This is a genomic window from Massilia pinisoli (assembly GCF_024753285.1).
GTDB classification, from domain to species: Bacteria; Pseudomonadota; Gammaproteobacteria; order Burkholderiales; family Burkholderiaceae_D; genus Telluria; species Telluria pinisoli.
This window is the reverse complement of sequence record NZ_JANUGW010000009.1, coordinates 56,632-114,302: the sequence shown is the minus strand read 5'-3', so window position 1 is coordinate 114,302 and position 57,671 is coordinate 56,632. Positions and strand designations below refer to the sequence as shown.

The following is a 57,671-nucleotide window of genomic DNA, read 5'->3' as shown; positions in this document are numbered from 1 at the left end:
GACGTTGGTCTCCGCCGGATACCACCACAGGTGCGAGCCAGGGACGAGTTTCGCCCTGCTGCCCAGGTCGCCGTCCGTCATGTCGGGCCAGCGGAAGTCGGCGGGCGCGTTCGGCAGCGGCACGACGCTCCATTCCGTCGGGCGGCCGTAGCCGCTCTCGCTGCCGACCCAGCGCACGTCCGGGCCCTTGCCCATGATGACGGCGCCCGGCTGCAGCTTGCGAATCAGGTCGTACCAGGCCGTGTAATCGTACGTCTCGGCCACGCTGGGGTCGGGATTGGCGCCGTCGAACCACACCTCATCGACGGGCCCGTACTGCGTCAGCAGCTCGTACAGCTGGTTCAGGAAGTAGCGGTTGTAGTCGTCGACCTCGTACGTGAACGTGCCGAAGCCGGGCGTCGGCGCGCGGCCCTGCGCGGGGTCGCTCTGGAAGCGGGCCGGATCCGTCGGGATGACGGACGTGCGTTTCGGGCTGCCGTTGCCGTAGTAGCCGGCGGGATTGGCCGGGTTCGTCTTCAGCTGGTACAGGTCGGCGGGGGACAGGTAGATGCCCAGCTTGACGCCGGCGGCGCGGGCAGCGTCGGCGACCTCGCGCACGAGGTCGCCCTTGCCGCCGCGCCAGGGACTCGCGGCCGACGAATGCGCCGTATAGCGCGAGGGCCACATGGCGAAGCCGTCGTGGTGCTTGGCCACCAGCACGAGCATCTTGCCGTCCAGCTGCTTGACGGCGCGGAGCCACTGGCTGGCGTCCAGTTGCGTGGGGTTGAAGATGGCGGGGTCTTCCTTGCCGCTGCCCCATTCCACGCCGTTGAAGGTATTGACGCCGAAGTGCAGGAAAAACGTGCGCTCCAGCCGCATCCATGCGGACTGGTTCGGCCTGGGCAGGACCTTGGCCGCTTTTTCGGCCACGATGGCCGGGGTGTCGCCGGCGGCAATCACCTGTTCCGTCGCATAAGGCACGGGCGCGGCCATGCCGGAAGAACAGGTGCCTGCGAGCGCCAGGCCGAGGGCCGCGCGGGCCCATGTCGTCGTGTTGGAGAGTAGGGTAATCATGATGTCGGGGTAAAAAGTCGCGTGCCGATTCTGTGATCACGGACACGGCCGCGCAAGTGCGAAATTCATCAATGGGGACACGAAATTCCGGACGGTAGCGCAATGCCAACGTGGCGGTCTGGTAACGGTTATCGCTACCAAACCTAGCACAATCGAAAAACTTGTGACGTACGGCAATTGTTGCGTGCATAATCCGAACATAACTCTAACTACTTGATTTGCCACATTAGTTGTCGTGCCGGCCACAAGCGGGTCGGCACCGCATCCCACGCCATGGCCTTCCTATCCAGAGTTGCCTTGTCCGCACTGCCGGCGCGCCTCGCCCGGCTGTATGGCCGTTCGTTGTACACCGCACTGCTCGTGCTGGTGTCCGGCGGCCTGGGCGTGCCTGCCGTCGTGGGCGGCTACCTCTTGATCGGCGTGCAGGAGCAGCAGGCGGCGCGCCGCGAACTGGACGACACCTTGCAGCGCAACGCCGACATCCTCGCGCTCGGCATGCAGGAATCGCTGTGGAACATGAACGTGGACGCCGCGCGCTCGCTCGTCGATTCGCTGATGCGCGACCCGGCCGTCGTGCACGTGCACGTGGGCGCGCAGGTCGAGGGCGATTTCATCGACCGCCGCGCCGTCGCCGCGCCAAGCGGGCACGTGCTGCGGGCGGAGCGCGACGTCGTCGTGCACGGGCAGCCGATCGGCCACGTGGCCGTCGAGATGGACGACAGCCGGAGCCAGCAGTCGCTGCGCGCGAAGCAGGCGCGGTACGCGCTCGTGCTGGCCGTCCAGCTGGGCGTGTCGCTGCTGCTGATCCTGATCCTGCTGCGGCGCCGCCTGCTTGCGCCGCTGGGCACGTTGATGAGCTTTTCCGACCGCCTGTCGCGCGGCAAGTTCGACGCACCGCTCGCGCTGTCGACGAATGACGAGCTGGGCCGCCTCGGCGGGCAGCTCGAGCGCATGCGGATCGCGATCGGCGACCTGTTCCAGGACATCGGCCGGCGCGAGGAACGCTTCCGCACGATCGTCACGCAGGTGCCGGGCGCCGTGTTCCGGGCCCGCCCGGGCGGCCTGATCGACTTCGTCAGCGATGCCATCGAAGAGATTTCCGGCTACCCGGCGAGCCGCTTCATCGGTGCGCACACGGACACGTGGGCCGACGTGATCTGCGCGGAAGACCGCAAGCTGCAGCGGCACTTCATCAAGGACGCCGTGCTGGCCGCGCGTCCGTACGAGATCGAGTACCGCATCCGCGACGCCGCCGGCATCGAGCGCTGGGTGCTGGAGAGCGGCCAGCCGGTCGGGTTCGAAGGCAATGCCGTGTTCTGGATCGACGGGATCATCTCCGACATCAGCGAGCGCAAATACAACGAGATGCGCATCGAGGCACTGCTGGCCGAGCAGGGCGCCGTGCTGGACAACGTCATGTTCGGCATCCTGTACGTGCGCGAGCGCCGCGTCGTGTCGACCAACCGCCGCTTCGACGAATTGTTCGGCTACGCGGAGGGCGAGCTGGTGGGCGACCCGATCGGCGTGCTGTTCCCCACCGTCGACGACTACGCGCAAGGCCTGGACGCCGCGACGCCCGTGCTGGCGGGCGGCGGCGATTTCAGCGACGACCGCGCATTCCGGCGCCGCGACGGCAGTCTGTTCTGGTGCGCCGTCAGCGGCCGCGCGCTGGACCCGGAACGCCACGACGACGGCAGCATCTGGGTGTTCGCCGACATCACGGAGCGGCGCCAGGCCGAGGAAAAGCTGCGCCTGTCGGCCACCGTGCTGGAACATATCGCGGACGGCGTGATGGTGATCGACGTGCATGGCCGGATCGTCGCGACGAATCCCGCGTTCACGCAGATTACCGGGTACACGGAGAGCGAGGCGGTCGGCACGCATTCGAACCTGACGCGCATGATGGGCGACGACGCGGGCCTGCACGAGGCGCTGTGGGCCGGCCTCGCGGAGGCGGGCTTCTGGCGCGGCGAGATCCACAACCGCCGCAAGAACGGCGAAGCCTACCTCGAGTGGCTGACCGTGTCGGCCGTGCGCGACGACCACGACGCCGTCACGCACTATGTCTGCGTGTTCTCCGACATCACGAAGGTCAAGGAATCGCAGGACAAGCTCGATCACCTGGCGCACCACGACCCGCTCACGGGGCTGCCGAACCGGCTGCTGTTCCACGATCGCCTGCAGCACGCGATGGTACGCGCGGCGCGCGACGGCCGCCAGCTCGCGGTGATGTTCATCGACCTGGACCGCTTCAAGACCGTCAACGACACCTTGGGCCACCACATCGGCGACGAGCTGCTGAAACAGGTCGCGGGCGAGCTGGCCCAGTGCCTGCGTGCGGGGGACACGCTGGCGCGCCTGGGCGGCGACGAATTCATCGTGCTGCTGGAAGACGTCGACGGCGCGAGCGGCGCGCGCCACGTCGCGGAGAAGCTGATGCGGCTGTTCGAGCGGCCCGTCGTCGTCTCCGACTACGAGCTGTTCGTCACCGGCAGCGTGGGCATCAGCCTGTTCCCGCACGACGCCGTCGACATGAACGTCCTGATTCGCAATGCCGACGTGGCGATGTACCAGGCCAAGGCGCGCGGCCGCAACGGCTACCAGCTGTACGTGCCGTCGATGGACGGCGACGGCGCCGAGCGCCTGCGCATGGAAGGCCTGCTGCGGCGCGCGATCGAACGGGGCGAGATCCACCTGCACTACCAGCCGCAGGTCGACATCGACACGGGCCGGCTGACCGGCGCCGAGGCCCTCGTGCGCTGGCACAGCCCGGAACTGGGCCACGTGCCGCCCGTGCGCTTCATCCCGCTCGCGGAGGACATCGGCTTCATCGGCCAACTGGGCGCCTGGGTGCTGGAACAGGCGTGCCGCCAGGTGGTATGCTGGGAGTCTGCTGGACTGCACGTGCCGAAGATCGCGGTGAACCTGTCCGGGCGCCAGTTCGACCGCGGCAGCCTGGCGCCGCTCGTCGCGCGCGTGCTGGCCGACACGGGCCTCGCGCCGCAGCGCCTGCAGCTGGAGGTGACGGAATCCGTCATCATGAATACGTCCGATGCGCTCCAGTACATCAACGACCTGCATGCGCTGGGCGTGGAACTGGCGATCGACGACTTCGGTACCGGGTATTCGTCGCTCGCCTATTTGAAGCAGCTGCCGGTGCAGACGTTGAAGATCGACCGCAGCTTCATCAAGGACATCCCGGCGGACAAGGACGACGAGGCGATCGCCGTCGCCATCGTCCAGCTGGGCAAGAGCCTGGACCTCGCGGTGATCGGTGAAGGCGTGGAGACGGCCGAACAGGCCGCATTCCTGCTGCGTCACGGTTGCCGGCGCGCGCAGGGGTATCTGTATGGCCGGCCGATGGCGCCGGGCGAATTGCTGGACACATGGAGGGAGGACGATGCGGGACACGAGCGGACCAGGTTCGGATAAGGACGGGCGCGAACCGGTACCCGGCGTGCGCGGCGCGCGCAAGGGCCGGCGCCGGTTCCTGCTCGGCGGCCTGGCTGCGGGTGCCACGCTCGTCGTGGGTTGGGGTGTCGCGCCGCCGCGCCAGCGCCTGCGCGCGACGGCGGGCAGTGCCGTGCATGACGCGGGCACCGTCGCGTTGAACGGCTGGGTCGCCATCGCGTCCGACGGCACCGTCGACGTCGTCGTTCCGCGCAGCGAGATGGGGCAGGGCGTGCACACGGCGCTGCCGATGCTGCTGGCCGAGGAACTGGACGCGCCTTTGGCCTCCGTGCGCGTCGTGCAAGCCCCCATCGACAAGATCTTCGCGAACCTCACCGTGCTGCGCGACACGCTGCCGTTCCATCCGGACGACCTGGGCAACGTGCCGCAGGGCGCGCGCTGGATCGCCGGCAAGGTGGCGCGCGAGCTGGGCATCATGTTCACCGGCGGTTCATCGAGCGTGAAGGATGCGTGGCCGACGATGCGCGCGGCGGGTGCCGTCGCCCGCGCGATGCTGCTGCGCGCCGCCGCGGAACAGTGGAAGACGAACGTCGATACCCTGACCACACGCGACGGCATGGTCGTGCATCCGGATGGACGGCGCGCACCGTACGGTCTGCTGGCCGCGCGTGCGGCAGCGCTGGGCGGCAGCATAGCTGCGTCCGACGTGCCCCTGAAGACGCCCGCGCAATTCACCCTGATCGGCAAGCCGCTGCCGCGGCGCGATGCGGCGTCCAAGGTCAACGGGCAGGCTCGCTTCGGCGTCGACGTGCGGCCCGAAGGCCTGCTGTACGCGGCGCTGCGGATGGCGCCCGTGCTGGGGGGCGGCGTCGGCGGGTTCGAAGCGGATGCGATCGCCGCAATGCCCGGCGTCGTGAAAGTGGTCGACGTGTCGGCCGCACTCGCGCCGTTGTCCGGCGCGGGGGCCGGCGTCGCCGTCGTGGCCGAGGGGTGGTGGCAGGCGAAGCAGGCCGCTCTCGCGCTGCCCGTGCGCTGGACCGTCAGTCCGCACGCGGCGCTGTCGAGCGAGTCCGTGTTCGCGGGCTTCGCGCAAGCGCTCGACCGCGAGTCGGGCTACACGTATTTCGAGTCCGGCAGCCCGGATGCGCCGGCACCGGCGGGCGCGCGCACCGTGCAGGCCGAGTACCGCGCGCCGTTCCTCGCTCACGCGACGATGGAACCACAGAACTGCACGGCGCAAGTCCTGAACGGCAAGGTCAAGCTGTGGGCGCCCACGCAGGTGGCCAGCATCGCCGTGGACGTGGCGGCGAAGGTTGCCGGCGTGTCGCGCGACGACGTGAGCATCGAGGTGACGATGCTGGGCGGCGGCTTCGGCCGGCGCCTCGAGACGGACATGGTGGCGCAGGCGGTCGCCGTCGCGATGCAGACGCGCGGCCGGCCCGTCCAGCTGATCTGGACGCGCGAGGACGACACGGGCCACGACGTCTACCGCCCGGCCGCGCTCGCGCGCTACACGGCGTGTGTGGGTGCGGACGGGCGCGTGCTCGCGTGGGACAGCAAGCTGGCCAGCGGCGCCATCGGCCACCAGTACTTTCCGCGCAACCTCGGACTGCCCGGCGTCGGTCCGGACAAGACGACGGCCGAAGGCGAATACGACATGCAGTACGCGATCGCGAACCGGCGCAGCCGCCACGTGGCCGTGGAAAGCATTGTCCCCATCGGCTACTGGCGCTCGGTGGGCCACTCGCACAACGCGTTCTTCAAGGAGAGCTTCGCCGACGAACTCGCGCACGCGGCCGGCCAGGACCCGGCAGCATGGCGGCGCGCGCTGCTGAAGGACCATCCGCGCCACCTCGCGGTGCTGGACGCCGCCCTCGCGCGCGCAGGCACGCCGGCGGCAGGGCGCGCGCACGGCCTCGCCGTGCACCAGTCGTTCGGCACGGTCGTTGCGATGGTGGCGGAGGTGTCGGTGGCGGAGGTGCCGCTGGCGGAGGTGCCGCTGGCGGACAAGGACATCCGCGTGCACCGGGTCGTGTGCGCCGTCGACTGCGGCATCGCCGTGAATCCGAACATCGTCGCGCAGCAGGTGGAGTCGAGCGTCGTGTTCGGCCTGTCGGCCGCGCTGGCGGGCGAGATCACGTTCGCGAACGGCCAGCCGCAGCAGACGAATTTCGGTGACTATCCGGTGCTGAGGATGGCGCAGGTGCCGGACGTCGAGACGATCGTCATGCCCAGCGCGGCGCCGCCGGAAGGGATGGGCGAACCCGCGGTGCCGCCCGTCGCGCCGGCCGTGGCGAATGCCGTGTTCAAGTTGACGGGGCAGAGGTTGCGTAGCTTGCCGCTGCGGCTCGCGTGACGTTTCCGTAGGGTGGACGGGAGACCCGTCCACCCTACATCACCGCAATGCCGCGCATTTATTCGTCGGCGTTCGCCATCAACGTGCGCAAATTGCACTCGCGCTGCCACGCCTGCCGCTCCGGTGTCGATGCGGCCTGGCGCGACAATTCATCGGCGCTGAGCCCCGCCTGCGCCTGGATCAGCCGGTCGGCCACGCCCGCATCGGGCAGCATCGTGCCGAAGAAGGCGACGGTGTCGTCGCGCTGCAGCAGCAGGGTGGGAAAGTTGTCGACGTCGAGGTCGCCGACGACGTCCGCCTGGTCTTCCACGTCGATCCACACGAAGGTTTTATCGGGATGGCGGGCGGCGAGGCCGTCGAACGCGGCGCGGTACGACGAGCAGGTGCCGCACCAGGCGGCGCACAGGCAGGCGACGATCCAGCCGTCGCCGCTGACGGCGGCGGCGACCTGGTCGCGGGTATCGGGCTCGAGGGTCAGACTGGACATGGGCGGGATTTTACAACGGTTCCGCGCTTTTGGCCGGCCGCGCCGGCGGGTTACAATACGCCATGCCTATCATCCTCGCAATCGAAACCTCGTCCGAACTGGCGTCCTGCGCTTTATTGAACGGCACGGATGCCGCCGTCCTGACCCGCGAATCGGCCGGCGTGCGCACGCACTCGCAGTCCGTGCTGCCGATGGTGCAGGAGCTGCTGCGCGACGCCGGCATCGCCCTGGCCGACTGCGACGCCATCGCGTTCGGCGCCGGTCCCGGGTCGTTCACGGGCGTGCGCACGGCGTGCGGCGTGGCGCAGGGCCTCGCGTTCGGTGCCCGCAAGCCCGTGCTGCCGCTCGTCACGCTGGAAGCGATGGCCGAGGCATGCCGCGCACGCAAGGGCGCGACGGACGTCGTCGCCGTGCTCGATGCGCGCATGGGCGAAGTGTATTGGGCGCAGTACCGCTGGATGGACGGCTGGCAGGTCGTGCGCGAGCCCGCGCTGTGCGCGCCGGCCGACGTCGCGCCGGAACCCGTGACAGGCCTCGCCGCCTGCGGCAACGGCTTCGCCGCGTATCCGGAAGCGTTCGCGTCCAGAGCGTTCGCCGCGGATGCACTTCCCGACATCCTGCCGCATGCGCGCGAACTGGCCGTGCTGGGCGCGGCCGCGCTGGCATCCGGCCGCGCCGTGCCGGCCGACGACGCGCAGCCGATCTACCTGCGCAACAAGGTCGCGTACACGAGTGCGGAACGCCAGGCCATCAACGCGGCCAAGGCCGGCGCGGAGCAGGGCAAGCCATGAGCGGGGAGGCGCAGCCGGCATTGCGGCCGATGGTCGTGGCCGACGTCGACGACGTGCATGCGCTCGAATGCAGCGTGTTCCCGCATCCGTGGAGCCGCGCGAATTTCATGGATTCGCTGGCGAGCGGCTACGATGCGTGGGTGCTGCGCGAGCCGGAAGGCGCGCTGGCCGGCTACTTCCTGCTGATGTACGCGCTGGACGAAGCCCACCTGCTCGACGTGGCCGTCGCCGCGCGGCGCCAGGGCCATGGCCTCGGGCGTTATCTGCTGGACCGCATTGCGGCCCGCGCGCGCGCGGAGCGCATGGCATCGATCCTGCTCGAGGTGCGCCCGTCGAACATGCGCGCGCTCGACGTGTACCGGCGCTACGGCTACGCGGAGATCGGCCGGCGCAAAGGTTATTATCCGGCGCACGAAGGCCGGCGCGAGGATGCGATCGTGATGAGGTATATGTTATGAACGGTGTCAGCGAACGCGATGCCATCTTCCTGAACGAGATGGGCTTGACCCCGCTGTGGCAGTTGCGCGCGGTGCCGGCGCGCGAAGCCGCGGCGGAACCTGCAGCCGCGCCCGGACCGTCGCCGCTGCAGCCCGTGGCGCAGTCGGCGTCCGCGCTGGCGCCCGTGGCCGAAGCGCCGGTCGCCGAGGCACCGGCGGCACCGCCCGCGCGGCGGCCCGTGCCGCCGGCCGGGCCGCGCGCGCCGGGTCCATCGCCCCTGCAGCCGGTGGCGCAGTCGGTGTCCGCGCTGGCGCCCGTCGACACGGATTCCGCCTGGGACGACGCCGCGCTGCCGAGCGACGCGACGCCGGAAGAAATCGCGATGATGGATTGGGACCAGCTGGCCATCGCCATCGCCGCGTGCCGCCGCTGCAGCGCCTGCCGCGAAGGCCGCGCGCCGGTGCCGGGCACGGGTGCGAAACAGGCGCGCTGGCTCGTCGCGGCCGGTGCCACGACGGCCGCCGACGAAAAGGCACGCGTGCCGCTCGCGGGCGAACCGGGCAAGCTGCTCGACAACATGCTGGCCGCCGTCGACCTGGCGCGCGAGCGTGACGTGTACGTGACGAACCTGATCAAGTGCCGCCCGACGACGCCGAATGGCGGCGAGCGCGCACCCACGCCGGACGAGGCCGCGGCGTGCCGCCCGTACCTCGAACGCGAAGTGGCGCTGACGGGCGCCGACACGGTGCTCACGCTGGGCCAGATCGCCGCCAACAGCTTGCTGGGCCGGCCGCTGCCGGAGCCGCTGGCCGGCGCGCGCGGTGACGTGCACGCGCTCGACGCGGGCGGACGCGCCGTGACCCTCGTGGCCACGCTGCATCCTGGCGAACTGCTGCGACGCGGCGCCGACAAGGCGCTTGCGTGGGCCGACCTGTGCAGGGCAAGGAACGCCCGTGCACGATCCGACTGACACCTACCAGGACTATTTCGAACGCCGCTGGGGCCATCTGCGGCGCGCACGCGTGCGCGCGCTGGCCTGGCTGCTGGATGCCCCGGACCTGCTCGACGTCCACGACCCGCACTGGGACGGCCGCATCGCCACCCTGGGCCCGGTGACGCCGGAGACGGAATGCTGGCTGGCCGACCTCGATGCCGACCCGTCCGCCCTCGACGCCGCGCTGGGCGACAAGATGATGACGCGCCTGGGCTTGTACGCGGAAAAGCTGATGGCCTTTTATTTCGCACAGCAGGGGCGCCTCGTCGCGCACGGCCTGCAGGTGCGCGCGAACCGCAACGACACGGTCGGCGAATTCGACTTCCTGCTGGATGCGGGAGCGGGTGTCGAACACATCGAGTTCGCCACCAAGTTCTACCTGCTGCAAGGCGATTCCACGGCGGGCTTCGACACGTTCGTCGGCCCGAACCTGGCCGACAGCCTGGGACGCAAGATGCGCAAGGTGTTCGACCGCCAGCTGGAACTCGGCAGCCATCCGGCCGCGCAAGAGCTGCTGCCGCGGCCCGTCGTCGCGGCACGCGCGCTCGTGAAGGGCTGGCTGTTCTATCCGAGAGGGACGTACCGGGCGATGCGCGGCATCACGGCCGGCCACTGCCGAGGCTTCTGGTGCGCATTGGAAGAACTGGAGGCGTTGCCAGGCGACCGCTTCCTCGTGCTGCCCCGGCTGCAGTGGTTGCCGCCATTTCGCGCGCAATCGGCCACGTGGATGCTCGACAAGGCCCAACTCGCGGCGGAACTGGACGACCATTTCACCGTGTCCGATGCGCCGGTGCTCGTGTCGCTCGTGCGCGAAGAACCGGGCTGCATCGTCGAATTCGAGCGGGGCTTCATCGTCCCCGACGACTGGCGCGAACGGGCCGCGGCCCGCCTGCATCCCTGATCAGTGCTTGTGCTCGCCGATCAGCGCGAGCGAGTCGTGTTCGCGCTGGTTCGTCGCGTGGCGGCGGCCTATCAGCCACATGATGCCTGCCAGCGACAGGCCGAACAGGACGATGATGACGTTCAGGTCCAGGTTCAGCGTGATCATGATGGCGTACACGGCCAGCATGGTGAGGATCGAGAGGTTCTCGTTGAAGTTCTGCACGGCGATCGAGTGACCGGCGCTCATCAGGACGTGGCCGCGGTGCTGCAGCAGTGCGTTCATCGGCACGACGAAGAACCCGGACAGCAGGCCGATGAGCAAGAGCATGGGCACGGCGATCGTCAGCGAGTGCACGAGCGTCATGGCCGTCACGACGAGGCCCATCACGATGCCGAGCGGGATCACGGTCAGCGACTTCTTCAGCGGGATCATCTTCGCGGCCAGCGCGGCCCCGACCGCGACGCCGATGGCGACGACGCCGATCAGGCTCGTCGCCTTGTCGAGCGGCATGTGCAGCGAGCGCTCGGCCCACTTCAGCACGATGAATTGCAACGTGGCCCCGGCGCCCCAGAACAGTGTGGTCACGGCCAGCGAGATCTGCCCGAGTTTATCTTTCCACAACGTGGCGGAGCAGTCGGCGAAGTCGGCGATCAGCTTGGCCGGGTTGCGTTCCTGGTGCTCGTAGCGGGCGTCCGTGTCCGGGATGCGCAGGTTGAAACCGGCGGCCAGCGCGTACACGCCGATCAGCACCGCGAGCTGGCCCTTCGTCGGGGTGTTGATGCCGGTGTCGATATAGGGCACGTCGAGAGTCATCAACCAGGCGCTGCCGTGCTGGCTGACGAGGGCGCCGCCCATGACGGTGCCGAGGATGATGGACATGACGGTCAAGCCCTCGATCCAGCCGTTCGCGGCCACGAGTTTTTCCGGCGGCAGCAGTTCGGTCAGGATGCCGTACTTGGCGGGCGAGTAGACGGCGGCGCCGAAGCCGACGACGGCGCACGCGATGAGAGGATGCACGCCGAAAAAGATCAGGCAGCACCCGAAGACTTTGATTAAATTGGCGATGAACATCACCCGTCCCTTGGGCATCGAATCGGCGAACGCACCGACGAAAGCGGCCAGCAGGACGTAGAACAGGACGAACGACAGCTTCAGCAGCGGAGTCAGGGAAGCCGGGGCTTTCATCGCCGTTAGCAGACCGATCGCGACAAATATCAGCGCGTTGTCTGCCAGCGACGAGAAGAACTGCGCCGCCATGATGGTATAAAAACCACGATTCATTCGAGAGGTTCAAAAAACTGGATGGGTTGCTTTATACCATGAAAGACGGGTTCGCCCAAGGAATCGACAATACGGCATTTCACTGCCGCAGGTAAAATAAACCTTTCGTTCCCGGTCGACCGCCCCCATCTGCAAGCCATGCCACGTCCCCTGCACGCCACCATCCATCTCGACTCCATGCAGCACAATCTGGCCCGTGCGCGCGCATGCGCGCCGCAGGCGCGCGTCTGGGCCGTGGTCAAGGCGAATGCGTATGGTCACGGGCTGGAGCGGGGCGTCCGTGGCTTCGCCCAAGCGGACGGCCTTGCGCTGATCGAGACGGACAACGCGCTGCGCCTGCGCGCGCTGGGCTGGACGAAGCCGATCCTGTTATTAGAAGGAATCTTCGACACGTCCGACATCCCGCTGCTGGCCGAGCACGGCATCGACAGCACCGTGCACTGCATCGAGCAGGTCAAGATGCTCGAGTACACGCAGCTGTACCGCCCCATCGACGTGCACCTCAAGATGAATACGGGGATGAACCGCCTGGGCTTCCGTCCGGAAGATTTCGCCGCGGCGTACGGCCGCCTCCGCGCCATCCCCGGCATCCGCAACATCACGTTGATGACGCATTTCGCGAACGCGGACGAGCTGGAACATCCGCGCCTGTCGATCGGCGAGCAGGTGCGGCGCTTCCGCCTCGGTGCCGATGGCTTGCCGGGCGAGCGCAGCCTGTCGAATTCCGGCGGGGTGCTGCACACCGCCGAGCTCGTCCAGGAATTGCAAAACGACTGGGTCCGGCCCGGCATCATGCTGTACGGCGGCACGCCAGGCGGGCGGTCGGCCAAGGATTACGGCCTGTTGCCGACGATGACCCTGAAATCGGAAATCATCGGCATCCAGCGCCTTGAACCCGGCGACAGCGTGGGCTACGGCAGCCGCTTTCAGGCGGACCGCCCCATGACGATCGGCGTCGTCGCCTGCGGCTATGCGGACGGCTACCCGCGCCACGCGGAACACGGCACACCCGTCCTCGTGGACGGCGTGCGCACGACGCTCGTCGGCCGCGTGTCGATGGACATGATGGCCGTCGACCTGTCCCCGATCGCGAATGCGCATGTCGGCAGCAAGGTCACACTGTGGGGCGACGGCCTCCCGATCGACGAGGTGGCGCAGGCCGCCGGCACGATCGGCTATGAATTGATGTGCGCCGTGGCGCCGCGCGTGCGCGTGGCCGAGGCGCCGCTCGGGTGCGATCCCATTTTATAAGTAAGGAACCATGGCTAAACCCCGTACCAGTTTCGTCTGCAGCGATTGCGGCAGCGTCTCCAGCCGCTGGACCGGCCAGTGCACCGACTGCAAGGCCTGGAACACGATGACCGAGCAGGTCGAGACGCAGGGCCTGAACCGCATGTCGCAGGCGGCGCATATGCACAAGAGCCTCGCGCAGACGGCGCCCGTGCTGTCGCTGAAGGACATCGAGGCGATCGACGTGCCGCGTTTCGGCACCGGCATCGACGAATTCGACCGCGTGCTGGGCGGTGGCCTCGTCGCGGGCGGCGTCGTGCTGATCGGCGGCGATCCCGGCATCGGCAAGTCCACGTTGCTGCTGCAGGCGCTCGCGAACCTCGCGACGGCGCGCAGCACCTTGTACGTCTCGGGCGAGGAATCCGGCGCCCAGATCGCCCTGCGTGCGCGCCGCTTGCAGGTCGAGGCAAAGGATTTGAAATTGCAGGCCGAGATCCAGCTGGAGAAAATCCTCGGCACGATCGCCGACCTGAAGCCCGACGTCGCGGTCATCGACTCGATCCAGACCTTGTACTCCGACGCGCTGACGTCGGCGCCCGGGTCCGTGTCGCAGGTGCGCGAATGCGCAGCGCAGCTCACGCGCGTCGCCAAGCAGACCGGCGTGACCATCATCCTCGTCGGCCACGTGACGAAGGAGGGCGCACTGGCGGGCCCGCGCGTGCTGGAGCACATCGTCGACACGGTGCTGTATTTCGAGGGCGATACGCAGTCGAGCTTCCGCCTCGTGCGCGCCATCAAGAACCGTTTCGGCGCCGTCAACGAGCTGGGCGTGTTCGCGATGACGGAAAAAGGTCTCAAAGGGGTGTCGAACCCGTCTGCGTTATTTCTTTCGCAACACGACAGCCAGGTGCCCGGTTCCTGCGTGATGGTGACGCAGGAGGGGACGCGGCCGCTGCTCGTCGAGGTGCAGGCGCTCGTCGACGCGAGTCATCTGCCGAACGCGCGCCGACTGTCCGTCGGCCTGGAGCAGAATCGTCTCGCGATGCTGCTCGCCGTGCTGCACCGCCACGCGGGCATTGCCGCGTTCGACCAGGACGTTTTCATCAACGCCGTCGGCGGCGTCAAGATCACGGAGCCGGCGGCGGACCTCGCTGTGCTGCTTGCCATTAATTCATCGATGCGCAACAAGGCGCTGCCGCGCGGTCTCGTCGTGTTCGGCGAAGTGGGCCTCGCGGGCGAGATCCGCCCCGCGCCGCGCGGCCAGGAACGCCTGCGCGAGGCGGCGAAGCTCGGCTTCTCCGTCGCCGTGATCCCGAAGGCAAATGTGCCGAAGCAAAAGATTGAAGGAATGAACATCGTGGCCGTCGAGCGCATCGACGAGGCGTTCAGCAAGCTGCGCGAACTCGATTGACGTGGTTGGGATTGGCGCACGGCAATACACGGAACGCCGTTTGCCCCTATAATGCCACCTCGTTTCCAAACGCATCACAGGCTATCGTGGCAGATCAAAGGACTTCCGCACGCAAGATCTTGAAAGTAAGGGCAATGTTGGCGATGGAAGGGCAGGCGCCCGTCCAGGGCCGCACGTCCGACATCGGCGCCAACGGCGTCAGCGTCACGGTGCCCAATCCGCTGCAGACGGGGCAGACGGGCCACGTTGCCTTCGACCTGCTCGTCGACGGCGAGCCGTTCCCCCTGCAGGCGCGTGCCAAGGTCATGTATTGCATTTTCAGCAGCGGCGAATTCAAGGCCGGCTTCCAGTTCATGAACCTGGACCTGGCGGCGATGGGCAAGCTGTCGCGCTTCCTGCGCTGACCTCGCTCGTAGTGGCGACAAGAAAAGCGGCGAGCGCCTCGGGCCCCGCCGCTTTTTCTTTGATGAGGCCTCATCGGTCTCCAATGCTATTCGTGATAGCGGTCGTGCAATTTTTGCGAACTGCCGATACCTTCCGAGATCACCTCGTACAACACGAGGACGACGATACCGGTCAGCATTCCAGAAATAAATAACATAACCATCGAACGCCGTTGGGCGCTCCCTCCGATCCTGCCTGACTTGTCGATTGTTCAGTTTGTAGGACAAATCCTCCATGCTTTTCGATATCTTCAACATAGCAAATGCCGAGGCATTTACAAGGCGCTTTTGCACGACCGGACGCACAGCAATATGACGGCCGCCGGCAAGCGTGTGACACGATTTTTTGACATGTCACATTATGCAGGCCGGATGTCATATGGCCGAATCGACCATGTCATAAAGCCGTCATATTTGCTCTCTACACTGCGCAGCATCAACCGTGTCACTACCTCAACAAAGGACTTGATATGCGCATGAAGCAACTGCTGGCAACCATCATCATCGGCACCACCGCTGCGTTCGCGAGCACCGCGACGCTGGCCGCCGACATCACCGGTGCTGGTTCGACCTTCGCCTACCCGATCTATTCGAAGTGGGCGGAGATGTACAAGAAGACCAGCGGCAACGGCCTGAACTACCAATCGATCGGTTCGGGCGCCGGCATCAAGCAGATCAAGGCCAAGACCGTCGACTTCGGCGCGTCGGACATGCCGCTGCCGGTCGAAGAGTTGAATGAGGCGGGCCTGATGCAGTTCCCGACGATCATGGGCGGCGTCGTCGCCATCGTCAACCTGGAAGGTGTTGCTCCCGGCCAGCTGAAGCTGACGGGCCCCGTGCTGGCCGACATCTACCTCGGCAAGGTCACCAAGTGGAACGACAAGGAAATCGTCGCCCTGAACCCGGGTGTCAAGCTGCCGGCCGAAGACATCACGGTCGTGCACCGCGCCGACGGTTCGGGCACGTCGTTCCTGTTCACGAACTACCTGTCGCAGACCAACGCCGACTTCAAGGCGAAGATCGGTGCCGGTACCGCCGTGAAATGGGTCGTCGGCGTGGGCGGCAAGGGCAATGACGGCGTCGCCGCCAACGTCCAGCGCATCAAGGGCTCGATCGGTTATGTCGAGTGGGCCTACTCGAAGAAGAACAAGCTGGCGCACACCCAGCTGAAGAACCACGACGGCAACTTCCTGCAGCCGGACGACGACGCGTTCAAGGCCGCCGCCGCCAACGCCGACTGGGTCAAGGCACCGGGCTTCGGCGTCGTGCTGACCGATCAGCCGGGCAAGGCCGCGTGGCCGATCACCGGTGTGACGTACGCCATCGTGCACAAGCAGCAGGCCGACGCTGCCAAAGGCAAGGACGTGCTGAAGTTCTTCGACTACGCGTTCAAGAACGGCGCCGCCGCCGCGACGGAACTGGATTACGTGCCGATGCCGGATGCCGTCACCAAGCTCGTGGAAACGGCCTGGAAGAACAATCTGAAAGACGCGTCGGGCAAGGCGATCTGGTAATTGAGCAAATCCCGCATCGTGGGTAGCGTCGCTCCCACCGTCCCGGCGAGCGGTCGGGAGGGTGGGAGCGACGCGTTTTGCTGCAGGTAATAAATTGGACAAACACATGAATGGACAAACCGCGCTTGCCGCCGACGCTGGCGGCCAGGCCGCGTTGCAGGACGAGGCCCGCAACGCCGCGCTGCGCAACACGATGCGCGTGCAGCGCATCCAGGACTTCGTCTTCCACAAGGTGACCCTGCTGTTCGCGGCGAGCGTCCTCGTCGTCCTCGTCGGCATCATCATCTCGCTCGCGATCGGCGCGGCGCCCGCGTTCCGCGAGTTCGGCGCAGCCTTCCTCGTCACGAACGAATGGGACCCCGTCAACGACAAGTTCGGCGCGCTGATCGCCATCACGGGGACGCTGGTGACGTCCATCATCGCGCTGCTGGTCGCGTTCCCGATCAGTTTCGGCATCGCCCTGTTCCTCACGGAGATCTGCCCCGTCTGGCTGCGGCGCCCGATGGGCATGGCCGTCGAACTGCTGGCGGGCGTGCCGTCGATCATCTACGGCATGTGGGGCCTGTTCGTGTTCGCACCGCTGTTCGGCGATTACGTCCAGCCGCTGCTGAAAAAGACGCTCGGCGTGCTGCCGTTCATCGGCCCGTTTTTCCAGGGCCCCACGATGGGCCTGGGCCTGCTGACGGCGGGCCTGATCCTCGCCGTCATGATCATCCCGTTCATCGCCTCCGTCATGCGCGACGTGTTCGAGATCGTCCCGGCCGTGCTGAAGGAGTCCGCGTACGGCCTCGGCTGCACCAAATGGGAAGTCGTGCGCAAGATCGTGCTGCCGTACACCCGCGCGGGTGTCGTGGGCGGCGTGATGCTGGGCCTGGGCCGTGCGCTGGGCGAGACGATGGCCGTCACGTTCGTCATCGGTAACGCGAACGACATCGCACTGTCGCTGTTCGCGCCCGGTAATTCGATTTCCTCCACGCTCGCCAACGAATTCGCCGAAGCCAGCTCGCCGCTGCACGTGTCGTCGCTGTTCGCGCTGGGCCTGATCCTGTTCGCCATCACGTTCATCGTGCTGTCGGCCGCCAAATTGATGCTCGTCGGGATGTCCCGCAAGGAAGGGGTGAAGTAATGGATGCCGCCGTCAACTCCGTCTACCGCCGCCGGCTGCTCGGGCACCGCATCGGCATCGCGCTGTCCGTGCTCGCGATGGCGATCGGCCTCGGCTTCCTGCTGTGGATCCTCGCGACGTTGCTGATCAATGGCTTCGGCGCGCTGTCGCACACGCTGTTCACGATGGACACGCCTGCGCCGGGCAGCCCGGGCGGCGTGCGCAACGCCATCGTCGGCAGCCTGATGATGGTGGGCCTGTCCACCGCGATCTCGACGCCAGTCGGCATCCTCGCCGGCATCTACTTGGCCGAGTACGGCCAGAACAACAAGTTCGCCGCCGTCACGCGCTTCGTCACCGACATCATGCTGTCGGCGCCATCGATCGTGATCGGCCTGTTCGTGTACGCGCTGTGCGTCGCGCGCTTCCAGCATTTCTCCGGTTATGCGGGCACGGTGGCGCTGTCGCTGATCTCGATTCCCGTCATCGTGCGCACGACGGACAATATGCTGCACCTCGTGCCGAACAGCCTGCTGGAAGCGGCGTTCGCGCTGGGCGCGCCGCGCTGGAAGGTGTCGATGACGGTGCGCCTGCGCGCCGTGAAGGCCGGCGTCGTGACGGGCGTGCTGCTCGCCGTCGCCCGCATCGCCGGCGAGACGGCACCCCTGCTGTTCACCGCGCTGAACAACCAGTTCTTCAGCCTCGACATGAAGCAGCCGATGGCCAACCTGCCGGTGGCGATCTATCTGTTCGCGATGAGCTCGTACGAAGACTGGCGCAGCCTCGCGTGGGGCGCCGCACTGCTCGTCACGTTCAGCGTTCTCATGCTGAATATCCTGTCGCGGACGCTGTTCCGCCAAAAGAACCCGCAATAAGATGACCTTAGCGACCATGATGACCCAGACCCTGTCCACCCCGGCCCAGACGACCACATCGAAGGCCAAGACCAAGACCATCGAGATCGCCGGTCTGGACTTTTACTACGGTAAGACGAAGAGCCTGAAGAACGTCAGCCTGGACGTCCACGACAAGCAGGTCACCGCGTTCATCGGCCCGTCCGGCTGCGGCAAGTCGACGTTGCTGCGCACGCTGAACCGCATGTACGACTTGTACCCGGGCCAGCGCGCCGAGGGCGCTATCCTGTACCGCGGCCGCAACATCCTGGAGCCGGGTGTCGACGTGAACATGCTGCGCGCGAAGATCGGCATGGTGTTCCAGAAGCCGACGCCGTTCCCGATGTCCATCTACGACAACATCGCGTTCGGCGTGCGCCTGTACGAGAACCTGTCCCGCGGCGAGATGGATGAGCGCGTGGAATGGGCGTTGAAGAAGGCCGCGCTGTGGACCGAAGTGAAAGACAAGTTGAACAAGAGCGGCCTGTCGCTGTCGGGCGGCCAGCAGCAGCGCCTGTGCATCGCGCGCGGCGTCGCGGTGAAGCCCGACGTGCTGCTGCTGGACGAGCCGACGTCCGCACTGGACCCGATCTCGACCGCGAAGATCGAGGAACTGATCAGCGAACTGAAAGGCGACTACACGATCGCCATCGTCACGCACAATATGCAGCAGGCGGCGCGCTGCTCCGACTACACGGCCTATATGTACCTGGGCGAACTGGTGGAATTCGGCGAGACCGACCAGCTGTTCCTGAACCCGGTCCGTAAAGAGACCCAGGACTACATCACCGGTCGCTTCGGCTGATACGGTAAGATTACATTATTGAACAGGATGGACACATGGTAGGCGAGCACTCTTCCAAGCAGTACGACCAGGAGTTGGAGGCGATTCGTTCCAAGGTGCTGCTGATGGGCGGCATGGTGGAGACGCAGTTCGACGAGGCGCTGAACTGTTTCCGTGTCGGCAATACCGAACAGGCCGACAAGGTCATCGCGGACGACCATTCCGTCAACCAGCTCGAAGTGCAGCTGGACGACGCCTGCAGCCACCTGATCGTGCGCCGCCAGCCCGCCGCGAACGACCTGCGTACGATCATGGCGACGATCAAGGTGATCACGGACCTCGAGCGCATCGGCGACGAGTCGTCCAAGATCGCGCGTACGGCGAAGAGCCTGCACGAACGCGGCATGGTCAGCTTCAACCACTACGAGACGGTGCGTACGATCTCGCGCGCCACCGCCGACATGCTGCACGACGCGCTCGACGCGTTCGCGCGCCTGGACGGCAAGGCCGCCGTGCAGATCATCGCCCAGGACGACGTGATCGACCACGAGTTCCGCACCATCCTGCGCAGTACCATCACGTTCATGATGGAAGACCCGCGCACGATCTCGTCCGCGCTGGACGTGCTGTGGGTCGCGAAGGCCATCGAGCGCATCGGCGACCATGCCAAGAACATCGCGGAATACGTGATCTATGTCGTCGAAGGACGCGATATCCGCCATAGCAAACCGGCCGCCCTGGCGGCCAATGGCGAAGGGTGATCGATGGCGGCCAACACGAGCGTGCTGATCGTCGAGGATGAGCCGGCGATCGTCGAACTGGTGAGCTACTCCCTGCGCGAGACGGGCTGGGAGATCCGCACGGCCGCCAACGTGGCGTCGGCCTGGGATTCGATCGTGCACGGCAGGCCCGACCTGCTGCTGCTGGACTGGATGCTGCCGGACCAGAGTGGCCTGCGGCTGCTGTCCCGGTTGCGCGGCGACCGCGATTTCCAGGACATCCCCGTCATCATGCTGACGGCGAAGAGCATGGAAGAGGACAAGATCGCGGGCCTGAACACGGGCGCCGACGATTACGTGACGAAGCCGTTCTCGCCGCGCGAACTGGTGGCCCGCTCGAAGGCGCTGTTGCGGCGCAAGAGTCCGCACCTGGCGGAGGCGCCGCTGTCGGCCGGCCCCGTGACGCTCGATCCGGCCAGCTGCACCGTCACCCTGGACGGCCGCCAGCTCGATATGGGCAACGCCGAATACCGCCTGCTGAAATTCCTGATGGCGCACCGCGAGCGCGTGTTCTCGCGCAGCCAGCTGCTCGACAAGGTGTGGGGCGACGCCGCCGCGGTCGAGGAGCGCACGGTCGACGTCCACGTCCTCCGCCTGCGCAAGGCGCTGAAGGAAGCGGAAAAGCTCATCAAGACCGTGCGCAGCGTCGGCTACATGCTGACCGAGAAAGAAAAATAAGGAAAGGTCGTTCGCTTGAATCCACGTGTCGTGTTCTGGGTGCCGGCGCTGCTGCGCCTCGGCCTGACGCTTGCCGTTGCCGGCATCGCGTGGTGGCTGCTGGGTGCCGTGTCCGGCCTCGCGCTCGCGCTGCTCATCACCCTCGGTCTCCTGATCGTCCAGCTGAATTACCTGCACAAGCTGGGGGAGTGGCTGAACGACCCGCAAAGCACGAAGCTGCCGGACGGGTGGGGCGCGTGGACCGACGTCTTCGCCCGCTTGTACCGCCTGCGCCGCGACGACGAGCGGAATCGCGACGAGCTGACGGAATGGCTCGCCCGCTTCCGCCAGGCGATGCACCTGCTGCCGGAAGGCGTCGCCATCATGGACGACGTGCTGTTCCTCGAATGGTGCAACCCGGCCGCCGAGCGCCACCTGGGCCTCACCCTGGACCGCGACAAGGGCCGCCGGGTGACGAATCTGATCCGCCATCCGGAGTTCATCGACTACCTGATCCTCGGGCGCTACGAACAGCCGCTCACCTTGTCGATCCGCGGCCGCAAGCTGATCGTGCAGATCATCCCGTTCGAGAACCGCCGCCAGATCCTCGTCACGCACGATGCGACGGACACGGACCGCATCGAGGCGATGCGCCGCGACTTCATCGCCAATGCGTCGCACGAACTGCGTACGCCGCTGACCGTGATCGTCGGCTTCCTCGAGATCGCGATGGCCGATCCGGGCCTGGACGAAAAGACGCGCACGGCGCACCTGATGCTGATGACGGAGCAGGCGGGGCGCATGCAGCGCCTCATCGAGGACATGCTGACGTTGTCGCGGCTCGAATCGGACGAGTATCCGCTGAAGCGCGAGCGCGTGGACGTGAAGGCGCTGGTCGAACAGGTGGCCGTCGACGCGCGCGCGTTGTCGAACGGCCGCCACGAGATCGACTTCACCGTCGACGGTCCGGACGTCATGGGCAGCACGGAAGAATTGCGCAGCGCGTTCGGCAACTTGGCCAGCAATGCCGTGCGCTACACGCCGGAGGGGGGCAAGATCGAGCTGCACTGGCTGCGCGGGCCGAACGACTTGCGCTTCGAAGTCGTCGACAACGGCATCGGCATCGACGAGCAGCACATCGCCCGGCTCACCGAGCGCTTCTACCGCGTCGACAAGAGCCGCTCGCGCGAGACGCAGGGCACGGGCCTCGGTCTCGCCATCGTCAAGCACGTGCTGCTGCGCCACGGCGGCAAGCTGGCGATCCGCTCCGTGCCGGGCAAGGGCAGCGTATTTACCGCCACGTTGCCGAATACGTCGCTGCCGGGCTGACGCTTACAGGCGGCTTAAGCGGGGGCGGCAAACGGGCGGGATCGGGTTACAATCCCGTCTTTGCCTCGTTTCCTGTCTTCGGATGACATTCTCCCGACGTTCCCTTCTCGCCACGCTCGGCGCCGCGGCCCTGCTGGCCGGCTGCGGGTCCACGCCCACGCGACCGCCCGCACCGGTCGCTGCCGCGCCCGCACCCATGCCGCTGCCGCCGCGCCACGTGAAGATCGCGCTCGCCCTGGGCGGCGGCGCCGCCCGCGGCTTCGCCCACATTGGCGTGATCAAGGCGTTGGAAGCACAGGGGATCGTGCCCGACATCGTCGTCGGCACGAGTGCCGGTTCCGTCGTCGGCGCGCTGTACGCGTCGGGGTACAACGGCTTCCAGTTGCAGAAGATCGCCCTCGACATGGACGAGACGACGATCTCCGACTGGGCCATCCCGTTCTTCAGCAAGTCGTCCGGCGTGCTGAAAGGGGAGGCGCTGCAGGCCTACGTCAACAAGGCCGTGCACAACCAGCCGATCGAAAAGCTCAAGATTCCGTTCGGCGCCGTCGCCACGGACCTGAAAACGGGGCAGCCGATCCTGTTCCGGCGCGGGAACACGGGCATGGCCGTGCGTGCGTCGTCGTCCGTGCCGGGCGTGTTCCAGCCCGTCGTGATCGGCGGCCGGACCTATGTCGACGGCGGCCTCGTCGCGCCCGTTCCGGTGCGCTTCGCGAAGGAGATGGGCGCGGAATTCATCATCGCCGTCAACATCTCGAGCGCGACGGAGGCGCAGGCGACGGCCAGTTCGATGGACGTGCTGATGCAGACGTTCACGATCATGGGCCAGCGCCTGAACCAGCACGAGCTGAAGGATGCCGACGTCGTCATCACGCCCGCGTTGGGCGCGATGGGCAGTGCCGACTTCAATGGCCGCAACCTGGCCGTGCTGGCCGGCGAGCAGGCCGCGGCCGGCGTCATGGGGGAACTCAAGGCCAGGCTGAAGGCCAAACAAAGCATGCCCGCCCCGCTGGCGGCGGCGCGCTGACTCGCAATCACTTTGTAACGCTTCACGAAAGAAAGACTCAAATGCAGACCAAGCCCGTCCTTACCCTCGAAGACATCAAGAAAATCGCCGCCGGCGCGGAAAGCCACGCCATCGCGAACGGCTGGAACGTCGTCATCGCCATCTGCGACGACGGCGGCCACCCGCTGTGGCTGCAGCGCCTGGACGGCGCCGCGCCCGTGTCCGCACACATCGCCCCCGCGAAGGCCAAGACGGCCGCGCTGGGCCGCCGTGAATCGAAGATTTACGAAGACATGATCAACAACGGCCGCGTGTCGTTCGCCCGCGCGCCGGAACTGGACGGCATGCTGGAAGGCGGCGTGCCCATCATCGTGGACGGCCACGTCGTCGGCGCCGTGGGCGTGTCGGGCGTGAAGTCGGCGGAAGACGTGCAGATCGCCAAGGCCGGTATCGCGGCGCTGGGCCTCTAATTTACGTATCCGTCAAGTCGGCGGGCGTGGTGCGACGGATCGTCGCGCCCGCCCGCCGATTTTTTTATGCGGGGCCTTTTCCCGAGAGCATTTAGACGAAAAGTGAAGGCAAGGCGATTGCCGACCGATATAAATCGCGCTATAATTCAGAGGTTTAGCCATCACTTATCTGCCGTAGCGACTACCCACCCATACCTCTATCTAGCGACCTGTAACACTGGGCGAAATGCATGCCCACACCTTGTGCAGGCCGGTCTGACGTGGCGCAGCCTACGGCGACTTTATCGGGAGTTGCCCTTGCCGCCATTTTTTTCTGGCCCAGCCGTTCCAGCCATCCTCGCCTTGGCAGACGGAACCATTTTCAAAGGATATTCGATCGGCGCCGCCGGTCACACGACGGGTGAGGTGGTGTTCAATACCGCCATCACCGGTTACCAGGAAATCCTGACCGACCCCAGCTACTCGCGCCAGATCGTGACGCTGACCTATCCGCACATCGGCAACTACGGCATCAATCCGGAAGACGTCGAGGCGGCCAAGGTGCACGCCGCCGGCCTGATCATCCGCGATCTGCCGCTGCTGGCCTCGAACTTCCGCTCCACCCAGTCGCTGGCCGACTACCTGAAGCAGGAAAATGTCGTGGCCATCGCCGGCATCGACACCCGCAAGCTGACCCGCATCCTGCGCGAAAAAGGCGCCCAGAACGGCGCGATCCTCACCGGCACGCAAGGCAACGAACCTTCGGAAGCGCAGGCGCTCGAACTGGCACGCTCGTTCCCGGGTCTGAACGGCATGGACCTGGCGAAGGTCGTCTCCGTCAAGGAGCCGTACACGTTCGACCAGACCGAATGGAAGCTGGGCGAGGGCTACGGCAAGCAGGAGAACCCGCAATTCCACGTCGTCGCGTTCGACTACGGCGTCAAGCGCAACATCCTGCGCATGCTGGCGGAGCGCGGCTGCAAGATCACCGTGCTGCCGGCGCAAGCCACGGCGGAAGAAGCCCTCGCGCTGAACCCGGACGGCATCTTCCTCGCCAACGGCCCGGGCGACCCGGCCGCCTGCGACTACGCGATCGCCGCGACGAAGAAAGTGATCGATTCGGGCATCCCGACGTTCGGCATCTGCCTCGGCCACCAGATCATGGCGCTGGCCTCCGGCGCGAAGACGGTCAAGATGAAGTTCGGCCACCACGGCGCCAACCACCCGGTCCAGGACCTGGATTCGAAGCAGGTGATGATCACGTCGCAGAACCACGGCTTCGCGGTCGATGCCACCACGCTGCCCGCGAACTGCCGCGTGACCCACGTCTCGCTGTTCGACGGTTCGCTGCAAGGCTTCGAGCGCACGGACAAGCCCGCGTTCTGCTTCCAGGGCCACCCGGAAGCATCGCCCGGCCCGACCGACGTCGCCTACCTGTTCGACCGTTTCATCAGCAAGATGCAAGCCCACGCCAGCAAGTGAGAAGAAATAAATGCCAAAACGTACTGACATCAAAAGCATCCTGATCATCGGCGCGGGCCCGATCGTCATCGGCCAGGCGGTCGAATTCGACTACTCCGGCGCGCAAGCATGCAAGGCGCTGCGCGAAGAGGGTTACAAGGTCATCCTCGTCAACTCGAACCCGGCCACGATCATGACGGACCCGGAAACGGCCGACGTCACCTACATCGAACCGATCACGTGGAAGGCCGTCGAGCGCATCATCGACAAGGAGCGTCCCGACGCGATCCTGCCGACGATGGGCGGCCAGACGGCGCTGAACTGCGCGCTCGACCTGCACCGCCACGGCGTGCTGGACAAGTACAAGGTCGAACTGATCGGCGCGACGCCGGAAGCCATCGACAAGGCGGAGGACCGCTTCAAGTTCAAGGAAGCGATGACGAAGATCGGCCTCGGTTCGGCCCGTTCCGGCATCGCCCACTCGATGGACGAAGCGCGCGCCGTGCAGCGCGAACTGGGCTTCCCGACGATCATCCGTCCGTCGTTCACGATGGGTGGCTCGGGCGGCGGCATCGCATACAACGAGGAAGAATTCGAAGCGATCTGCAAGCGCGGCCTGGAAGCGTCGCCGACCTCCGAACTGCTGATCGAAGAGTCGCTGCTCGGCTGGAAAGAGTACGAGATGGAAGTCGTCCGCGACAAGAAGGACAACTGCATCATCGTCTGCTCGATTGAAAACCTCGACCCGATGGGTGTGCACACGGGCGACTCGATCACCGTCGCGCCGGCACAGACCTTGACGGACAAGGAATACCAGATCATGCGCAACGCGTCGATCAACGTGCTGCGCGAGATTGGCGTCGACACGGGCGGCTCGAACGTGCAGTTCTCGATCAACCCGAAAGACGGCCGCATGATCGTCATCGAGATGAACCCGCGCGTGTCGCGTTCGTCCGCGCTGGCATCGAAGGCGACCGGTTTCCCGATCGCGAAAGTGGCGGCGAAACTGGCCGTGGGCTTCACGCTCGATGAGCTGCGCAACGAGATCACCGGCGGCGCGACCCCGGCCAGCTTCGAGCCGTCGATCGACTACGTCGTCACGAAGATCCCGCGCTTCACGTTCGAGAAATTCCCGACCGCCGACAAGCACCTCACCACGCAGATGAAGTCCGTCGGCGAGGTGATGGCGATGGGCCGCACGTTCCAGGAATCGTTCCAGAAAGCGCTGCGCGGCCTGGAAGTCGGCGTCGACGGCCTGAACGAAAAGACGCGCGACCGTGAAAAGATCGAGGAAGAACTGGGCGAGCCGGGTCCGGAACGCATCTGGTACGTGGGCGACGCGTTCGCGCAAGGCTTCACAATGGAAGAGGTGCACAACCTCACGAAGATCGATCCGTGGTTCCTCATCCAGATCAAGGAAATCGTCGACATCGAACTGTGGCTGGATCACCAGAAGCTGGACAGCCTCGACAAGCCGACGCTCTATAAACTGAAGCAGAAGGGCTTCTCCGACCGCCGCCTCGCATTCCTGATGCAGACGACGCCGGAAGCCGTGCGCGCCAAGCGTCATGAAATGGGTATTCGTCCGGTCTACAAGCGCGTCGACACGTGCGCCGCCGAATTCGCGACGAACACCGCGTACATGTACTCGACGTACGACGAAGAGTGCGAATCGAATCCGACCGACAAGAAGAAGATCATGGTGCTGGGCGGTGGCCCGAACCGCATCGGCCAGGGCATCGAGTTCGACTACTGCTGCGTGCACGCGGCCCTCGCGATGCGCGAAGACGGCTACGAGACCATCATGGTCAACTGCAACCCGGAGACCGTGTCGACCGACTACGACACGTCCGATCGCCTGTACTTCGAATCGCTGACCCTCGAAGATGTGCTCGAAATCGTCGACCTGGAAAAGCCGGAAGGCGTGATCGTCCAGTACGGCGGCCAGACCCCGCTGAAGCTGGCGCTGGACCTGGAAAAGAACGGCGTCCCCATCATCGGCACGTCGCCGGACATGATCGACGCCGCGGAAGACCGCGAGCGCTTCCAGAAGCTCCTGCAGGACCTGGGCCTGCGCCAGCCGCCGAACCGCACCGCGCGCACGGAAGCCGAAGCGCTGGCGCTCGCGTCCGAGATCGGCTACCCGCTCGTCGTGCGCCCGTCGTACGTGCTGGGCGGCCGCGCGATGGAGATCGTCCACGAGCAGCGCGACCTCGAACGCTACATGCGCGAAGCGGTGAAAGTGTCGAACGATTCGCCGGTGCTGCTGGACCGCTTCCTGAACGACGCGATCGAAGTCGACGTCGACTGCATCTCCGACGGCGAGACGACGTTCATCGGCGGCGTGATGGAGCACATCGAGCAGGCCGGCGTCCACTCGGGCGACTCCGCGTGCTCGCTGCCGCCGTACTCGCTGGCGCAAGCCACGATCGATGAACTGAAGCGCCAGACGTCGCTGATGGCGAAGGCGCTGAGCGTTGTCGGCCTGATGAACGTGCAGTTCGCGATCCAGCAATCGGAAGTCGACGGCCAGACCGTCGACACCGTGTACGTGCTGGAAGTGAACCCGCGCGCCTCGCGTACCGTGCCGTTCGTGTCGAAGGCGACGGGCCTGCAGCTGGCGAAGATCGCCGCGCGCTGCATGGTCGGCCAGACCCTGGCACAGCAGGGCATCACGAAAGAGATCGTCCCGCCGTTCTACAGCGTCAAGGAAGCCGTGTTCCCGTTTGTGAAATTCCCGGGTGTCGACACGATCCTCGGCCCCGAGATGAAGTCGACGGGCGAAGTGATGGGCGTGGGCATGACGTTCGGCGAAGCGTTCGTCAAGTCGCAGCTTGCCGCCGGCATCATCCTGCCGGAGACGGGCCGCGTGTTCCTGTCCGTGAAAGGTTCGGACAAGCCGCGCACCGTGAAAGTCGCGCGCGACCTCGTCGACCTGGGCTTCTCGCTCGTCGCGACGAAGGGCACGGCGGCCGTGATCTCCGCCGCCGGCATCCCCGTCACGCCCGTGAACAAGGTGATCGAGGGCCGTCCGCACATCGTCGACATGATCAAGAACCACGAGATCGCGATGGTCGTGAACACGGTCGAAGAGAAGCGCAGCGCCATCGCCGACTCGCGTACGATCCGTACGTCGGCACTGCAGTCGCGCGTCGTCACCTACACGACGATCGCCGGCGCCGAGGCCGCGGTGCAGGGCATGCGCCACCTGGACGAGTTGCGCGTGTACGATTTACAAGGCCTGCATAAAACCTTAAACTAAGCGCAATGCAGTAAGATTGCAGTAACGCTTAGCAGTACCTAAGACCACAGAGTTCGCGCGGCTCGCGCCGTGCGGCTCTGTGGTTTTCACTTGGTACGTCCGCAAACAACACAGAACAGATAGCCATGAACACTCCATTGACCAAATTCGGCGCCGAGAAGTTGAAGGCAGAGCTGCACCAGCTCAAGACCAAGGAGCGCCGCAACGTGATCGACGCGATCGCCGAAGCGCGCTCGCATGGTGACCTGTCCGAAAACGCAGAGTACGACGCCGCCAAGGAGCGCCAGGCCTTCGTCGAGGGCCGTATCGCCGAGCTGGAACAGAAGCTGTCGACCGCCCAGATCATCGACCCGGCCACCCTGGACGCGGAAGGCCGTGTCGTGTTCGCGTCGACCGTCGACCTCGAAGACCTCGACAATGGCCAGAAGGTCACGTACCAGATCGTCGGCATCGACGAAGCCGAGCTCAAGGAGAACAAGGTCTCCGTCACCTCGCCGATCGCGCGCGCGCTGATCGGCAAATACGCCGGCGACGTGGTCGAAGTGCAGGCCCCGTCCGGTCCGCGCGAATACGAAATCCTGGAAGTCCGCTACGTCTAAGCCCGCCACGATGCTCGCCAACGCGCGCTTGCTACTCGCCGCCCTGTGGGCCGGCAGCGTGTGGGCCGTCAGCTATCTGGCCGCGCCGAGTGCGTTTACCGTCCTCGACAGCACGCAGGCAGGGAACGTCGTCGGCGTGATGCTGACGCGTTCGGCCTGGCTGGCGATCGCGCTGGCCGTGGTGCTGGGCCTGATCGTCGCGCGTGCGCGCGATGTGGACGCCAGGCGCCGGCACTGGCTGTTCGGCCTGATCGGCGCGATGCTGGCGTGCAGCCTCGTCGTCTATCTGGGCCTGCAGCCGATGATGGCGGCGATCCGCGAGGCGGCGGGGGCGGCCGGGGTGCGCGCGTCGCCGCAATGGGGCACGTTCGCGGCGCTGCATGGGGTGTCGCAGGTGTTGTACCTGGCCGAGAGTATCCTGGGCGCGATCCTGGTCGTGAAAGCGCGGTGATTCAGACGTTTGGTGGGCACCCCGTGCCCACCAAACGTGCGCGTCGACACATAAAAAAACCGGGGCAGCGGCCCCGGTTAATTTTTTTTGAAGAAGGGTTATTTCAACGCCGTCTTCTTAGTGCTGGCCTGGCGCGTCTTGGCCCGTTTGATGTTGCCGCCCTGGGTCACGCGCTCGTTCCCTTTCAGCAAGACCTTGGTGACGGACGGCTTCTTGGTGCCGCTGGGGCTCGGCTTGACGATGGTGACTTCGCGCAAGCCCTTGCCGGACTTGGTCGAACGTTCCTTGACGTCGTCCTTCTTCGGACGGTACAGGACGAGCAGCTTGCCGATGTGCTGGACCGGGGCCGCATCGAGTTCTTCGCAGATCCGTTCATAGATCGCGACGCGCTCTTCGCGGTCGTCGCCGAAGACGCGGACCTTGATCAGGCCGTGCGCGTCGAGGCTGGACGAGATTTCCTTCATGACAGCCTCGGTCAGGCCGTCTGCGCCGATCATGACGACAGGATTGAGTCCGTGGGCTTCCGCACGCAGCGCTGCACGCTCGACCGGTGTAAGTTTGATCATGATGTTATTTTGAGATACCTATTAAAAGCAGTATTTTACGCGAATGGCCAAGAACAAATTCAATAAAAACTGGATCCACGATCACATCAACGATCCCTATGTCAAATTGGCACAGAAAGAGGGCTACCGGGCCCGTGCGGCCTACAAGCTGAAGGAAATCGACGAAAGCGAAAAGCTCATCAAGCCGGGCCAGGTGATCGTCGACCTCGGGTGCACACCGGGCAGCTGGGGCCAGTACACGCGGCGCAAGCTGGCGGGCGGCGAGGAGGGCGGCATCAAGGGCACGATGATCGGCCTGGACATCCTTCCGATGGAGCCGATCGCCGACATGCATTTCATCCAGGGCGATTTCCGCGAACAAGAGGTGCTCGACGAGTTGGCCGGCGTGCTCGAGGGCCGCATGGCCGACCTCGTACTGTCCGATATGGCGCCGAATCTGTCCGGCATTCCGTCGGCGGACGCGGCGCGCATGGAGGATTTGATCGATCTTGCCATTGAGTTCTCTCAATCTCACCTCAAACCGTCCGGGGCATTGTTGGTGAAATGCTTCAAGGACATGGGTTTTACGCAAATTCTTGAGAAATTCCGGACCGAATTCAAGGTCGTGAAGCAGCTCAAGCCCAAGGCCAGCCGCGATAAATCGTCGGAGATTTTTCTGCTGGGGCGCGGTCTGAAGAATCCGGCCGGCTGAGTTTGCGAAAATCGCCGGCACCGCCCTTGATTTTCAGAAGTGCAACCGCACATCAGCATGGGACAACCCTATCCGTATCCATCCGGATGGAATGTTCGCCGTGCCTGCACAACGGAAATAAAAACCGTTTATAGTGGAGCATGGGCACCATGGGCGGGCGTGCGTGGCACGGGCTGCTTAATGCGGTAAAATCTGCCTTTGAAAAAATGGGAAAAGATGCGTTCGCATCAGAGGAGTCTTCGTGAATAATATGTTTTCCAAATCCGCCATCTGGGTGGTCGTCGCGCTGCTGTTGTTCATGCTGTTCAAGCAGTTCGACAACCACAGCGTCTCGGGCGGCAGCAAGACCATTGCTTATTCCGAGCTGCTCGATGACGTCAAGGCGAAACGCATCAAGGACGTCGTGATCGAAGGGTCGAGCGTCACCGCGACCCGTACCGACGACACCAAGGTCCGCACCACCGCCACCATGCTCGACCGCGGCCTGATCGGCGACCTGCGCGACAACAACGTGCACTTCGACGTCAAGCCGCCCGAGGAACCGTCGTTCCTCCAGCAAGTCTTCATCTCCTGGTTCCCGATGCTTCTGCTGATCGGCGTCTGGGTCTTCTTCATGCGCCAGATGCAGGGCGGCGGCAAGGGCGGGGCGTTCTCGTTCGGCAAGTCGAAGGCGCGCATGATGGATGAAACGAACAACACCGTCACGTTCGCCGACGTCGCCGGCTGCGACGAAGCGAAGGAAGAAGTGGGCGAGATCGTCGACTTCCTGAAGGACCCGACCAAGTTCCAGAAACTGGGCGGCCGCATCCCGCGCGGCGTGCTGATGGTGGGCCCTCCGGGTACCGGCAAGACGCTGCTGGCGCGCGCCATCGCCGGCGAAGCGAAGGTGCCGTTCTTCTCGATCTCCGGTTCCGACTTCGTCGAGATGTTCGTCGGCGTGGGTGCATCCCGCGTGCGCGACATGTTCGAGAACGCGAAAAAACATTCGCCGTGCATCATCTTCATCGACGAGATCGACGCCGTCGGCCGCCACCGCGGCGCCGGCATGGGCGGCGGCAACGACGAGCGCGAACAGACGTTGAACCAGTTGCTCGTCGAAATGGACGGCTTCGAGGCATCGTCGGGCGTCATCGTGATCGCCGCGACGAACCGCGCCGACGTGCTGGACAAGGCACTGTTGCGTCCGGGCCGTTTCGACCGCCAGGTGATGGTGGGCCTGCCGGACATCCGCGGCCGCGAACAGATCCTGAACGTGCACATGCGTAAAGTGCCGATCGGCACCGACGTGAAGGCCGACATCCTGGCCCGCGGCACCCCGGGCTTCTCCGGCGCCGACCTGGCCAACCTCGTCAACGAAGCGGCGCTGTTCGCCGCGCGCCGCAACAAGCGCCTCGTCGAGATGAGCGACTTCGAAGATGCGAAGGACAAGATCTACATGGGTCCGGAGCGCAAGTCGATGGTGATGCGCGAGGAAGAGCGCCGCAACACCGCGTACCACGAGTCGGGCCACGCCGTGATCGCCAAGCTGCTGCCGAAGGCCGATCCCGTGCACAAGGTCACGATCATGCCGCGCGGCTATGCACTGGGCCTGACTTGGCAGCTGCCGGAACACGACAGCCTGTCCGGCTACAAGGACAAGATGCTGGAAGAAATCTCGATCCTGTTCGGCGGCCGTATCGCCGAAGAGATCTTCGTCGGCCAGATGTCGACGGGCGCATCGAACGACTTCGCCCGCGCCACCAAGCTGGCCCGGTCGATGGTGACGAAGTTCGGCATGTCCGAGAGCATGGGCGTGATGGTGTACGAGGACAGCGAGAACGAAGGCTTCTTCGGCGGCTCCGTCAAGACCATCTCCGAAGCGACGCAGCAAAAGGTCGATGCCGAGATCCGCAGCATCCTCGACACGCAGTACTCGCTGGCACGCCGTCTGCTGGAAGAAAACCGCGAGAGGGTCGAAGTGATGACGAAGGCGCTGCTCGAATGGGAAACCATCGATGCGGACCAGATCAACGACATCATGGCCGGCCGCGAGCCGCGTCCGCCGAAGTCGGTGGTGCTGACCAAGCGCACGCCGCCGAACGACAACGGCGTCGCCCCGAACGCGACCGCTCCGGCCTGACGCGGCCCGGCCTGATCACCCTCGATCAGCGCACGGTCTCATAAAAGGCACCCGAGCGGGTGCCTTTTTATCGTTCATTGAGTTGGTGTTTTAACATGCGTCAATACCTGCAGTGCGGCCGTTTCGGCTATGACCTCGCCCAGCGCCCGTTGGTCATGGGCATCCTCAACGTCACCCCCGATTCGTTCTCCGACGGTGGTCGCTACCAGGCCCTCGAATTCGCCGTGGAGCGGGCCGAGCAGATGATCAAGGATGGCGTCGACCTCATCGACATCGGCGGCGAATCCACCCGTCCGGGCTCGCCCAGCGTGCCCGTCGACGAGGAGCTGCGCCGCGTCATGCCGGCGATTTATGCGTTGCGCGAACTGGGGTATCCATTGTCGGTCGACACGTGCAAGCCCGAAGTGATGCGCGAGGCGATCATCGCCGGCGCGGACATGATCAACGACATCAATGGCTTCCGGTCGCCGGGTGCCATCGACGCCGTGAAGGACAGCGATTGCGCGCTGTGCGTGATGCACATGCAGGGCACGCCGCAGGACATGCAAGCCGGTCCGGAATACGTCGACGTCGTGGCCGACGTGATCGCGTTCCTGCGCGAGCGCGTCGATGCGCTGCTGGCAGCCGGTGTGGCGCGCGAACGCATCACGGTCGATCCCGGATTTGGTTTTGGGAAGCGTGTCGAGCATAATTACGCTTTACTTCGAAACATAAGCCGTATGGAAAGCGAACTGGGCCTGCCTGTATTGGCGGGGCTGTCGCGCAAATCGATGATCGGGGCCGTGACGGGACGCAGCGTCGAGCAGCGCCTCGCGGGCAGCCTGGGCGGGGCGCTTGCTGCGGTAGCGCAGGGCGCGCGGATCGTCCGGGTCCATGATGTGGCAGAGACGGTGGACGCGCTGAAGGTCTGGCAAGCGGCCACTACGAATAATCAATAGACAACGAGAATTTAACTAATGGCACGTAAATATTTCGGTACCGATGGCATACGCGGCCTGGTGGGCAAGTCGCCCATCACGCCCGATTTCGTGATGCGCCTGGGTTATGCGGCCGGCAAAGTGCTGGCGAAAGACAACGCCAAGAGCGGACGTCCCACCGTGCTGATCGGCAAGGACACGCGTATTTCCGGCTACATGCTGGAAGCTGCGCTGGAAGCCGGTTTCTCGGCGGCCGGCGTCGACGTGATGCTGGCCGGCCCGATGCCGACCCCGGCCATCGCCTACCTGACGCGCGCGCTGCGGCTGCAGGCTGGTGTCGTGATTTCGGCGTCGCACAACCCGTTCCAGGACAACGGCATCAAGTTCTTTTCCGAGCATGGCACCAAGTTGCCGGACGCCGTGGAACTCGAGATCGAGGACGCGATCGACCAGCCGATGGGCTGCGTGTCGTCCGAAAAGCTGGGCCGTGCCACGCGCCTGCGCGACGCGCAAGGCCGCTACATCGAATTCTGCAAGAGCACGTTCCCGAACGAGCTCGACCTGCGCGGCCTGAAGATCGTCGTCGACTGCGCCCACGGCGCCGCGTACAACATCGCCCCGCACGTGTTCCATGAACTCGGTGCGGAAGTCATCGAACTGGGCACGAAGCCGGACGGTTTCAACATCAACGACGGCGTCGGCGCCACGGCACCGAAGGCGATGGCCGCGGCCGTCGTCGAGCACAAGGCCGACCTGGGCATCGCGCTGGACGGCGACGCCGACCGCCTGATCATGTGCGACGCCAAAGGCCGCCTGTACAACGGCGACGAACTGCTGTACGTGATGGTGCGGGCGCGCATGGCCACGGGACCGGTTGAGGGCGCCGTCGGCACCCTGATGACCAATATGGCACTGGAAGTCGCGTTCAAGGAGATGGGTATCGGCTTCGCGCGCGCGAAGGTCGGCGACCGTTATGTCCTGGAAATGATGCAGGAACGGGGCTGGCTGCTGGGCGGCGAAGGTTCCGGCCACCTGCTGGCGCTGGACAAGCACTCGACCGGCGACGGCATCGTCTCGGCGCTGCAGGTCTTGACCGCGCTCAAGCGCTCGGGCGGCGGCCTGGCGGATTGCTGCAGCGATTTGACGCTGTACCCGCAGACCTTGATCAACGTCCGTGTGCAACCGGGTACGGACTGGACGAAGAATGCCGCCGTCGTCGCGGAGAAGGAACACGTGGAACGCGAACTGGGCGACAACGGCCGCGTGCTGATCCGGCCGTCGGGCACGGAACCGCTCGTGCGCGTGATGGTGGAAGCGAAGAGTGCGGACCTGGCCGAGACGATGGCCAAGCGGATCGCGGCACGATTCGAAGTCTGATCGATCGGCGGGAGGCTTCATTGACGCTGCCCTCCCGGCGGGGTATGATCGTCCAATCGGAGTGTAGCGCAGCCCGGTAGCGCACCTGCTTTGGGAGCAGGGGGTCCAAGGTTCGAATCCTTGTACTCCGACCACCGTTTCGCAAACGGGCTGTCGCCGACGGCCCGTTTTCATTTCTGGGCCGTACTGCCGTACGGTCCTCAAACTGCCCATAGCTCAGTTGGATAGAGCATCAGCCTTCTAAGCTGAGGGTCGCAGGTTCGATTCCTGCTGGGCAGGCCATCCATCTTCCTCGTCGTGTCGTGCGGCCGTCGACCTCGGGCCCATGCTAGCCTTGCTCGACATTGGCGAGGAGGCGACATGACGTGGTACCGGATGCTCGGACGTGCGGTCGTGATGACGACGATGATCCTGTCGACTTGCGTCCCCACAAGCGTGCATGCGGCGCCGCCAACTCCTGCCGTTCTCGCGCTCAGGCTGCGGTCGCCGGACGCGGGCACGCCGCCCGGGCCCAATGGTACCGTACAGTTCATCGGCACCGCGACGGTGCTGATCCACTACCAGGGCTTCACGATCCTCACGGACCCCAACTTCCTGCACAAGGGCGAAGACGTGCATCTCGGGTACGGCATCACATCCGAGCGCCTCACGAATCCCGCCTTGGGGCTCGAACAATTGCCGCCAATCGACCTCGTGCTGCTGTCGCATTTCCACGATGATCACTTCGACAAGCTCGCGCAAGAGAAGCTCGACAAGAACATCCCCATCGTCACGACGAAAGAAGCCGCCGAGCACCTCAAACGCATCGGCTTCAAGCGCACCTTCGGGCTGTCGACGTGGGACCGCATCGACGTCGAAAAAGGCGAGGCGCGACTGCGTATCTCGGCAGCGCCGGGACGCCACGGCAAGGCCGGCATGCAACTCCTGCTGCCGCCCGTCATGGGCGCGGTGCTCGACTTCGGCCCGAATCTGGCGGCGCCGAGCCATCGGATGTACATCAGCGGCGACACATTGATTTACGACGACCTGAAGGCGATTCCGCAGCGTTTCCCCGACGTCGATCTTGCCCTGCTGCACCTGGGCGGGACGCGCATCCTGGGCGTGTTCAAGGTGACGATGGACGGCAAGGACGGGGTCAAGCTCATGCAGATCGTCCAGCCGAAAAAAGCGATTCCCATCCATTTCGACGACTACGACGTGTTCAAGTCTCCCCTGTCGGATTTCGCGCGCGAAGTGAAGGACGCCGGGCTCGAGCGGCAGGTCGTCTTCCTCGCGCACGGCGACACGTACACGTTCACGCCCAGCGAGCGCTGAGCGCGCCGCACCGTGCTCTCGATCGATCACTCGCTCTCTTCGGTGCGTGGGGCCATGGTCGCGTCCTCGTCGAAGGGCCAGCCGCTGGGCGGCGGCACGTGGCGCTGGAATTCGTGCGGCATCACGATCGGCACTTGCAGGCAGACGCTCTGCGTCGGCAGCACTTCCATCCAGGCGCGCACGAGTTCCTTGTAAGCAATGCCGACGGGACGGATCTTGCGGTCGAGGTCGAACAAGCCCAGCGCATTCACGTTGCCGTTATTTTCGCGCAGCGCGGTGTCCCAATCGACCTGGTCTGTGAGCGAATACCATGTGAAGCCCACCAGCGGCACGCCGTTGTTGCGCACGCGCAGGACATTGGCCCATTCCTTGCGCAACCAGTTGACGGCTTCGTCGCCGCGCGGCCCTTCCGACAGATTCGTTTCCGTGTGCATCACGGGCAAGCGGTAGCGGTTGTAGTACTGGTGCGTGATGACCGCATAGCCGAAGATCTCGCCGGCCGCGCGCGTCAATCCATCCGCAGACACGTAGTGCTCGTTCGTCTGGTAATAATCGTTGCCCATGATGCAGTGGTGCTTCAGATTATTGTTCAGGAAGAAGTGATACTCGTCCCGCGTCATCCCGTTGTCCATCATGTACTCGTACATTTCCGAATCGACGCGCCGGCCGTAGTTCAGGTCCAGCGACAGGAAGCGGCGGGAGTTGTAGAGTTCGGCGGGACCGATCGCGGAGGGGCTTTCTGCGTGAAAATACTCCGTCGATTCGCTCTGGATGAACAGCGCGTCCGGCCGTACTTGCAGGATGGCATGCATGGCCAAAATATTGGCCTTGACGAGGTTCTTCGTCGCGGTGACGAACGCGCGGTCCGTCGTCATCTGTTCGTTCCACCAGCCGTACAGCGCGGAAAAGAGGGCGCAGATCGACATCTCGTTGATGGGCGTGTACAACTGCAGCCACGGATAGCGACGCGCGAACGTGCCGGCATAATCGGCGAACAGCTCGGGAAAATCAGGGTTCTGGAAATTCCCGATCCAGTCGGGCACGCCGAAGTGGCACAGGTCGACGATCGATGCGATATTGCGCTGGCGCAGGTCGTTGAGCGAGAGGTCCGCGAATTCCCAGTCATAGCGCTTGGGACCGAGCCAGGTCTTGTGTAAGGGGGGACCGTAGCGCAGGACTTTCAGACCGAGTTCCTGCACCAGATCGAAATCCGTGCGCCAGTGGGTGTAGTGGCCGCACTTTTCCATTTCGTCCATCCGCACGCGACCGTTATTAATCGTCGGAATACTGTTTTCGATACCGGTGGCGAAAATAAATCCTGGCGACATACAGAACCTCTGGGCTGATCGGTCAAAATCATTGTAGCCGGGGATTACGAACAACGTTCCGAACCGTGCGCGGCCCCATTCGTGCGCGGCCACTTTACTGCCGAGTGTAAGCTGTGCTATCAATCAGGCAACGTTCCGTTCGCCATTCCTGACGTCCACGACCAGCATGCCCAACGCCACCGCGGCACGACCCGTACCGTCCATGGACGCCTCCCAGCGCCGGCTCGCGATGGGTGTACTGGTGTCCCTGCTGTTGCACGGCCTCGTGCTGTCGCTACAGTTCGGCATTCCCGGCCTGCGTCCCGGTCCCGGGGCGCCGATCGCGATACGGTTGGCACCGCCCCCTGCCGTGGTTCCCGTGCCGCTTGCGCCGGCACCCCAGCCTCCAGCGCCGATCACGGCCGCACCCGGCTCACCGGCACCTGCGCCGGCGGCGGCCGCGCCCATGCCGTTGGCGCAGGCGCGGCCGGATGCGCCGCCGAATGTGCCGCATCACGGCTTCAGGCTCGTCGATCCCGTCGTGCCTGCGCCGGCTCCGGCGCCGCCCGCGCCCGCACCGCCACCGCGGCGGCCGGCAAAACGCCGCCGCAAGGCGCCGGCGCCGCGCGTGGCCGATGGCTTGCACACACGCGTGATCGCACAGGAAGCGCAGCGGCCGACGACGTTCGAGATCCCGCTTCCGGCCGTGGAACCCGATCCCGCTCCGGAGCCGCCCGCCCGTGCGGAGGAATCTCCGGCGACGGAGAAGTCCGGCGCCGACGACACGGCGACCGGGGACGAGGCACAGGCCGAGAGAGCCCGTCTGGCGGACGAACGCGAGCGTGACCGCATCCGGCAGCGTGAAGCGGACGACGCCCGGCTGCGAGCCGACGCGGAGGACCGGCTGCGCGGGGACGCCCAAGAGCAACGACGGCAGCTCGCGGAACAGTCCGAGCAATTCGAGGCGGGGCTCGCCGCGCAGCGTGCCGCCGAAGACGCGCAGGCGCGCGCGCGTCAGGAAGCGGAGCGCCAGGCCGAACAGGAGCGCGCCCGGCAGTTGGCCGAGCAGCGACGGCAGCAAAGGGCTGAGCAGGAACGTGCCCAGCGGCTCGCCGATCAGCAACGGATGCAGCAGGCAGAGCAGGAGCGGGCACAGCAACTGGCTGAGCAGCAACGTCTGGAGCAGGCGCGCGCACAACAACTGGCAGAACAGCGGCGCATTCAGCAGGGCGAGCAGCGGCGGGCACAGCAGCTGGCAGAGCAGCAGCGTCTGCAGCAAGCCGAGCAGGAGCGGGCACAGCAGCTGGCAGAGCAGCAGCGTCTGCAGCAAGCCGAGCAGGAGCGGGCGCAACAACTGGCAGAGCAGCAGCGTTTGCAGCAAGCCGAGCAGCAGCGGGCACAGCAGCTGGCAGAGCAGCAGCGTCTGCGCCAAGTCGAGCTGGCGCGCACACAACAGTTGGCCGAGCAGCGGCGCCTGCAGCAGGCCGAGCAGGAGCGCGCTCGTCAGGAACAGGCGCGCGTCCAGCAGTTGGCCGAGCAGCGTCGCGCAGAGGAAGCCGTCCGCCAACAACTGGCCGACCAGGCCCGTGCGCGGCAGGCGGACGAAGAGCGGCTGCGTCAGGCACGCGCCGGCCAGGCCGACGACGGCGCGCGCCAGGCCGGGGAGCCGGCGAGCCCGGCCCGCGCCGGCACGGCCGCGGTCGACGGCGACGGGGCAGGGCGTGGCACCGGCACGCTCCCGCGTGCCGCGCTGGGCAGCGACATGGCCTCGCGGGCGCGCGAGATGATGCGCGGGATCGATATCCTGAAAGCCGTCCCGCAAGCGGTGCGTCCCGCGGAGGACGCGGCACGCGCCGTCCGGCGTGCGCTTGCGGAGGCCGTGCGCCGCGACGTCCCGCTACGCATGTACGTGGACAGCGTGCGCGAAAAGATCGAACGCAACGCGGTCCTGAGCGAAGCCCAGCTGGCGACCGACGTCGTGCGCACCGACCCCATCGTCAGCGTGGCGATCCGCAGCGACGGCACCGTCGAGGACGTCACCATCCTGCGGTCGAGCGGCCGCGCCGACGTCGACGAGTTCGTGCGCCGCATCGTGCGCCTGAACGCGCGTTACTCTGCCTTTCCGCCGAACGTCGCCGCGCATTACGACGTCGTGGAACTGCGGCGCGTGTGGCGCTTCGCCGGCGCCCTGCGCCTGCTGGAAGAGATGCGCTGACGACCGTCGGCACAAGTGGTCGACCTATGCGTGGTGCTTGACGTGCGCCAAAGTCCCGTCGGTTGAGCGGCTTACGCTGACTCTGATCGCCAGAGGCTGGCGGCTCACTCGACAGGCGACACATGCATGCTTCCATCACTCAATTTCTAAGACGGTCACGCCGTGCCGCGCCGGTGCGGGCGGGCGCGCGCGCATGGATGTCGATGCTGCTTGCGGGAGCATTGCTTGTCCTGCCATGGTTGTCCGGTGGCTTGCTGGCGGGCTGCGCGCCGGCCATCCATTTCCGTTCGCCGGACCACGCCGGCGCCGATGACCCCGCTCCGCCCACGGAAATGATCACCGAACAGCTGATCGCCGAGGAGCGCCAGCAACACCAGGTCCGCGCCAACGAGGATCTCGAACAGCTGCTGGTACCGAATCCGCCGGCCTACGCGATCGGCGGCGGCGACATCCTCGCCATCGTCGTATGGGACCATCCCGAACTGACGGGGGGCCTCGTCACATCGGCCAATTCCGATCCGGCCGTGTCCGCTGCGGCGGCGGCGAGCGCGAACGCGGCGCCGCAAGGCTTCGTTGTCGATCGCCAGGGCCGCATCCAGTTCCCGCTCGCGGGCCTGCTGACCGTCGAGGGACTCACCGAAGAACAGGCACGCGCACTGCTGACGTCGCGCCTCGCCCGATACCTCGCCCACCCGAACGTGACGCTGCGCGTGCAAGCCTACCGCAGCAAGCGCGTGTACATCGACGGCGAGGTCAAGTCGCCGGGCCTGCAAGCCATCAACGACATTCCGATGACGCTGGTCGAAGCCATCAACCGCGCAGGCGGCCTGCTGCCCATGGCCGACCAGAGCCGTATCGAGCTGGAGCGTGGCAAGGCGCATTACGCGATCAACCTGCGCGATCTCGTCCAGAAAGACATCAACCCGGGTCTCGTCATGCTCGCACCGGGCGACGTCGTGCGCGTACACTCGCGCGACGAAAGCAAGGTCTTCGTGTCCGGTGAGGTCGTGACCCCCAAGGCGCTGACCATGCACGACGGGCGCCTGACGCTCAACGAAGCGTTGGGGGAGAGCGGCGGCATCAGTCCGTTGAGCGGTGACGCGCGTCAGGTTTATGTGGTGCGCAAGACGCCGCAGCGCACGCGCGTGTTCCAGCTCGACGCACGCATCGCAGGTTCGCTGGCGATGGCCGAAGCATTCGAACTGCAGCCGAAGGACATCGTGTACGTGGCGGCCACGCCGCTGGCGAACTGGAACCGCAACCTGAGCCTGTTGTTCCCTGGCGCGCTGACGTCGGCGGTGAGCGCGGCCAGCCGACCCTGATACGCCGGGCTTTACGCCTTTTCAGCATGTGTCCGCATGCACCGACCTACGGAGCGATTCCATGAGTACCCACGGTGTGCCGCACGCCCTGTCAACCGTTCGTTCCCAGCCGCCTTTCCTCGGCGTGCCGTTCGACCCGAGCGTCGTCGACGCCGCGAGCGATGAGCCCGCGTTCAACCTGAAGGGTTACCTGAACACGCTGTACGACAGCCGGTGGCTGATCGGCAGCATCACGGCATTCGTCACCCTGGCGGCGGTGCTGTATGCGCTGGTCGCCAAGCCCGTGTTCGAGGCCGACCTCATGATCCACGTGGAGGAAGAAAGCCCGAACGCGTCGAAGAACATTCTCTCCGAGGCGTCCTCACTGTTCGAGACGAAGAAGGCGGCCATCGCCGAGATGGAGCTGCTGCGGTCGCGCATGGTCGTGTCGCGGGCGGTCGACAACCTGCAGCTGTACATCGATGTGCGACCCAAATACTTCCCCGTTGCCGGATTCTGGTTCGCCAACCAGAACGGCCAAGCTCTGTCGACGCCGGGCCTGCTCGGCTACGGAGGCTATGTGTGGGGCAGCGAAAAGGCCGACGTGTCGCTGTTCGACGTGCCCGACGCGTGGCTGGGACGCGAATTCACCTTGACGGCACTCGGCCAGAACCGTTTCCGGTTTTCCGGCGGCGGCCAGCGGATCATGTTCGACGGCGAAGTGGGCGTGCGCTATCGCGTACCGACCCCTGCCGGGGTGATCGAGCTGAAGGTCGGCCGGCTGGCCGCGAACCCCGGAGGTCGTTTCCGCCTTCGTCGCATGTCGCGCCTCGCCATGATCGAAGCGATCCAGAACGCGCTCGTGATCACCGAACAGGGCAAGCAGTCGGGCATCATCGAAGTCAAGCTGCAGGGCGAGAACGCGCGCCGGACGTACGCGGTGCTGAGCGAGATCGGCCGGGAATACATGCGCCAGAACCTGGCACGCAAGACGGAGGAGGCGGAAAAGTCGCTCGCTTTCCTCAACCAGCAGTTGCCCACCCTGAAGCGCCAGCTGGAACAGGCGGAAGACCGTTACAACCAGTTCCGGAACGCCCACGGTACGGTCGACCTGCAGGAGGAGGCGCGGATGAGCCTTGCCCAGGCCGGGGCGGCACGTGGGCGGCGCATGGATCTGATCCAAAAAAAGACGGAGTTGCTGGCGCGTTTCACGGAAGATCACCCGATCGTCGCCGCGATCAACCGCCAGATCAGGGAAGTCGATGCCGAGATCGATCAGGTCAACGTGCGCATCAAGGACTTGCCCGTACTCGAACAGGACGAAGCCCGGCTCACCCGCGACATCAAGGTCAATACCGACCTGTACACGGCCTTGTCGAACACGGCGCAGCAGCTGCGCCTGATCTCCGTGGCCCGGGTCAGCAACGTACGCATGGTCGACGCCCCGATCGCACCGGAAAAGCCGATCAAGCCGAATCGGCCGCTGATCGTCGCGCTTGCCGTCGTCACCGGCCTGTTCCTCGGCACGCTGATCGCGTTCACGCGCAAGGCAATGGCGGGCGGGATCGACGATCCGCAGGCCATCGAGCGCCTCCTGCGTGCGCGGGTCGTCTACGCGACGATTCCGCACAGCGTCCACCAGGACAAGCTGATGCGCAAGGCGCGAGGCGACGACGGCGCGTTGCCGCTGCTCGCCCAGGTTATCCCGGAAGATGCCGCCATCGAAAGCTTGCGCAGCTTCCGTGCCGCGCTCTTGTTTGCCATGCCCCACTTCCGGAACAACATCGTCATGTTCGCAGGGCCAACGCGCGGCCTCGGCAAGTCGTTCGTGTCCGCCAATTTCGCGGCCGTGATGGCGGCGAGCGGCAAACGCGTACTGTTGATCGATGCGGACCTGCGCAACGGCCAGCTGCACCGCTATTTCGGCATCGGCCGCGATCCGGGTCTGTCGCGTGCCATTCTTGGCCAAGCCGCGATCGACGAGGTGATCCATCACGACGTCGTGGAAAACCTCGACTTCATCCCGACGGGCGAGCTGCCGCCGAACCGATCCGAGTTTCTCCTACACTTGAATTTCGCCGGGCTGCTGCAACAGGTCGCGGCCCACTACGACCTCGTGCTGCTCGATCCGCCGCCACTGCTCGACGTCGCAGACGCCCTGATCGTCGGCGGACACGCCGGCACCGTGTTCATCGTGGCGCGCGCCGGCCACACGAACGAATCCGAGATCAACGAATCGATCAAACGGCTGAACCATGCCGGAATCTCGCCCCAGGGTGTCGTGTTCAACGACATGGCATTGCGCCTAGGCGCCTATGGCACCTATGCGAAGGTCACGCCGGCCGGGCACATCGGCTTCGCGGCAGGCTGAGCGGCGCCACGCGTGCCCGAGACGCGCACATAGCAGCGGAATCACGCGTCAACCTGGTGCCCCGTCGGCGGGACAGCGCGTCACCCATCACTTGATCGATGACGCCATCGACGTGCTCCGCAGACGCGGTTGCAGGGCATTCTTGACAGCGCGCCGCACCCGCGCCGTGCGGGACTCGAACAACAGGTAGCACAGCCACGCGGCGACGAGCAGCGCGAGCAACATGCCGCCATAGATCACACAGTCCAGTGGCGCATTCGGTGCGAGGCGATCGCGGCCAATCATGTGCCGGCCGATATATTGCAGGAGTTTGATGACGGGGATGTGCGTCACGTACAGCGTGAACGACAACTCCGACAGGAAGCGCGAGACGCGTGCGATGAGCCGCATCGACGATGATCGTACGGCGAGAGGTGCCTGCATCGTGGACAGGAAGACCAGCAGGGGCAGGCTGACCACGAGGTCTTGCGGGAACGATTCAAGGCTGAGGTCGTCGTTGCTGCCCCGTAGCCGGAAGTAAATCGAACACACGGCCACCAAGGCCAACAGGACGGTGCGCGTGCCGCGGCCACAGTCGATACGGATGCGCGAAAAGGCGGCGCCGAGCAGCCATAGCACGAAATAGACGGTGATCGGCAACCGGAGCGTCGTGCCCAGCAACAGCAGGAGCGCGGCAACCCCGAGCCGGCGCGTCCAGCTCGGACTCGTAAGCGCGATCACCAGCAAAGGGAACTCGATGTAGTACCACGTCTCATTTGCCAGGCTCCACAAGGCGTAATTGCCCCCGTAATTGTCGACAGCCATCGTCTGCAGACCGAGGAGATTACCGAAGAACGCGGTCGCCGAGTAGTCGTTGGCCGTGGAAACGTCGGTGCGCGTGGGATCGACAGCACCCGTCAGTATGCCGACGAGCAGCATGAGGCCAAGGGCGGGTACCAGCACGGTCCACAGACGCGTGAGCCGGTCGATCGCATAGACGCGCCAAGGCGAATCGCCACCCACCGCCGTGGTCGTCGCAGCACTGCCCGTTGCAGCCAGCTTGTTGAGCAGGCTGCCGCCGACCAGCCAGCCGCTGATCAGGAAGAAGACGACCACCGCATGGTGCGCGAAGCCTGTCGCGAAGGCCAGTACCTGATAGTGGATGGCGGGATGGCCGACGTCGCGCAGTCCCGGAAACATCTCGGCGCGCAGGTGGGCTGCCGCGACCTGCAGGGCCGCCAGACCACGCATCAGGGCAATCAGCAACGAGCAGCCGGTCGTGTTGCCGGGGCGGCTCTGTCGTTGCCAACGTATCGATGGACGATGCATGTGGTACATGGGGACTCCTGATAAGCGCCCCGGAACGTCAGCCACAAATGTTCCAGGAATGGGGATAGGCGTTGCCGGACAACGCTGTCGCGAGGCGGATCATCCAATAGCCGACGGAGACGGTCCGCAGCGCCCATGCCGTGACGGCGAACGCGAGCGCGGCGGACGCGAGTGCGACGTCGACTCGGGGCGCGGCGGTATCGCCCGCAACGTGGACGGTGGACACGAAGGCGGCCATGCCGACGACCCAGCCTGCGGCGGCCTCGATCGGTGTGTGTTCGCCAGCGCGGACGAGTGCCACGGCCACGACCGCGCCAAGCGCGAGCACCGCCACGCCGGCGGCGCTGCGGGCGGCGGACGGGCAGCGCTGCGCCAGCAACCAGCACAGCGTCGGGGCGGTGGCCGTGAAGCCGGCGGCATGGCCGCTGATGGCCTTGTAGCCCAGCGCCGGCACGCCCGTCGCCCATCCCAGGAAGGCGATCTTTGTCGCCGCAACGATGGCCAGCGTCAGCCCGAACGCGAGACTCCAACGGAGCGCGGCACGCCCCGCCCGGGCCGCGAGCAGCCAGGCGGCGATCGCACTGCCTGCCGGAAGGGTGAGGGACAGGTCGCCCAGGTGGAACAGCTTGGACCAGAGCATGGCGTCGATGACTCGCTACCTGAGGATCGCGCCCAGTGTCCGGACAAGGATGCACAGGTCGAGCCAGAATGAACGGTCGCGCACGTAGCGCTGGTAATACTCGAGCTTCACGGGGAGGATCGTCTCGATATATTCACGTTCGGGATCCGGGGCGCGGCCGAGGATGTCGTTCTCGTCCTTGTACAGGATGGCAGCGAGGTCGGTGATGCCTGGCGCCGCCGACAGGACCGTCTGCCGGACCGCCGGCGGATAGCAGTCGACGTAGCGCGGCACTTCGGGCCGCGGGCCGACGAGGCTCATCGTACCCGCCAGTACGTTGAGGAGTTGCGGCAGCTCGTCCAGCTTCGTGCGCCGCAGGACACGGCCGGCGCGGGTGATGCGCGGATCGTGGCCGACCGTCAGCTGGCGCCCGTGGTCGGGGTGAATGACCATGGTGCGGAATTTGACAATGTCGAATAGCCGGCCGTGTCGCCCGACGCGCCTCTGGCGGAACAACGCCGGGCCGGGCGAGTCGAGCCGGATCCACAGCGCGATCGCGAGCAGCACGGGCGCGAGGACAACAAGGCCGCAACCGGCCGCCACGACGTCGAACAGGCGCTTGCTCATGCCAGCAGCTCGCGCAGGTGCCCGATGACGCGGTCCTGGTCGGCGTCGCTCATCTTGGTGTACAGCGGCAGCGTGAGCATGCGCGGATAGCACGCCTCGGCCACGGGGAACCGGGCGGGCGACAGGTCGCAGGTGTCGCGCCAGTAGGGCTGGCGGTGCAGGGGAATGAAGTGCACGCTGGTGCCGATGCCGCGCCGGGCGAGCTCGCCGATCAGGTCGTCACGCCCGAGCGGCGCGCCGGGCGCCAGGCGGACGACGTACAAATGCCACGCATGCGTGCAGGCGCCGTCGGGCCGGGCCGGCAAGTGCAGTGGCAGATCGGCGAGGCCGTCATGGTAACGCCGTGCCAGATCAGTGCGGCGGAAGGCGAAGCGGTCGATCTTGCGCAGTTGCTCGATGCCGATGGCAGAAGCGATATCGGTCAGGTTGTACTTGAAGCCGGCAGCCACGACTTCGTAGTACCACGCGGGCTTGTGCGACACGTAGCGGTCGAAGGCGTCGTGGCTGATGCCGTGCAGGCGCATGACGCGCACGCGCTGCGCGAGGTCCGGATCGCGTGTGACGACCATACCTCCTTCGCCCGTGGTCATCGTCTTGTTGGCGTAGAAGCTGAATACGGTGATGTCGCTGTCCAGTGTGCCGACCAGGTGGCCGTTGTAACGTGTCGGGAATGCGTGGGCCGCGTCCTCGACGACGCGCAACCCGTGGCGCCGCGCCAACGCCAGCAGGCCGTCCATGTCGCAGGCCAGGCCTGCATAGTGGACGGGGACGATCGCGCGCGTGCGCGGCGTGAGCGCCGCTTCGACGGCGGCCACGGACAGCGTCATCCGGTCCGGTTCGACGTCGACGAACACGGGGCGCGCGCCCAGGTAGCGCGCGACCTCGGCCGTGGCGGTAAACGTGAGCGTGGGAACGATGACCTCGTCGCCGGGGCCGATGCCGAGGCTTTCCAGCGCCAGGTGCAGGCCCGCCGTGGCCGAGTTCACGGCGATCGCTTGCACGCCGCCTCCCAGGTAGGCGCCGAAATCCTGTTCGAACCGGCGCGTGACGGGACCGGTCGTGACCCAGCCGGAACGCAGGCACGCGACGACGGCGTCGATCTCCGCGTCGTCGATGTCGGGCAGCGCGAACGGCAGGAACCGTGCTGGGGCTTGGGTCGGGGCGTCAGGCATGGCAGTGGTCTCCGGCGAGTGCGGCGAGGAAGCGTTCTCCAAGGACGGGATACGCGTGGTTGGCGAGTACATGGGCGCGTCCGCGCCGGCCCAGTGCTGCGCGCGCGGACGCGTCCAGCGCGTGCAGCGCGAGGACGGCGTCGGCGATGGCTTGCGGATCGTTCGGTGGCACCGTCAATCCGCAATCCGCTTCCCTGACGGGGTCGTTGCCGGCATCCACGGCATGCACGATCGGGCAGCCGGCCATCATGTAGTCGAGCAGCTTGTTCGGTGAAATGCCGAAGCGGTACAGTGGCTGACGCTGCCAGCCGATGTAGGCGGCGTCGAAGTGTGCCAGCAGGGCCGGCACCTGGGATTTCGCGACCGGATCGATGAAGTGCACGTTGTCCAGACCGAGCTCGGCAGCGCGTCGCATCAGCCCCGGTTTCTCGGGACCGGTTCCGACCAGCACGATGGCGACCGGATGGCCGCGCAGGCGGCGCGCCGCGTCGAGCAGCGTGTCGAGCGCGTTCGCAACGCCGTGCGTGCCGGCATAACCGACGACGAACCGGCCCTGCCGTCGGAGCCCGTCGAGCATCGCGTCGAGCCCGGCAGGCAAGGGCGCCTTGTTCCCTTCCCACTCCGCCGGGTCGACGCCGTTCGGCACGACGTGCAGCTTGTGGGGGGCCATGCCTTGCGCCTCGAGGTGCGGGCGCACCTTTGGCAGGATCGACACGATGCCGTCCGCGCGGCGGCACGCGAAGTCTTCGGCCGCTTGCAGCAGCATGATGAACGGATGACGGCGCGAGCAGCCGCCCAGTTCCATGGGCGTCAAAGGCCACAGGTCGTGCACCTCGTGCAACAGGCGGGCCCCCGCGTGGCGCGCGATCCGGGCCGCCGGCCAGATGTCGAGCGGATACGTGCTGGATGCGATGACGGCGTCCGGCCGGACGGTCCGCGCCAGCTGCTCGCCCGCCGCGGCCAGGCGCCACAGGAACGCCGCCATATTGCGCACCCGCGCAGCGCCGTTGCCGCGATACGAGGGCGCCGCAAGCCATATGTAGTCGATGCCGTCGATGACCTCGTCCATGCGCGCACGCCCTCCCATCTGCGGCGCCTGCGTGCGCACGTGCGAGGCGGAGGCGGCAACGATCGTGACCCTGTGGCCCGCCCGCACCCATTCGCGCGCGAGGTAGTACGGACGGTACTCCATGCCGTGGCGTACCGATCCGGCGTAATGGTTGATCAGCAGGATATTCATGTGTGCCATACCACTTCCTCGGCCAGACGCACCATGTTGCAGCGGGTGCTCTCGAGCCAGTTCGTCTCCCATTGCACGGGATGCGTCAGCAAGCAGATGCGGTCGTGGCGTCCGAGCGCGTCGAACGGCGACACGGGAGCGTAGTACATGGGATGCGGGCGGTCGCTGATGTACACGTCGAAGTGCCGCAGCAGATCGGCGTCGTACGATTCGCATTCGATGCCGCAGCGCCGGCGCAATGCCGGATCGCTCAGCAGCTCGTGGTTGATCACCTGCAGGCGGCGATTCGCGAAGTCGCCGTGGCTGGCGACCGTCGTCATCGGCCTGCCCAGCCGCTCGCCGATACGCATGAAGTTACGCACGAACAGTTCGCGGATCTCGGGAAAACGGGCGCGCACGTCGTCGCCGCGGCGCAGGCGATGGCGCTTCGCAAAAGTCGCGACCTCCTCGTAGTGGTAGCTGGCTTCACTCCCCGCCGCTTCGATGGCGCGCATGAAGCCATAGTCCAGCGTGCTCAGGCGAAAATAATAGCTGGCGTGCACACCGTGCCTCGTCTCCAGCGCGAACATCTTGCGGGCCGTGCGCAGGTCGCTGTCGATGTCGTGGCGGTGCACGAGTACCTTGTCCAGCGTGCACGCCTGGCGCAGGATCGCGCCATGGAATTCGCGCACGGAGAGCTGCCGGTAGCCGCACTGGGCCGCACGGACGAGCATGGCTTCGTACTCGGCCAGGCGCGACGGCATCAGGTAGTCCGCATAGAGGCGGTTGAGCAGCGTCTTCATTGCAGGCTGTACCTCACGCGATAGGGCTCGAAGCCGACGACGCGCTTGAAGTTCTGCAGACCCGCGCGCGCGCCGAAGAACGTGTCGTACATCACGTAGCGCACGCATTGCCGCTCGATGAGGCGCATGACGATGTCGACGACGAGCAGGTGCATGATGCCGTCGTTGTTGCGCAGGCCGATCAGTTGCGAGAACGCGCTGAAATTGCCGTAGCGTCCGATGTTCGCGTACGCGACCAGCCTGCCGTCGTTGTCCAGGACACCGTAATAATCGAAGTGCGGTTGGCGCTCGAACCGCGCGAGCTTCTGCAGATACCGCTGATCCATCGGTCGCCCCTGGCGCGTCTCGAGCGACGTGTTGATGGCATGGATGTCGTCGACGTAGTCGTTGCGATCGATCTCCGTGCTGACATAGCCCCGCGTGCGGGCGCGCCTGGCGTGCCATGCACCGCGGTTCTTGCCCTGGAGCGCGTCGACATACGCGGTGGCGGCGGGGAAGCGCGCGAGGTCGATCAGTGCCGCGCCGATCGTCTTGTGCCGGATGAGCTTGTAGCGCGGATGTGGCTTCGTGTAGTAGCGATAGGTCGCCTCGATGTCGCCGGGCTCGATCCGGGCATCGAAGTGCAGGTCGGCCTGCGGGAGGCTGAGGACCTGGCGCAGCGTGTCGAAGTGGCGCAGCAGGGTAGTCATGGTACGGGTCGATTCACAGTGGTCGCTGGTTGTGGCAATGTGGCGGTTGTGCTGTGGCGCAGGTCGCGGTTCAGGGGCACCTGGCGTGCAACCCGTCTCCCCGGTCGTGGCGGCAATGGGCAGCGGCGGCCGGCAGCAGGGCGTCGTAGAATGCCGCGAGTTTGCCGGCTTCGCTTTCCCAGTTGTAGCGCGCGAGGACCGCGCGGCGCCCGTTCTCGCCCATGCGCCGCGCAATGTGCGGATGACGGCAGAAATGGTCGATGGCGGCGGCAATCGCGGCCGGATTGCCGGGATCGACGCAGACGCCGCACCGGTTGCCCTCGACGATGTCCTGCCAGAGCGGGAAGCGCGAGGCGATCACGGGCAGGCCGGCGGCCATGTACTCGAACATCTTGACCGGTAGCGCGTCCAGATAGTTGACGACCGGATGCAATGTGACCAGGCCCGCCATTGCGCGCCGCATTACCTGCTGCACGCCGACGCGGTCGAGGTGGCCGTGCGCCTGGACCCGCGCCCAACCAGGCAAGGCCGCGACCTCGCGCGCCAGCGCCGGCTCCGCGAACGTGCCGACGAGGGCCAGGCGTGCCGGCGAATGCAGCAGTTCGCAGGCGCGCACCAGTTCGCGGATGCCGCGGATCGCGGAGATGCTGCCGACGTAGCACACTTCCTGTGCCTTGCGGTCCCATTGGGGCGCGCCGGCGAATTCCTGCAGCAGCGGATAGTTGTTGACGTCGATCGTGCGGGGATGCACATGGGCCAGCCGGGTTCGGATGAACGGCGTCGCGGTGATCAGGCCGTCGAAGCGGCGACACACGTAGTCCTCGTAGATGCGGAACGCACCGGACAGCAACCGCCGCGACAGCTTGCCGAGGTAGGGCTTGGCGAGGAGCTGCGTGGGTACGTCTTCGTGGGAATCGAAGATTACGCGCTTGCCGAGGCGCTTGATGCGCAGGCCTGCCGGCAGCAGCTCCGGGTCGTGCAGCTGATAGACGTCCGCGTCGAGCCGCAGCGCCGCGCGCAGCACGCGCCGTGTCGTCCTCAGCATCCGGTCGATGCGTCCGCCAGGGCGGCCCACGTCGACGATGCGCACGCCGTCGGCAGTTTCGTTGCCCAGGCCGTCGGCCACCACCAAGGTGACGTCATGCCCCCGTTCGTGCAAGCTCCGGCATTGCTTGACGAAGATCCGGGTGTCGTAGCGCGGATGGGCTGAGGTCAGATGGACGATATTGGCCATGGTTTCTCCCGTACCGGTATTGCGCATGGGCGCAGATCGCGGCACAGATCGCGGCGGCGACCGGCATGCCGGCGAAGGCTTGGGGCCATATGCGCGGCGCGAATCACCGGATGAATGCCGAAAGACCGCGGCCGGTGGCGCCGTGATTGCCGACGGGGCAGGCTCATACGGACACCGCAACCGTTGCGCCAGTTGCTGGCTCGTGGAGGACGGACGGATCCTTCGCGGACGTGCCGACGGCGTCCAGCAGCGCCGCGCACACCTCGCGGATGTCCTCGTCGGGCAGGTAAGGCCCCATCGGCAGGCTCATCACCTTGTCCGCCAGCGCGTGCGCGACCGGACAGGCCGCGTTTCCACTCACGTGGACATACGCCGGCTGCAGGTGGATCGGCACCGGATAGTGCACGGCCGTCGGCACGCCGGCGTCCTGCAAGGCGCGCTGGACCTCGTCGCGCCGCTCGACGAGTACCGTGTACTGGGCGAATGCGCTGGTGCGGTCGGAAGCGCGGCCGATGAGGCCGACCTTGCCAGCCAACAGCGCGTCGTACGTGGCTGCGGCGCGCCGGCGCTGCGCCAGTTCCCAGTCGAACAGGCCGAGTTTCGCCAGCACGATCGCGCACTGCAGCGTGTCCATGCGGCCGCCGACGCCGATCCGCGTGTGAACGTAGCGCCGGCTCTGGCCGTGCACCCGGATCTCGCGCATGGCGCGCGCGAGGCTGTCGTCGCTCGTGAACAGCGCGCCGCCGTCGCCGTAGCAACCGAGCGGCTTGCTGGGGAAGAAACTCGTGCATCCTATCGTGGACAGGTTGCCGCTGCGGCGGCCGCGGTAGTCGGCGCCGAAGCTCTGGGCGCCGTCCTCGATCACGGGTAACCCGTGGCGCGCCGCGACGGCATTGATGTCGTCCATGTCTGCCGGCTGGCCGTACAGCGAGACGGGCACGATGGCGCGCGTGCGCGGTCCGATGCGGGCTTCGACGAGGGACGCGTCGAGGTTGCCGGTACGGGCATCCACGTCGACGAACACGGGGAGGGCGCCCAGCAACACGATCACCTCGGCCGTCGCGATGAACGTGAACGGCGTCGTGATGACTTCGTCGCCCGGCCGGACACCGAGCGCCATCAGGGCGATCAGCAAAGCCTCGGTGCCCGACGCAACCGTGACGCAATGGCGCGCGCCCGTGTATGCGGCGAGGCGCTCCTCGAGTTCCGCGACTTCTGGGCCCAGGATGTATTGGCCGTGGTCGAGCACGGCCCGGATGCGCCGGTCGATCACGTCGCGCGATGCCTGGTACTGCGATTTCAGGTCGATGAATTCCATGATGGTCCGTGGACGGGTTCAGGATCGATGGGCGGCCGGGCGCAGGGTGCAGGTCCCGTCCCGCAGTTCGTAGACGTCGCCCGTGTGGGGGCACGTGGCCTCGCCGACGCCGGACAGCGGCAGCGCGAGGCGTTCGCCGAAGCGGCTGATCCAGCCGAGCTGGCGTGCCGGGACGCCGGCCATGAGGGCGAAGTCCGCCACGTCGCGCTTGACGACAGCGCCCGCGCCGATGAAGGCGAAGCGGCCGATCGTCACGCCGCAGACGATGGTGGCGTTGGCACCGATGCTGGCGCCGCGCTTGACGACGGTGCGGCGGTACTGGTCCTTGCGGACGATGCCGGCGCGCGGGTTGTAGACGTTCGTGAAGACCATGCTGGGCCCGCAGAAGACCTCGTCCTCAAGCGTGACCGCGTCGTAGACGGATACGTTGTTCTGGATCTTGACCCCGTTCCCGATCACGACGTCGTTGCCGACGAAGACGTTCTGGCCGAGCGAGCAGTCGGCGCCGATGCGGGCGCCGCCGCACACGTGCGCGAAATGCCAGACGCGCGTTCGGGGCCCGAGGACGGCGCCCGCATCGACGATCGCGCTGGGATGGACGGCGTGGATGTCATTCGCGTGCATGTCAGTACTCCAGGGGCAAGGCGACGCGCCGGCCGTCGCGCGCGGACATATAGGCGGCCACGAGCACTTCCAGGGACTTCAGGCCTTCGCGCCCGTCCGTCTCTGGTTCGGCCTCGCCGCGCAGCACGCGGATCACGTTGTCGTAGTACAGCGGATGGCCGAAGCCGTAAACCGACGTCGTCTGGTAGCTGGCATTGGCAACGAGCGCGTCGTCGGGGTCGGGTGTGGCGAACTCCCATTGCTGGATCTCGTTGACGGCGACGCCCCCGATGCGCACGGTGCCGTGTTCCCCCAGCACCGTGATCGAGCCTTCCAGGTTGCGTGGGTACGTGAGCATCGTGACGTTCATCGAGCCGAGCGCGCCGTTGCGCCAGCGCAGGCTGATGACGCCCGTATCCTCGACCTCGATATCGCGTGCCAGCGTGGCCGTATAGGCCTGCAGGCTCTCGACGGGACCGACGATCCAGTCGATCAGGTCGACGTAATGGCTGGCCTGGTTCATGAAGGCGCCGCCGTCGAATTCCCACGTGCCGCGCCAGCCGGCGCTCTGGTAATACTCGGGAGGGCGCGTCCAGAACACGTTCAGGTTGACCATGTAGATACGGCCGAAGCGCTTCTTGTCGACGGCACGCTTGAGCAGTTGCAGCGTGGCGTTGCGGCGGTTCTGCTTGACGACGAACAGCCGCACGCCCGCCGCGTCGGCCGCAGCCACCATGCGCTTGCCGTCATCCCAGCGCGTGGCCATCGGCTTTTCCGTGACCACGTGGCGGCCCGCCTGGGCGACGCGGATAGCCTGTTCCGGGTGCAGCCCGGACGGTGTCGTGACGATGAAGGCGTCGGCCGCGCAGTCGCGCAGCATCGTCTCCAGGCTCGTGTAGGCCGCCGCACCGGTGGCCCCGACGGCGCGGTCGAGGGCGCGCGGGTCGACGTCGCATACGCCGACCAGCTGGGCGCGGTCGTGATGCTGGCGCAGCGCTTCGAAGTGGTTGGCCGCGATGCGGCCGCAGCCGACGAGCGCGAAGCGGATCTTGCGGTCCGTGATGGGAGCGGGATAGTGGCGCACGGCGGCTCCTCAGGCTTGGACGACGTTCGGCAGCGGGGCCGTGTAGACGCCGCGGGTATCGACGATCAGCGTGGCGTACTGGCGCACGAGGTCGTAGTCGAACGCGCTGTGCGCCGTGGCGAGCAGCACGATGTCGTACGACGCGATGCGCTGCGGCGTGAGTTCGACGCTCCTGAGGTCGAAGCGGTGCTCGCGCATGCGCGGGAACACCGGCACGTGCGGGTCGGAATAATCGACCACGGCCCCCTTGTCGCGCAGGATCTCCATCAGTTCGACCGACGGGGATTCGCGCATGTCCTCCACGTCCTTCTTGTAGGCGATGCCGAGCACCAGCACCCGGCTGCCCATGACGGCCTTGCCGCGGCTGTTCAATGCGTCCACGAGCTTGCCCACGACCCAGTGCGGCATGTCGCTGTTGATCTCGCCGGCGAGTTCGATGAAGCGCGTGTGCAGACCGTATTCGCGCGCCTTCCACGTGAGGTAGAACGGGTCGATCGGGATGCAGTGTCCGCCCAGGCCGGGACCCGGATAGTACGGCGTGAAGCCGAACGGCTTCGTGGCGGCCGCGCGGATCACCTCGTGGATGTCGATCCGCATGCGGTCGGCGATGATCTTCATCTCGTTCACGAGGCCGATGTTGACGGCGCGATGAATGTTTTCCAGCAGCTTCGTGAGTTCGGCGGCGCGGGTCGAGCTGACGGGAACGACGCGGTCGATCGCGGGACTGTACAGTGCGACGCCGGCTTCCAGGCACGCGGGCGTGACGCCGCCGCAGACCTTCGGAATCGTCCGGGTATGGAAGTCGGGATTGCCGGGGTCTTCGCGCTCGGGCGAGAACACGAGGAAGACGTCGCGCCCGATCACGAACCCGCGCGACTCCAGCCGCGGCTTGAGTTCTTCGTCGGTCGTGCCCGGGTAGGTCGTGCTTTCCAGCGACAGGACCTGGCCCGGCCGCATGAACGGCAGCAGGGCGTCCGTCGTGCCGAGGACGAACGACAGGTCGGGCTCGCGATAGGCGCCCAGCGGCGTCGGCACACAGATGATCAGGGCGTCCGCTTCGTCGGCACGTGAGAAGTCGGTCGTGGCTTCGAAGCCGTTCGCGCGCGCGCGGGCCAGGTCGGTGGTCGCGATATGGCGCAGATAGCTTTCCCCGCGGTTCAGGCGGTCGACCTTGTCGCCGTCGATGTCGATGCCGAGCACGCGAAAGCCGGCCTCGGCGTAGCGCAAGGTCAGCGGCAGGCCCACATAGCCCAGGCCGACGATGCCGATGACGGCGTCGCGCTCACGCAGCCGCGTCGTGAGCTGTTCGAGATAGGCCGGTTTGCTTTCGTCACGCATTGTTTCCTCGCCAAACGGGTGGGTGGATGCCGCCGTCAGATGCGGAACGGCACGAATTTCTTGATCAGGGCCAGGCGCTGGTGCGGGGTGACGAGCGGGGCTGTCGCTGCCGCCGCAGCCGCCGCGGCAACGGGCGCCGCGGCCGGCTCCGCGATGGGCCGGCTGGGGCTGTATTCGGTGACGATGGCCTTGACCATCGCCTCGATCATGGTTCGCTCATGCGTTTCGCACGCCATCATCAGGCACGTGACGAACGTGTCCAGAACGCCCGGCCGCAACGCGTTTTCCTTCATGCGCATGATGCGCGGATGTTCGCTGGGGAAGACGACGCCGTCGGTCAGTAATTCCTCGTGCAGTTTTTCGCCGGGGAACAGGCCGACGTAGCGGATCTCGATGTCACCGCCCGGATTCTGCGGCGATTTCTCCGTAAGCCCGGACAGCGCGATCAGCGTGCGTGCCAGGTCGACGATGCGGACGGGTTCGCCCATGTCGAGCACGAACACGTCACCGCCCTTGGCCATCGCGCCGGCCTGGATCACCAGCTGGGCCGCCTCGGGAATCAGCATGAAGTAGCGCGACACGTCGGGATGCGTGATGGTGAGCGGGCCGCCGCGCGCGATCTGGCGCTGGAACAAGGGGATCACGGAGCCGGACGACCCGAGCACGTTGCCGAAGCGGACCATGCAGAACGTCGTGTTTGCGCCGTTGCCGGGACCGTGGCGCACCGCCGCGGCCTGGAAGATCAGTTCCGCGATGCGCTTGCTGGCGCCCATGACGTTGGTCGGCCGCACGGCCTTGTCGCTCGAGATCAGCACGCACGTTTCGACACCGTGCCTGGCCGCCTGGGCGGCGATCACCTGCGCACCCAGCACGTTGTTGCGCAGACCTTCGACGATGTTCATTTCGACGAGGGGTACGTGCTTGTAGGCGGCGGCATGGTAGATCGTGTCGACCGGGACCCCGCGCAGGATCCGTTCGACGAGGTCGGCGTTGCAGACGGAGCCCAGGTGCGCTTCCACGCCGAGGTCGGGGAAGCGGGCCGCGAGCTCCTGGCGGATCGTGTACAGCGCGAACTCCGAGTGGTCGAGCAGGTGCAGCCGGCGCGGGCCGAGGGTGGCGATCTGGCGGCACAGCTCGGCGCCGATGGAACCCCCGGCACCCGTGACGAGCACCGTCTTGCCGCTCACGCAGCGGGCAAACAGGTCGACGCGCGGCGGTACGGCCGGACGGCCCAGCAGGTCTTCGAACTTCAGGTCGCGGATGCTGTCGCGCGGCGTGGCCTTGTCGTCGGCGAGGTCGACGAGGCGGCTCAGGATCTTGGTGCTGATGCCGGCCTGCGCCAGCCGCTGCATGATGTCGCGCAGGCGTTCCGGCGATACGGACGGGAGGGCGATCACGATCGACCGGATGCACATCGCATCCACGACTTCCAGCAGCCGGTCGGTGTGGAATACGCGCAGTCCGCCGATGTTCCGGTCGTTCAGTGCGTGCTTGTCGTCGAAGAAGCAGACCGGGCGGTATTCCTCGCTGTTGCGCATCGCCTGCGCCAGCCGCGCCCCCGCGTCGCCGGCCCCGTAGATCGCCACCACCTCCGTGGCGACGCGTTGTCCGGCATGCCGGTTGCGCAGGAAGGTGCGGACGCCGATGCGCGATGCGATGACATAGGAAAACACGATGAACCAGTAAATGGCCAATGCACTGCGGGGGAAATTTTCCTCTTTGATGGAGAACGTCACGGCATAGGCGCCCGATATGGCAATGCCCAGCGCAAGACCCGTCGCGCTCAATAAACGCTGGTCGATGAAGCGAATGACGGCGCGATATAAATCCGAAACGGAAAAGGCGGCAATCGTGACCACCGCCACGAGAATATAGGAAGCCGGCCCGAAATGGGACGCTAGTTTCAGATCGCCGCCGCGCAGCAGCATCGCAATCAGAAAACAGAAAGGCAGTGCGATCAAATCGGCTATGACCATCAGCGCGATTTTCGTGGCGCGATGCAAGGACACCATCCTGGAGCAAAATCGGCTGATAAGCGCTTGATATAGCTTGATCATGATTCTGAATCACGGCGTGGGTTGGCGAATATGAATATCCGTTAGAAAACAGAACGGTTATCGTTCCTGCGTTTTTGTTTCCTGGCCGATTTGTCGAAGGATGATGTGCATCGCCAATGCGATTGAATTTCGCGATTGGGTTTATTATCTCGGCGCGCTTGAAATGCCGATTTGACGATGCTCAACCGGCTAAACGGAATTCGCCAGGAATAACACGAGCGTATAAACAGGAAATTGAATTGCGGATATTATTCAAAAGAATTGGTCAATTGAAAGAGCCGTAATTCTTAAGCGAAATTATTTTCCGAAATTCTGGCGAACGGGGCACGCCGCGCTCGGGCGCTGGAGGCGAACA

At 65.8% G+C, this 57,671-nt stretch carries 49 protein-coding genes and 2 tRNA genes (1 of these 51 running past the window's edge); 32 read left to right on the top strand and 19 right to left on the bottom strand.

Features of this window, described 5'->3' with window-relative positions; translation table 11 throughout:
• Positions 1-1,053, bottom strand: partial view of an alpha-L-fucosidase gene (locus NX784_RS14320; protein ID WP_258817351.1) — the start only. The gene continues 1,272 nt to the left of window position 1, outside the view; the window shows 1,053 of its 2,325 coding nt (coding positions 1-1,053); it begins with the start codon at positions 1,051-1,053; the stop codon falls past the left edge of the window.
• Between the two features lie 273 nt (positions 1,054-1,326).
• Between NX784_RS14320 and NX784_RS14315 the strand changes: the two genes are divergently transcribed.
• Both NX784_RS14315 and NX784_RS14310 read left to right on the top strand, forming a co-directional pair.
• A complete protein-coding gene (locus NX784_RS14315; protein WP_370662939.1) occupies positions 1,327-4,485 on the top strand; it encodes a bifunctional diguanylate cyclase/phosphodiesterase in 3,159 nt (1,052 codons plus the stop codon).
• Entirely contained in the window at positions 4,454-6,820 is a 2,367-nt protein-coding gene (locus NX784_RS14310; protein ID WP_258817349.1) for a xanthine dehydrogenase family protein molybdopterin-binding subunit, read from the top strand. Before NX784_RS14315 ends, NX784_RS14310 begins: the two co-directional genes overlap by 32 nt.
• 58 nt (positions 6,821-6,878) lie before the next feature.
• On the opposite strand, the gene NX784_RS14305 is transcribed toward NX784_RS14310, so the two are convergent.
• Positions 6,879-7,307 (bottom strand): thioredoxin family protein, encoded by a 429-nt coding sequence (locus NX784_RS14305; RefSeq protein WP_258817348.1) that lies wholly within the window; start codon positions 7,305-7,307, stop codon positions 6,879-6,881.
• A 62-nt stretch (positions 7,308-7,369) separates the two neighbouring features.
• Here NX784_RS14305 and tsaB point away from each other — a divergent pair, with 62 nt between their 5' ends.
• From tsaB to NX784_RS14285, 4 genes are read left to right on the top strand one after another with little or no spacing between them, the layout of a single operon-like run.
• Positions 7,370-8,098, top strand: a complete 729-nt coding sequence (gene tsaB / locus NX784_RS14300) for a tRNA (adenosine(37)-N6)-threonylcarbamoyltransferase complex dimerization subunit type 1 TsaB (protein ID WP_258817347.1) — start codon at positions 7,370-7,372, stop codon at positions 8,096-8,098.
• Positions 8,095-8,556 (top strand): ribosomal protein S18-alanine N-acetyltransferase, encoded by a 462-nt coding sequence (gene rimI, locus NX784_RS14295; RefSeq protein ID WP_258817346.1) that lies wholly within the window; start codon positions 8,095-8,097, stop codon positions 8,554-8,556. The genes tsaB and rimI overlap by 4 nt, the downstream gene beginning before the upstream one ends.
• Positions 8,553-9,506 (top strand): uracil-DNA glycosylase, encoded by a 954-nt coding sequence (locus NX784_RS14290; protein WP_258817345.1) that lies wholly within the window; start codon positions 8,553-8,555, stop codon positions 9,504-9,506. Before rimI ends, NX784_RS14290 begins: the two co-directional genes overlap by 4 nt.
• Positions 9,490-10,431, top strand: coding sequence for a DUF1853 family protein (locus NX784_RS14285; protein WP_258817344.1), 942 nt, complete (start codon positions 9,490-9,492; stop codon positions 10,429-10,431). The genes NX784_RS14290 and NX784_RS14285 overlap by 17 nt, the downstream gene beginning before the upstream one ends.
• Here NX784_RS14285 and lplT read toward each other — a convergent pair whose 3' ends face one another.
• On the bottom strand, positions 10,432-11,694 hold the full coding sequence (lplT, locus tag NX784_RS14280) for a lysophospholipid transporter LplT (protein ID WP_258817343.1): 1,263 nt from the start codon (positions 11,692-11,694) through the stop codon (positions 10,432-10,434).
• Positions 11,695-11,832: 138 nt separating this feature from the next.
• Here lplT and alr point away from each other — a divergent pair, with 138 nt between their 5' ends.
• The 16 genes from alr (at position 11,833) to NX784_RS14200 (ending at position 29,067) form a co-directional block, all read left to right on the top strand.
• Positions 11,833-12,945 carry an alanine racemase gene (gene alr, locus NX784_RS14275; RefSeq protein WP_258817342.1) on the top strand — a complete coding sequence of 371 codons (1,113 nt, stop codon included), beginning with the start codon at positions 11,833-11,835 and terminating at the stop codon, positions 12,943-12,945.
• A gap of 10 nt (positions 12,946-12,955) precedes the next feature.
• The gene (gene radA, locus NX784_RS14270) at positions 12,956-14,335 is read left to right on the top strand and encodes a DNA repair protein RadA (protein WP_258817341.1); all 1,380 of its coding nucleotides are present in this window, start codon (positions 12,956-12,958) and stop codon (positions 14,333-14,335) included.
• Positions 14,336-14,421: 86 nt separating this feature from the next.
• Positions 14,422-14,739 (top strand): PilZ domain-containing protein, encoded by a 318-nt coding sequence (locus NX784_RS14265; RefSeq protein WP_258817340.1) that lies wholly within the window; start codon positions 14,422-14,424, stop codon positions 14,737-14,739.
• A gap of 509 nt (positions 14,740-15,248) precedes the next feature.
• Entirely contained in the window at positions 15,249-16,292 is a 1,044-nt protein-coding gene (gene pstS, locus NX784_RS14260; protein ID WP_258817339.1) for a phosphate ABC transporter substrate-binding protein PstS, read from the top strand.
• 193 nt (positions 16,293-16,485) lie between these two features.
• Complete coding sequence (gene pstC / locus NX784_RS14255; protein WP_258817462.1) at positions 16,486-17,418, top strand: phosphate ABC transporter permease subunit PstC; 933 nt, start codon at positions 16,486-16,488, stop codon at positions 17,416-17,418.
• Complete coding sequence (gene pstA, locus NX784_RS14250; protein WP_258817338.1) at positions 17,418-18,272, top strand: phosphate ABC transporter permease PstA; 855 nt, start codon at positions 17,418-17,420, stop codon at positions 18,270-18,272. The genes pstC and pstA overlap by 1 nt, the downstream gene beginning before the upstream one ends.
• A gap of 19 nt (positions 18,273-18,291) precedes the next feature.
• Entirely contained in the window at positions 18,292-19,095 is an 804-nt protein-coding gene (gene pstB / locus NX784_RS14245) for a phosphate ABC transporter ATP-binding protein PstB (RefSeq protein WP_258817461.1), read from the top strand.
• Positions 19,096-19,130: 35 nt separating this feature from the next.
• The gene (gene phoU / locus NX784_RS14240) at positions 19,131-19,835 is read left to right on the top strand and encodes a phosphate signaling complex protein PhoU (RefSeq protein WP_258817337.1); all 705 of its coding nucleotides are present in this window, start codon (positions 19,131-19,133) and stop codon (positions 19,833-19,835) included.
• A gap of 3 nt (positions 19,836-19,838) precedes the next feature.
• On the top strand, positions 19,839-20,531 hold the full coding sequence (locus NX784_RS14235; RefSeq protein ID WP_258817336.1) for a response regulator: 693 nt from the start codon (positions 19,839-19,841) through the stop codon (positions 20,529-20,531).
• A 15-nt stretch (positions 20,532-20,546) separates the two neighbouring features.
• A complete protein-coding gene (phoR, locus tag NX784_RS14230) occupies positions 20,547-21,839 on the top strand; it encodes a phosphate regulon sensor histidine kinase PhoR (protein ID WP_258817335.1) in 1,293 nt (430 codons plus the stop codon).
• Positions 21,840-21,921: 82 nt separating this feature from the next.
• A complete protein-coding gene (locus tag NX784_RS14225; RefSeq protein WP_258817334.1) occupies positions 21,922-22,866 on the top strand; it encodes a patatin-like phospholipase family protein in 945 nt (314 codons plus the stop codon).
• Positions 22,867-22,907: 41 nt separating this feature from the next.
• Complete coding sequence (locus tag NX784_RS14220; RefSeq protein ID WP_166862158.1) at positions 22,908-23,315, top strand: GlcG/HbpS family heme-binding protein; 408 nt, start codon at positions 22,908-22,910, stop codon at positions 23,313-23,315.
• 297 nt (positions 23,316-23,612) lie between these two features.
• On the top strand, positions 23,613-24,776 hold the full coding sequence (carA, locus tag NX784_RS14215; RefSeq protein WP_258817333.1) for a glutamine-hydrolyzing carbamoyl-phosphate synthase small subunit: 1,164 nt from the start codon (positions 23,613-23,615) through the stop codon (positions 24,774-24,776).
• A 10-nt stretch (positions 24,777-24,786) separates the two neighbouring features.
• A complete protein-coding gene (carB, locus tag NX784_RS14210) occupies positions 24,787-28,017 on the top strand; it encodes a carbamoyl-phosphate synthase large subunit (protein WP_258817332.1) in 3,231 nt (1,076 codons plus the stop codon).
• Positions 28,018-28,142: 125 nt separating this feature from the next.
• On the top strand, positions 28,143-28,616 hold the full coding sequence (gene greA / locus NX784_RS14205; protein WP_258817331.1) for a transcription elongation factor GreA: 474 nt from the start codon (positions 28,143-28,145) through the stop codon (positions 28,614-28,616).
• Between the two features lie 28 nt (positions 28,617-28,644).
• Positions 28,645-29,067, top strand: coding sequence for a DUF4149 domain-containing protein (locus NX784_RS14200; protein WP_258817330.1), 423 nt, complete (start codon positions 28,645-28,647; stop codon positions 29,065-29,067).
• 98 nt (positions 29,068-29,165) lie between these two features.
• Here NX784_RS14200 and yhbY read toward each other — a convergent pair whose 3' ends face one another.
• Positions 29,166-29,633 carry a ribosome assembly RNA-binding protein YhbY gene (yhbY, locus tag NX784_RS14195; protein WP_258817329.1) on the bottom strand — a complete coding sequence of 156 codons (468 nt, stop codon included), beginning with the start codon at positions 29,631-29,633 and terminating at the stop codon, positions 29,166-29,168.
• A gap of 43 nt (positions 29,634-29,676) precedes the next feature.
• On the opposite strand from yhbY, the gene NX784_RS14190 reads away from it, so the two are divergent.
• The 7 genes from NX784_RS14190 to NX784_RS14160 all read left to right on the top strand — a co-directional run bounded on the left by NX784_RS14190 (position 29,677) and on the right by NX784_RS14160 (position 36,051).
• A complete protein-coding gene (locus NX784_RS14190; protein WP_258817327.1) occupies positions 29,677-30,324 on the top strand; it encodes an RlmE family RNA methyltransferase in 648 nt (215 codons plus the stop codon).
• A 241-nt stretch (positions 30,325-30,565) separates the two neighbouring features.
• Positions 30,566-32,443: an ATP-dependent zinc metalloprotease FtsH gene (gene ftsH / locus NX784_RS14185; RefSeq protein WP_258817325.1), complete on the top strand. Its 1,878-nt coding sequence runs from the start codon at positions 30,566-30,568 to the stop codon at positions 32,441-32,443.
• A gap of 95 nt (positions 32,444-32,538) precedes the next feature.
• On the top strand, positions 32,539-33,381 hold the full coding sequence (folP, locus tag NX784_RS14180; protein WP_258817460.1) for a dihydropteroate synthase: 843 nt from the start codon (positions 32,539-32,541) through the stop codon (positions 33,379-33,381).
• Between the two features lie 18 nt (positions 33,382-33,399).
• On the top strand, positions 33,400-34,737 hold the full coding sequence (gene glmM / locus NX784_RS14175) for a phosphoglucosamine mutase (RefSeq protein ID WP_258817324.1): 1,338 nt from the start codon (positions 33,400-33,402) through the stop codon (positions 34,735-34,737).
• Between the two features lie 57 nt (positions 34,738-34,794).
• Positions 34,795-34,871 (top strand) — tRNA-Pro (locus NX784_RS14170).
• 71 nt (positions 34,872-34,942) lie between these two features.
• A tRNA-Arg gene (locus NX784_RS14165) sits at positions 34,943-35,019 on the top strand.
• 78 nt (positions 35,020-35,097) lie between these two features.
• Entirely contained in the window at positions 35,098-36,051 is a 954-nt protein-coding gene (locus tag NX784_RS14160) for an MBL fold metallo-hydrolase (RefSeq protein ID WP_258817323.1), read from the top strand.
• Positions 36,052-36,077: 26 nt separating this feature from the next.
• Here the strand turns inward: NX784_RS14160 and NX784_RS14155 are convergent, their stop codons facing one another.
• Both NX784_RS14155 and NX784_RS14150 read right to left on the bottom strand, forming a co-directional pair.
• Entirely contained in the window at positions 36,078-37,307 is a 1,230-nt protein-coding gene (locus tag NX784_RS14155) for a family 1 glycosylhydrolase (RefSeq protein WP_258817322.1), read from the bottom strand.
• A gap of 484 nt (positions 37,308-37,791) precedes the next feature.
• A complete protein-coding gene (locus NX784_RS14150; protein WP_258817321.1) occupies positions 37,792-38,925 on the bottom strand; it encodes a hypothetical protein in 1,134 nt (377 codons plus the stop codon).
• Here NX784_RS14150 and NX784_RS14145 point away from each other — a divergent pair.
• From NX784_RS14145 to NX784_RS14135, 3 genes are all read left to right on the top strand, one after another.
• The gene (locus NX784_RS14145) at positions 38,887-39,573 is read left to right on the top strand and encodes a TonB C-terminal domain-containing protein (protein WP_258817320.1); all 687 of its coding nucleotides are present in this window, start codon (positions 38,887-38,889) and stop codon (positions 39,571-39,573) included. The genes NX784_RS14150 and NX784_RS14145 overlap by 39 nt on opposite strands.
• Positions 39,574-39,776: 203 nt before the next feature.
• A complete protein-coding gene (locus NX784_RS14140) occupies positions 39,777-40,895 on the top strand; it encodes a polysaccharide biosynthesis/export family protein (RefSeq protein WP_258817319.1) in 1,119 nt (372 codons plus the stop codon).
• Positions 40,896-40,956: 61 nt separating this feature from the next.
• On the top strand, positions 40,957-43,245 hold the full coding sequence (locus tag NX784_RS14135; protein WP_258817318.1) for a polysaccharide biosynthesis tyrosine autokinase: 2,289 nt from the start codon (positions 40,957-40,959) through the stop codon (positions 43,243-43,245).
• Between the two features lie 87 nt (positions 43,246-43,332).
• On the opposite strand, the gene NX784_RS14130 is transcribed toward NX784_RS14135, so the two are convergent.
• The 13 genes from NX784_RS14130 to NX784_RS14070 form a co-directional block, all read right to left on the bottom strand.
• A complete protein-coding gene (locus NX784_RS14130) occupies positions 43,333-44,562 on the bottom strand; it encodes an acyltransferase family protein (RefSeq protein ID WP_258817317.1) in 1,230 nt (409 codons plus the stop codon).
• Between the two features lie 28 nt (positions 44,563-44,590).
• Positions 44,591-45,193: a phosphatase PAP2 family protein gene (locus NX784_RS14125; RefSeq protein WP_258817315.1), complete on the bottom strand. Its 603-nt coding sequence runs from the start codon at positions 45,191-45,193 to the stop codon at positions 44,591-44,593.
• A gap of 15 nt (positions 45,194-45,208) precedes the next feature.
• A complete protein-coding gene (locus tag NX784_RS14120; protein ID WP_258817314.1) occupies positions 45,209-45,799 on the bottom strand; it encodes a sugar transferase in 591 nt (196 codons plus the stop codon).
• A complete protein-coding gene (locus NX784_RS14115) occupies positions 45,796-46,971 on the bottom strand; it encodes a DegT/DnrJ/EryC1/StrS family aminotransferase (RefSeq protein WP_258817313.1) in 1,176 nt (391 codons plus the stop codon). Before NX784_RS14115 ends, NX784_RS14120 begins: the two co-directional genes overlap by 4 nt.
• The gene (locus NX784_RS14110) at positions 46,964-48,220 is read right to left on the bottom strand and encodes a glycosyltransferase family 4 protein (RefSeq protein ID WP_307735982.1); all 1,257 of its coding nucleotides are present in this window, start codon (positions 48,218-48,220) and stop codon (positions 46,964-46,966) included. The genes NX784_RS14115 and NX784_RS14110 overlap by 8 nt, the downstream gene beginning before the upstream one ends.
• On the bottom strand, positions 48,208-48,993 hold the full coding sequence (locus tag NX784_RS14105) for a hypothetical protein (RefSeq protein ID WP_258817311.1): 786 nt from the start codon (positions 48,991-48,993) through the stop codon (positions 48,208-48,210). The genes NX784_RS14110 and NX784_RS14105 overlap by 13 nt, the downstream gene beginning before the upstream one ends.
• Positions 48,990-49,682 (bottom strand): hypothetical protein, encoded by a 693-nt coding sequence (locus tag NX784_RS14100; protein WP_258817309.1) that lies wholly within the window; start codon positions 49,680-49,682, stop codon positions 48,990-48,992. Before NX784_RS14100 ends, NX784_RS14105 begins: the two co-directional genes overlap by 4 nt.
• Positions 49,683-49,752: 70 nt before the next feature.
• The gene (locus NX784_RS14095) at positions 49,753-50,916 is read right to left on the bottom strand and encodes a glycosyltransferase family 4 protein (protein ID WP_258817308.1); all 1,164 of its coding nucleotides are present in this window, start codon (positions 50,914-50,916) and stop codon (positions 49,753-49,755) included.
• 163 nt (positions 50,917-51,079) lie between these two features.
• Positions 51,080-52,234, bottom strand: a complete 1,155-nt coding sequence (locus tag NX784_RS14090; protein ID WP_258817307.1) for a DegT/DnrJ/EryC1/StrS family aminotransferase — start codon at positions 52,232-52,234, stop codon at positions 51,080-51,082.
• 18 nt (positions 52,235-52,252) lie between these two features.
• Positions 52,253-52,858: an acyltransferase gene (locus tag NX784_RS14085; RefSeq protein WP_258817306.1), complete on the bottom strand. Its 606-nt coding sequence runs from the start codon at positions 52,856-52,858 to the stop codon at positions 52,253-52,255.
• A gap of 1 nt (position 52,859) precedes the next feature.
• On the bottom strand, positions 52,860-53,921 hold the full coding sequence (locus NX784_RS14080) for a Gfo/Idh/MocA family protein (RefSeq protein ID WP_258817305.1): 1,062 nt from the start codon (positions 53,919-53,921) through the stop codon (positions 52,860-52,862).
• A gap of 9 nt (positions 53,922-53,930) precedes the next feature.
• Positions 53,931-55,259 (bottom strand): nucleotide sugar dehydrogenase, encoded by a 1,329-nt coding sequence (locus NX784_RS14075; RefSeq protein ID WP_258817304.1) that lies wholly within the window; start codon positions 55,257-55,259, stop codon positions 53,931-53,933.
• Between the two features lie 35 nt (positions 55,260-55,294).
• The gene (locus tag NX784_RS14070) at positions 55,295-56,995 is read right to left on the bottom strand and encodes a polysaccharide biosynthesis protein (protein WP_370662938.1); all 1,701 of its coding nucleotides are present in this window, start codon (positions 56,993-56,995) and stop codon (positions 55,295-55,297) included.
• Positions 56,996-57,671: the final 676 nt, after the last annotated feature.

Excerpts from the sequence above, each read along its gene's own strand:
- greA (WP_258817331.1), top strand. The coding sequence starts at position 28,143 with ATGAACACTCCATTGACCAAATTCGGCGCCGAGAAGTTGAAGGCAGAG.
- NX784_RS14115 (WP_258817313.1), bottom strand. The coding sequence starts at position 46,971 with ATGCCTGACGCCCCGACCCAAGCCCCAGCACGGTTCCTGCCGTTCGCG.
- NX784_RS14155 (WP_258817322.1), bottom strand. The coding sequence starts at position 37,307 with ATGGACGAAATGGAAAAGTGCGGCCACTACACCCACTGGCGCACGGAT.
- phoU (WP_258817337.1), top strand. The coding sequence starts at position 19,131 with ATGGTAGGCGAGCACTCTTCCAAGCAGTACGACCAGGAGTTGGAGGCG.
- NX784_RS14075 (WP_258817304.1), bottom strand. The coding sequence starts at position 55,259 with ATGCGTGACGAAAGCAAACCGGCCTATCTCGAACAGCTCACGACGCGG.
- NX784_RS14190 (WP_258817327.1), top strand. The coding sequence starts at position 29,677 with ATGGCCAAGAACAAATTCAATAAAAACTGGATCCACGATCACATCAAC.
- lplT (WP_258817343.1), bottom strand. The coding sequence starts at position 11,694 with ATGAATCGTGGTTTTTATACCATCATGGCGGCGCAGTTCTTCTCGTCG.
- glmM (WP_258817324.1), top strand. The coding sequence starts at position 33,400 with ATGGCACGTAAATATTTCGGTACCGATGGCATACGCGGCCTGGTGGGC.
- NX784_RS14290 (WP_258817345.1), top strand. The coding sequence starts at position 8,553 with ATGAACGGTGTCAGCGAACGCGATGCCATCTTCCTGAACGAGATGGGC.
- NX784_RS14090 (WP_258817307.1), bottom strand. The coding sequence starts at position 52,234 with ATGGAATTCATCGACCTGAAATCGCAGTACCAGGCATCGCGCGACGTG.
- radA (WP_258817341.1), top strand. The coding sequence starts at position 12,956 with ATGGCTAAACCCCGTACCAGTTTCGTCTGCAGCGATTGCGGCAGCGTC.
- NX784_RS14125 (WP_258817315.1), bottom strand. The coding sequence starts at position 45,193 with ATGCTCTGGTCCAAGCTGTTCCACCTGGGCGACCTGTCCCTCACCCTT.
- yhbY (WP_258817329.1), bottom strand. The coding sequence starts at position 29,633 with ATGATCAAACTTACACCGGTCGAGCGTGCAGCGCTGCGTGCGGAAGCC.
- pstS (WP_258817339.1), top strand. The coding sequence starts at position 15,249 with ATGCGCATGAAGCAACTGCTGGCAACCATCATCATCGGCACCACCGCT.
- pstB (WP_258817461.1), top strand. The coding sequence starts at position 18,292 with ATGACCCAGACCCTGTCCACCCCGGCCCAGACGACCACATCGAAGGCC.
- NX784_RS14220 (WP_166862158.1), top strand. The coding sequence starts at position 22,908 with ATGCAGACCAAGCCCGTCCTTACCCTCGAAGACATCAAGAAAATCGCC.
- NX784_RS14100 (WP_258817309.1), bottom strand. The coding sequence starts at position 49,682 with ATGACTACCCTGCTGCGCCACTTCGACACGCTGCGCCAGGTCCTCAGC.
- rimI (WP_258817346.1), top strand. The coding sequence starts at position 8,095 with ATGAGCGGGGAGGCGCAGCCGGCATTGCGGCCGATGGTCGTGGCCGAC.
- NX784_RS14225 (WP_258817334.1), top strand. The coding sequence starts at position 21,922 with ATGACATTCTCCCGACGTTCCCTTCTCGCCACGCTCGGCGCCGCGGCC.
- NX784_RS14120 (WP_258817314.1), bottom strand. The coding sequence starts at position 45,799 with ATGAGCAAGCGCCTGTTCGACGTCGTGGCGGCCGGTTGCGGCCTTGTT.
- NX784_RS14105 (WP_258817311.1), bottom strand. The coding sequence starts at position 48,993 with ATGAAGACGCTGCTCAACCGCCTCTATGCGGACTACCTGATGCCGTCG.
- NX784_RS14130 (WP_258817317.1), bottom strand. The coding sequence starts at position 44,562 with ATGTACCACATGCATCGTCCATCGATACGTTGGCAACGACAGAGCCGC.
- tsaB (WP_258817347.1), top strand. The coding sequence starts at position 7,370 with ATGCCTATCATCCTCGCAATCGAAACCTCGTCCGAACTGGCGTCCTGC.
- NX784_RS14160 (WP_258817323.1), top strand. The coding sequence starts at position 35,098 with ATGACGTGGTACCGGATGCTCGGACGTGCGGTCGTGATGACGACGATG.
- NX784_RS14085 (WP_258817306.1), bottom strand. The coding sequence starts at position 52,858 with ATGCACGCGAATGACATCCACGCCGTCCATCCCAGCGCGATCGTCGAT.
- NX784_RS14140 (WP_258817319.1), top strand. The coding sequence starts at position 39,777 with ATGCTGCTTGCGGGAGCATTGCTTGTCCTGCCATGGTTGTCCGGTGGC.
- NX784_RS14235 (WP_258817336.1), top strand. The coding sequence starts at position 19,839 with ATGGCGGCCAACACGAGCGTGCTGATCGTCGAGGATGAGCCGGCGATC.
- NX784_RS14305 (WP_258817348.1), bottom strand. The coding sequence starts at position 7,307 with ATGTCCAGTCTGACCCTCGAGCCCGATACCCGCGACCAGGTCGCCGCC.
- carB (WP_258817332.1), top strand. The coding sequence starts at position 24,787 with ATGCCAAAACGTACTGACATCAAAAGCATCCTGATCATCGGCGCGGGC.
- NX784_RS14135 (WP_258817318.1), top strand. The coding sequence starts at position 40,957 with ATGAGTACCCACGGTGTGCCGCACGCCCTGTCAACCGTTCGTTCCCAG.
- pstC (WP_258817462.1), top strand. The coding sequence starts at position 16,486 with ATGCGCGTGCAGCGCATCCAGGACTTCGTCTTCCACAAGGTGACCCTG.
- alr (WP_258817342.1), top strand. The coding sequence starts at position 11,833 with ATGCCACGTCCCCTGCACGCCACCATCCATCTCGACTCCATGCAGCAC.
- NX784_RS14110 (WP_307735982.1), bottom strand. The coding sequence starts at position 48,220 with ATGGCACACATGAATATCCTGCTGATCAACCATTACGCCGGATCGGTA.
- NX784_RS14310 (WP_258817349.1), top strand. The coding sequence starts at position 4,454 with ATGCGGGACACGAGCGGACCAGGTTCGGATAAGGACGGGCGCGAACCG.
- NX784_RS14315 (WP_370662939.1), top strand. The coding sequence starts at position 1,327 with ATGGCCTTCCTATCCAGAGTTGCCTTGTCCGCACTGCCGGCGCGCCTC.
- folP (WP_258817460.1), top strand. The coding sequence starts at position 32,539 with ATGCGTCAATACCTGCAGTGCGGCCGTTTCGGCTATGACCTCGCCCAG.
- pstA (WP_258817338.1), top strand. The coding sequence starts at position 17,418 with ATGGATGCCGCCGTCAACTCCGTCTACCGCCGCCGGCTGCTCGGGCAC.
- NX784_RS14095 (WP_258817308.1), bottom strand. The coding sequence starts at position 50,916 with ATGGCCAATATCGTCCATCTGACCTCAGCCCATCCGCGCTACGACACC.